52 protein-coding genes and 3 tRNA genes (1 of these 55 running past the window's edge) are annotated in these 57,671 nt (G+C 56.6%); 18 read left to right on the plus strand and 37 right to left on the minus strand.

Annotated features, from left to right (window positions below; genetic code table 11):
- The 24 genes from DWQ09_17270 to DWQ09_17385 all read right to left on the minus strand — a co-directional run.
- The coding region (locus DWQ09_17270; protein ID KAA3626218.1) for a transposase at positions 1–338 on the minus strand (338 nt) is incomplete at its 3' end.
- A 152-nt stretch (positions 339–490) separates the two neighbouring features.
- Positions 491–658, minus strand: a complete 168-nt coding sequence (locus DWQ09_17275) for a methyltransferase domain-containing protein (GenBank protein KAA3625994.1) — start codon at positions 656–658, stop codon at positions 491–493.
- 395 nt (positions 659–1,053) lie between these two features.
- A complete protein-coding gene (locus tag DWQ09_17280; GenBank protein KAA3625995.1) occupies positions 1,054–1,647 on the minus strand; it encodes a hypothetical protein in 594 nt (197 codons plus the stop codon).
- A gap of 19 nt (positions 1,648–1,666) precedes the next feature.
- Complete coding sequence (gene nadE, locus DWQ09_17285; GenBank protein KAA3625996.1) at positions 1,667–2,680, minus strand: NAD(+) synthase; 1,014 nt, start codon at positions 2,678–2,680, stop codon at positions 1,667–1,669.
- A 41-nt stretch (positions 2,681–2,721) separates the two neighbouring features.
- A complete protein-coding gene (locus DWQ09_17290; GenBank protein KAA3625997.1) occupies positions 2,722–3,138 on the minus strand; it encodes a hypothetical protein in 417 nt (138 codons plus the stop codon).
- Between the two features lies 1 nt (position 3,139).
- Positions 3,140–4,675 (minus strand): AMP-dependent synthetase, encoded by a 1,536-nt coding sequence (locus DWQ09_17295; GenBank protein KAA3625998.1) that lies wholly within the window; start codon positions 4,673–4,675, stop codon positions 3,140–3,142.
- An 8-nt stretch (positions 4,676–4,683) separates the two neighbouring features.
- Positions 4,684–4,932, minus strand: coding sequence for an acyl carrier protein (locus tag DWQ09_17300; protein ID KAA3626219.1), 249 nt, complete (start codon positions 4,930–4,932; stop codon positions 4,684–4,686).
- 178 nt (positions 4,933–5,110) lie between these two features.
- The gene (locus DWQ09_17305; protein KAA3626220.1) at positions 5,111–6,673 is read right to left on the minus strand and encodes a long chain acyl-CoA synthetase; all 1,563 of its coding nucleotides are present in this window, start codon (positions 6,671–6,673) and stop codon (positions 5,111–5,113) included.
- A gap of 147 nt (positions 6,674–6,820) precedes the next feature.
- Positions 6,821–8,803 carry an asparagine synthase (glutamine-hydrolyzing) gene (gene asnB, locus DWQ09_17310; GenBank protein ID KAA3625999.1) on the minus strand — a complete coding sequence of 661 codons (1,983 nt, stop codon included), beginning with the start codon at positions 8,801–8,803 and terminating at the stop codon, positions 6,821–6,823.
- A 17-nt stretch (positions 8,804–8,820) separates the two neighbouring features.
- Positions 8,821–9,726: a DUF3473 domain-containing protein gene (locus DWQ09_17315; protein ID KAA3626000.1), complete on the minus strand. Its 906-nt coding sequence runs from the start codon at positions 9,724–9,726 to the stop codon at positions 8,821–8,823.
- Between the two features lie 108 nt (positions 9,727–9,834).
- Entirely contained in the window at positions 9,835–11,262 is a 1,428-nt protein-coding gene (locus tag DWQ09_17320; GenBank protein KAA3626001.1) for a TIGR03016 family PEP-CTERM system-associated outer membrane protein, read from the minus strand.
- 16 nt (positions 11,263–11,278) lie between these two features.
- Positions 11,279–12,130 (minus strand): protein tyrosine kinase, encoded by an 852-nt coding sequence (locus tag DWQ09_17325; GenBank protein ID KAA3626002.1) that lies wholly within the window; start codon positions 12,128–12,130, stop codon positions 11,279–11,281.
- A gap of 3 nt (positions 12,131–12,133) precedes the next feature.
- Positions 12,134–13,723, minus strand: a complete 1,590-nt coding sequence (locus DWQ09_17330; protein KAA3626003.1) for a lipopolysaccharide biosynthesis protein — start codon at positions 13,721–13,723, stop codon at positions 12,134–12,136.
- 25 nt (positions 13,724–13,748) lie between these two features.
- Positions 13,749–14,375: a sugar ABC transporter substrate-binding protein gene (locus DWQ09_17335; GenBank protein ID KAA3626004.1), complete on the minus strand. Its 627-nt coding sequence runs from the start codon at positions 14,373–14,375 to the stop codon at positions 13,749–13,751.
- 66 nt (positions 14,376–14,441) lie between these two features.
- Positions 14,442–16,013 (minus strand): EpsI family protein, encoded by a 1,572-nt coding sequence (gene epsI / locus DWQ09_17340; GenBank protein ID KAA3626005.1) that lies wholly within the window; start codon positions 16,011–16,013, stop codon positions 14,442–14,444.
- Positions 16,010–17,353: a PEP-CTERM-box response regulator transcription factor gene (gene prsR, locus DWQ09_17345; GenBank protein KAA3626006.1), complete on the minus strand. Its 1,344-nt coding sequence runs from the start codon at positions 17,351–17,353 to the stop codon at positions 16,010–16,012. Before prsR ends, epsI begins: the two co-directional genes overlap by 4 nt.
- Before the next feature lie 401 nt (positions 17,354–17,754).
- Entirely contained in the window at positions 17,755–18,507 is a 753-nt protein-coding gene (locus DWQ09_17350) for a hypothetical protein (GenBank protein ID KAA3626007.1), read from the minus strand.
- Positions 18,508–18,816: 309 nt separating this feature from the next.
- Positions 18,817–20,919: a PEP-CTERM system histidine kinase PrsK gene (gene prsK, locus DWQ09_17355; GenBank protein KAA3626008.1), complete on the minus strand. Its 2,103-nt coding sequence runs from the start codon at positions 20,917–20,919 to the stop codon at positions 18,817–18,819.
- A gap of 187 nt (positions 20,920–21,106) precedes the next feature.
- A complete protein-coding gene (locus DWQ09_17360; protein KAA3626009.1) occupies positions 21,107–22,501 on the minus strand; it encodes a TIGR03013 family PEP-CTERM/XrtA system glycosyltransferase in 1,395 nt (464 codons plus the stop codon).
- A gap of 574 nt (positions 22,502–23,075) precedes the next feature.
- Positions 23,076–23,876: a PEP-CTERM sorting domain-containing protein gene (locus tag DWQ09_17365; protein KAA3626010.1), complete on the minus strand. Its 801-nt coding sequence runs from the start codon at positions 23,874–23,876 to the stop codon at positions 23,076–23,078.
- 483 nt (positions 23,877–24,359) lie between these two features.
- Positions 24,360–24,435 (minus strand) — tRNA-Glu (locus tag DWQ09_17370).
- Positions 24,436–24,473: 38 nt separating this feature from the next.
- Positions 24,474–24,549, minus strand: a tRNA-Ala gene (locus DWQ09_17375).
- 105 nt (positions 24,550–24,654) lie between these two features.
- Positions 24,655–26,352 carry a glutamine--tRNA ligase/YqeY domain fusion protein gene (locus DWQ09_17380; protein ID KAA3626011.1) on the minus strand — a complete coding sequence of 566 codons (1,698 nt, stop codon included), beginning with the start codon at positions 26,350–26,352 and terminating at the stop codon, positions 24,655–24,657.
- Positions 26,353–26,454: 102 nt separating this feature from the next.
- Positions 26,455–27,873, minus strand: coding sequence for a glutamate--tRNA ligase (locus DWQ09_17385; protein KAA3626012.1), 1,419 nt, complete (start codon positions 27,871–27,873; stop codon positions 26,455–26,457).
- Positions 27,874–27,989: 116 nt separating this feature from the next.
- Here DWQ09_17385 and DWQ09_17390 point away from each other — a divergent pair.
- The 9 genes from DWQ09_17390 (at position 27,990) to DWQ09_17430 (ending at position 37,587) form a co-directional block, all read left to right on the plus strand.
- Positions 27,990–28,064: transfer RNA gene (locus DWQ09_17390), tRNA-Val, on the plus strand.
- Positions 28,065–28,197: 133 nt separating this feature from the next.
- Positions 28,198–30,936: a cation-transporting P-type ATPase gene (locus tag DWQ09_17395; protein ID KAA3626013.1), complete on the plus strand. Its 2,739-nt coding sequence runs from the start codon at positions 28,198–28,200 to the stop codon at positions 30,934–30,936.
- Positions 30,937–32,331, plus strand: coding sequence for an MBL fold metallo-hydrolase (locus DWQ09_17400; protein ID KAA3626014.1), 1,395 nt, complete (start codon positions 30,937–30,939; stop codon positions 32,329–32,331). It begins immediately after the preceding gene.
- Positions 32,331–33,074, plus strand: coding sequence for a Fe3+-siderophores ABC transporter protein (locus tag DWQ09_17405; GenBank protein KAA3626015.1), 744 nt, complete (start codon positions 32,331–32,333; stop codon positions 33,072–33,074). Before DWQ09_17400 ends, DWQ09_17405 begins: the two co-directional genes overlap by 1 nt.
- A 517-nt stretch (positions 33,075–33,591) precedes the next feature.
- Positions 33,592–34,134: a glycine zipper 2TM domain-containing protein gene (locus DWQ09_17410; protein KAA3626016.1), complete on the plus strand. Its 543-nt coding sequence runs from the start codon at positions 33,592–33,594 to the stop codon at positions 34,132–34,134.
- Between the two features lie 98 nt (positions 34,135–34,232).
- Positions 34,233–34,502, plus strand: coding sequence for a hypothetical protein (locus tag DWQ09_17415; GenBank protein ID KAA3626017.1), 270 nt, complete (start codon positions 34,233–34,235; stop codon positions 34,500–34,502).
- 20 nt (positions 34,503–34,522) lie between these two features.
- Positions 34,523–35,200, plus strand: a complete 678-nt coding sequence (locus tag DWQ09_17420; GenBank protein ID KAA3626018.1) for a DNA-binding response regulator — start codon at positions 34,523–34,525, stop codon at positions 35,198–35,200.
- A 213-nt stretch (positions 35,201–35,413) separates the two neighbouring features.
- Complete coding sequence (locus tag DWQ09_17425) at positions 35,414–36,799, plus strand: histidine kinase (protein KAA3626019.1); 1,386 nt, start codon at positions 35,414–35,416, stop codon at positions 36,797–36,799.
- Between the two features lie 230 nt (positions 36,800–37,029).
- Positions 37,030–37,587, plus strand: coding sequence for a butanol dehydrogenase (locus DWQ09_17430; protein ID KAA3626020.1), 558 nt, complete (start codon positions 37,030–37,032; stop codon positions 37,585–37,587).
- 126 nt (positions 37,588–37,713) lie between these two features.
- Here DWQ09_17430 and DWQ09_17435 read toward each other — a convergent pair whose 3' ends face one another.
- The 5 genes from DWQ09_17435 to DWQ09_17455 all read right to left on the minus strand — a co-directional run bounded on the left by DWQ09_17435 (position 37,714) and on the right by DWQ09_17455 (position 42,369).
- Positions 37,714–38,418 carry an ABC transporter ATP-binding protein gene (locus DWQ09_17435; GenBank protein ID KAA3626021.1) on the minus strand — a complete coding sequence of 235 codons (705 nt, stop codon included), beginning with the start codon at positions 38,416–38,418 and terminating at the stop codon, positions 37,714–37,716.
- The gene (locus DWQ09_17440) at positions 38,412–39,155 is read right to left on the minus strand and encodes an ABC transporter ATP-binding protein (protein ID KAA3626022.1); all 744 of its coding nucleotides are present in this window, start codon (positions 39,153–39,155) and stop codon (positions 38,412–38,414) included. The genes DWQ09_17435 and DWQ09_17440 overlap by 7 nt, the downstream gene beginning before the upstream one ends.
- Positions 39,152–40,153: a branched-chain amino acid ABC transporter permease gene (locus DWQ09_17445; GenBank protein KAA3626023.1), complete on the minus strand. Its 1,002-nt coding sequence runs from the start codon at positions 40,151–40,153 to the stop codon at positions 39,152–39,154. The genes DWQ09_17440 and DWQ09_17445 overlap by 4 nt, the downstream gene beginning before the upstream one ends.
- Positions 40,150–41,031 (minus strand): branched-chain amino acid ABC transporter permease, encoded by an 882-nt coding sequence (locus tag DWQ09_17450; GenBank protein KAA3626024.1) that lies wholly within the window; start codon positions 41,029–41,031, stop codon positions 40,150–40,152. Before DWQ09_17450 ends, DWQ09_17445 begins: the two co-directional genes overlap by 4 nt.
- An 87-nt stretch (positions 41,032–41,118) precedes the next feature.
- Positions 41,119–42,369: a branched-chain amino acid ABC transporter gene (locus DWQ09_17455; protein KAA3626025.1), complete on the minus strand. Its 1,251-nt coding sequence runs from the start codon at positions 42,367–42,369 to the stop codon at positions 41,119–41,121.
- Between the two features lie 591 nt (positions 42,370–42,960).
- Between DWQ09_17455 and DWQ09_17460 the strand changes: the two genes are divergently transcribed.
- Positions 42,961–43,368, plus strand: coding sequence for a MerR family transcriptional regulator (locus tag DWQ09_17460; GenBank protein KAA3626026.1), 408 nt, complete (start codon positions 42,961–42,963; stop codon positions 43,366–43,368).
- Between the two features lie 148 nt (positions 43,369–43,516).
- Here DWQ09_17460 and DWQ09_17465 read toward each other — a convergent pair whose 3' ends face one another.
- From DWQ09_17465 to napF, 6 genes are all read right to left on the minus strand, one after another.
- Complete coding sequence (locus DWQ09_17465) at positions 43,517–43,948, minus strand: nitrate reductase cytochrome c-type subunit (GenBank protein ID KAA3626027.1); 432 nt, start codon at positions 43,946–43,948, stop codon at positions 43,517–43,519.
- A 43-nt stretch (positions 43,949–43,991) separates the two neighbouring features.
- Entirely contained in the window at positions 43,992–44,912 is a 921-nt protein-coding gene (locus tag DWQ09_17470) for a quinol dehydrogenase ferredoxin subunit NapH (GenBank protein ID KAA3626028.1), read from the minus strand.
- Positions 44,912–45,781 carry a ferredoxin-type protein NapG gene (locus DWQ09_17475; GenBank protein KAA3626029.1) on the minus strand — a complete coding sequence of 290 codons (870 nt, stop codon included), beginning with the start codon at positions 45,779–45,781 and terminating at the stop codon, positions 44,912–44,914. The genes DWQ09_17470 and DWQ09_17475 overlap by 1 nt, the downstream gene beginning before the upstream one ends.
- Positions 45,782–45,906: 125 nt before the next feature.
- Positions 45,907–48,459, minus strand: a complete 2,553-nt coding sequence (locus DWQ09_17480; GenBank protein KAA3626030.1) for a nitrate reductase catalytic subunit NapA — start codon at positions 48,457–48,459, stop codon at positions 45,907–45,909.
- Positions 48,456–48,797, minus strand: a complete 342-nt coding sequence (locus tag DWQ09_17485; GenBank protein KAA3626031.1) for a hypothetical protein — start codon at positions 48,795–48,797, stop codon at positions 48,456–48,458. The genes DWQ09_17480 and DWQ09_17485 overlap by 4 nt, the downstream gene beginning before the upstream one ends.
- A complete protein-coding gene (napF, locus tag DWQ09_17490; GenBank protein KAA3626032.1) occupies positions 48,722–49,258 on the minus strand; it encodes a ferredoxin-type protein NapF in 537 nt (178 codons plus the stop codon). Before napF ends, DWQ09_17485 begins: the two co-directional genes overlap by 76 nt.
- A gap of 666 nt (positions 49,259–49,924) precedes the next feature.
- Here napF and DWQ09_17495 point away from each other — a divergent pair.
- From DWQ09_17495 to DWQ09_17530, 8 genes are all read left to right on the plus strand, one after another.
- The gene (locus DWQ09_17495) at positions 49,925–50,758 is read left to right on the plus strand and encodes a hypothetical protein (protein ID KAA3626033.1); all 834 of its coding nucleotides are present in this window, start codon (positions 49,925–49,927) and stop codon (positions 50,756–50,758) included.
- Between the two features lie 162 nt (positions 50,759–50,920).
- Positions 50,921–51,907, plus strand: coding sequence for a C4-dicarboxylate ABC transporter (locus DWQ09_17500; protein ID KAA3626034.1), 987 nt, complete (start codon positions 50,921–50,923; stop codon positions 51,905–51,907).
- A gap of 85 nt (positions 51,908–51,992) precedes the next feature.
- Positions 51,993–52,418 carry a TRAP transporter small permease gene (locus DWQ09_17505; GenBank protein ID KAA3626221.1) on the plus strand — a complete coding sequence of 142 codons (426 nt, stop codon included), beginning with the start codon at positions 51,993–51,995 and terminating at the stop codon, positions 52,416–52,418.
- Positions 52,415–53,689 carry a TRAP transporter large permease gene (locus tag DWQ09_17510; protein KAA3626035.1) on the plus strand — a complete coding sequence of 425 codons (1,275 nt, stop codon included), beginning with the start codon at positions 52,415–52,417 and terminating at the stop codon, positions 53,687–53,689. The genes DWQ09_17505 and DWQ09_17510 overlap by 4 nt, the downstream gene beginning before the upstream one ends.
- A gap of 210 nt (positions 53,690–53,899) precedes the next feature.
- The gene (locus tag DWQ09_17515) at positions 53,900–54,301 is read left to right on the plus strand and encodes a hypothetical protein (GenBank protein KAA3626036.1); all 402 of its coding nucleotides are present in this window, start codon (positions 53,900–53,902) and stop codon (positions 54,299–54,301) included.
- Positions 54,282–55,238: a peptidase C39 family protein gene (locus tag DWQ09_17520; protein ID KAA3626037.1), complete on the plus strand. Its 957-nt coding sequence runs from the start codon at positions 54,282–54,284 to the stop codon at positions 55,236–55,238. Before DWQ09_17515 ends, DWQ09_17520 begins: the two co-directional genes overlap by 20 nt.
- Before the next feature lie 75 nt (positions 55,239–55,313).
- The gene (locus tag DWQ09_17525; protein ID KAA3626038.1) at positions 55,314–55,508 is read left to right on the plus strand and encodes a 4-oxalocrotonate tautomerase; all 195 of its coding nucleotides are present in this window, start codon (positions 55,314–55,316) and stop codon (positions 55,506–55,508) included.
- A 63-nt stretch (positions 55,509–55,571) separates the two neighbouring features.
- Positions 55,572–56,057: a DUF3237 domain-containing protein gene (locus tag DWQ09_17530; protein KAA3626039.1), complete on the plus strand. Its 486-nt coding sequence runs from the start codon at positions 55,572–55,574 to the stop codon at positions 56,055–56,057.
- A gap of 60 nt (positions 56,058–56,117) precedes the next feature.
- On the opposite strand, the gene DWQ09_17535 is transcribed toward DWQ09_17530, so the two are convergent.
- Positions 56,118–56,648, minus strand: coding sequence for a hypothetical protein (locus tag DWQ09_17535; protein ID KAA3626040.1), 531 nt, complete (start codon positions 56,646–56,648; stop codon positions 56,118–56,120).
- Positions 56,649–56,721: 73 nt separating this feature from the next.
- Positions 56,722–57,671 carry the 3' portion of a 4Fe-4S binding protein gene (locus DWQ09_17540; GenBank protein ID KAA3626041.1) on the minus strand. It continues 496 nt past the right edge of the window, so the window shows 950 of its 1,446 coding nt (coding positions 497–1,446); its start codon lies off the right edge, out of view — the gene reads right to left on this strand; it ends in the stop codon at positions 56,722–56,724.

The raw sequence follows: 57,671 nt of genomic DNA on the forward strand, positions 1-57,671 counted from the left end.
TCCAGCAGATGACGAAAATTGAGAATCGTCGTCTCGTCGGGAACCGGCTCACGCCCAAGGTCAATGCCGGCGAAAAGACACATGGAGCGAGATTCATACAACGCTTCCTCGGCGCCTGGATCCGACAAGTTGAACCAGTGTTGGAGGAAGTAGATGCGCAACATCCGTTCCAGTTCAATGGGGGGGCGCCCGTTTCCCGCTTTGGGGTAGTGGGGTTCGATGAGCTCACAAAGCTGATCCCATGGAACCACAGCATCCATCTCCGAGAGAAACTTCTCTCGCCGGGTTGGTTTTCGAAATTGCTCAAATTCCCCCGCGGCAAATGTTTGCTGTTTCATCGTTTTCTACCGGTTCCAAATAATGCGTGTATTGTCGCAAACTTTGGGACTTAATCAGAGATGCCCTAAATATTAGTCAGTCGTGTCATTAAAAGACCTGATTCTGTCTTCTTCCAGTATTCAAGACCAATCACGTCTCTTACGATCTCCGCTCAACGCCTGTGCAGCACCCTCTTCAGCCCTCGGAGGAAAAGAGATTGTATCGAGTATATATTGACTTCACTAAGCACTAGGTATCCATTCGGTTTCACTACTCTCGTAAGCTCATCAAGCGCATACTCAAAATCAGGAATGTGCATTATGGCTCCCCAACAGAGCACATAGGGAAACTTACCATCTGGGAAGCTTAGAGATAGTCAATTTTCCCTCAAGAAACGCATTTTCCCCGAAAGACCCTTAATTGTCTGCCGCGATATATGCCTTCTCCAGTACGTAGTCGGAAAAGTCAGTGGCCGTAACGTCTAGCCCTCTTTCAGCGAGGATCAGGCTCTTGGTATCACCCCCGCAACAGGCATCCAGTATTCGCTCATATTTCGATGCACATATCAGTGCAATAATCCTATCGATTGCCGAGCGAAGGAACCGCTCTTTAGCAGATGTCCGAAATCAGCTTGCCCAGCTATCGTTTACCGGACCTTCTTTCAGCGTAGTTCTGGTCGCGCCTCGGACGAATGAGCCGTGCTACCTTCACAAGAATTCTTGTCTTCAGAGGTCGTCATTCTTCCCTTTCTATAGATGCGTGTGCACGCGTCTCATATGTTTGCACAATGTGCTCCGCCAAAACTGTGCTCGCGACAATAAGTCGGTCAACGTTCTCATGGAGCTCCAATTCTGACCTCCCGTAGGGATCTACGATTTCAGGTGAGCCGGACGGGAGAAATGCACCTAGCCAGATTACACGGGATGTGCAATTCGGAGCTGCGCGCGCAACCGAGTGCCAGTTATGGCGATCCATGATGATTATTGAATCCGCCCACTCGAGATCCTCACGACTTACCGTATGCGATCGGTGTCCTTGTAGATCCCACCCAGTCCGGTTTCGAACGTATTCCACATAATCTCCAGGCGAGACGCGCCCCGATTGCCCAAAAAATCCCGCCGAGCGAATCTCCATGCCTATGCGGTTGCCAATTGCGTTGCGAAGCAACATGGCCACTAGTGGGCTACGATAGATATTTCCATAGCAAAGCACGAGAACCCGACGAAATACCAGCTGTCGCGCCCGCTCTTTGGATTGGATGCGAGCTCCGTAGAGCGCGATCCACGCCCGCGAGCGTTGATGGGCCCTGCGCAAAAGGCCGACCTTCATTGAATTCTTCACCTGCGCGTTAATCGGAGCGAACAGGGGCTAACTGTAACTCAGGGAGATCTTCCACAAGCAACGGTCGGACATGCAAATAACGGCTAGTGCGCCGTTTGGCCTCGATGTCGTGGTATACCCACTCGGCCTGTTGCTCGGTGATTTCTAGTGCCTCTGCTAGTATCGCTGCTGATAAGCCGTGATTCTTCGCCCAAAGCGCCAGATCCATTTGGTGATACGGAAGCGCAAAATAAAACTCATCCTGCCCCTGTGGCATGCTGTAGGTATCCGTTGTCGGCGTAGCATTACAAATCTCTTCCGGTAATTGCAGATACCGAGCCATCGCATAGACCTGAGTCTTATAGAGATGTGCGATAGGTTTGATGTCCGCCGAACCATCTCCGTTCTTTACGAAGAACCCTTGGTCGTATTCGAGACGATTGGGCGTTCCAATTACAGCATAGTTAAGCCGATCGGCATGAAAATATTCCATGGTTTTACGTATGCGCTGTTTGAAATTGGTTGCGGCGACGATCTGCAAGTACTCCTTCAGTCCCAGACGCTTTTCCTGCAACTCTCCATTCAAGTTTTGTACCACCAGTTTGAAGTGGTTGATCTGTCCTTCCAGGCCACCGGCGATGACGATTTTGTTTTTCCAGCCGGGACTGTAATCGGGGAAAGTACGCTGTATGGCCTCATCGCGCCAGCGGTAGCAGCCGATGGCCTCCAGAGCAGGTGCGATATTTTCCACCCGGTATTCGATGCTCAGGTGCTTGGCCAGTACCTCGCCGCGTTCGCCGGAGAATGACGAGGAATCCTGTTCCGGCAGCAGCAGACCGAAAACCTTGTCCCGGCCAACAGCGGACACGGCCAGTGCGGCACACACCGAACTGTCGATACCGCCGGACATAGCGATGACAAAGCCGCGCCGACGCAGGTCCTTGCGCAGGATTTCTCGCATGAGTTCGGCGATGCGCTGGTGCTCTGCTTCCAAGTCGAGGTTGAGGACGTCGCGTGACAGGGCTTGAGTTACGCTACTCATCAATGATGCTCCTGGGTGCCAAATGGGGCTTGGGAATCGACTCAGTCCCGCAACCCGCGGCGTTTGTCGGTATCGATTACTTCCACGTTTAGACCCATGCCGGCGTAGACGAAAGCGATCAAGGCATCGTCAAAGGCTTCGCCTGGCTGAGGCGCAGCCAGGACACGGGCGCCTTTTGCAGCCAAGGCCTGAACTTCGGCGACAGTATCTCCGCCTTTAAAGCACAGATGGTGCAAGCCCTCTCCTCGCTTCAGGAAGTCTACTAGGGGGGAGTCGCGATGCGAAGGTTCTATCAGCTTGATATCCAGGGAATCCTCTTTAACCAGGAACTGTATGTTTACTTCCTGACGTGAATTAGTCACTTTGTCGGTCTTGACACGATAGCCGAACAACTCGCATAAGCGCTTAGTCGCATGGTCGAGGTTACGTACGGCGATACATACGTGATCCAATTGCATCTCAACTCTGCCTCTCAACCAGCATGAACCGACGCAGCTTGCCAGAGCCAGTACGAGGTAGCTTATCGGTAAAACATACTTCCCGCGGCACTTTGTAGGTCGCTAAATGCCGTTTGCAGTAAGCTTGCACCTGTCTTACCGTCAGCTTCTTCCCAGGTTTGGTCACAATGACAACACGAATAACCTGTCCGAGCAGATCATCGTGTATACCAACCGCTGCCGATTCCGCGACTTCTTCCAGTTCGCCGACAATCTCTTCTATCTCGTTGGGGCTGATGCGATTGGCACCGGTCTTGATCATGTCGGTAGCTCTACCAACAATAGTTAGGTACCCCTCGTCGTCAAAATAACCCAGGTCGCCCGTATGCAACCAGCCACCGCGGATTACCTTATCGGTAATCTCTGGGTCTTCCCAATAACCCTGCATTATGTGTTCGCCCCTGGCACAAACCTCGCCTACGGTTCCCTGCGCCACAGGACGATCCTTCTCATCGACTATTCGAAGTTCGATACCGGGTATCGCAATACCGACGCTACCCAGCTTTTGGTCTAAACGCTCTGAGGGTAGGTATGTGAGTCGTGCAGTCGCCTCGGTTTGGCCATACATGACAATGAATTTCGCGGTAGGAACAGCGGATCGCACCTGACCAATAGCGTTGGGTACCATAGCTCCACCGGCCTGAGTCAGATATCGGACGCTGCTCCAATCAAAATCGGCCATACTGGTTCGCGCTAGCAGCAGATAGTAGGTTGAAGGTACCCCCGAAAAACCCGTTACGCGTTCTTCCCCAATTTTCGCCAAGACGCTCTGCGGGTACATCAGGCTGTTCTCAAGCACCAACCGCGCGCCTACCCAAATATGGGTGTGAAGTATTGAGTTCCCATATGAGTAGTAGAAAGGTAGTACATTTAGGATGCTATCGTCTGATGTCAGCTCCAGGTAGCTTAAGACAGATTTCACAAGAGCCACCAAATTGCCATGGCTCAACATCACGCCTTTGGGTCGGCCAGTCGTGCCCGATGTGTAAATAATTGCCGCTAGATCTTCCGGCCGACATCCGACAGGAAGATGATCATGCGCAGGTCGCGATGCGATAATATCATTCCACGATGCAACTGAATTGATGCCCTCCCGGGGGGGGCCTTCCCCTACTGAAATCCCGTGCGATAGCTCTTTCCCTTCACCCGTCAGCACCTGAAATTCCGGGTGGTTTCTTTGGGCGACAACCCAGCTAGCACCACAGTGATTTATCCAATTTGTGAGATCACGCGCCTTTGCGAGCATGTTCAACGCCACCACCACGCCACCCGCCGCAAGAGTACCGTAGTAAGCTGCTATGTATTCAGGAGAATTTTCGAGCAATAGCGCTACGCGGTCGCCTTGTTTCAGGCCTCGGTCTTTCAGGTAGATGGAGAAGCATTGCGCCTGCCGCCACAGATCGTCATACGTTGTTTTGTTCCCTCGCAATACCACAGCTATTCGCTCATGATATGCACGGGAATTATTTTGTAGTGCATGAACTACGGATTGCGACATGACACAGACTAGGCTGCTTTCTTGCGGCCGACAAATGCCACGAGATTGTCTACGGAATCCAAGTTTTCCGGTACCATTTCCGTATCGGCCACCTGAATCCCCAGTTCGTCCTCCAGAAAGAAAATGACTTCCATAATTCCAGTGGAATCTATAATTCCTTTCTGTAGAAACGAATCACTATCTACGAGAGCCGATGGGTCATCTGTAAACAGGAAGTTCTCAAGAATATAAGACCGCAATTGTTCTCTGACCGCCATTTCCATCCTCACATCTGTGTTCATTTATTCAAAGTTATTCGGCTTCTCTCGGAATGCTGCTCGTGCATCTGATAAGTGTCGATGGCATCTGGGCGCACGCTTGGCCGTCCGGAGCCAATTACTTCAGCGCACTATCAGCAACCTGACGAAAGACGCCAAGCCGGGGAACCCCATATATTTATACAAGCTCCTTTTTACTGATCTTGTAATTCTGGTTAATCGGCAACCTTTCGGTGATTATTATATCCCGAGGTATCATAAAACTTTCCAGTTTCTTGGCTAATTCGCACTTCAGAGTACGTGTTTCCAGTTTGACGCTGCCTTCCTCCACAACGTAGGCGAGGATGGCCTGACCAAGTGTTTCATCCTCTACGCCTATTACTGCCGCTTCCGCCACTCCGGGGATGTTGCAGAGGGTAAATTCTATTTCCAAAGGGCTGACCTTTTCTCCGCGACATTTGATAATGTCGTCACTGCGGCCTTCGAAATACAGATAGCCTTCTTCGTCCATGTGGAACCAATCCCCGGTTCGGAGCACCTTTTCCCCCGGTATCGTTCCATCGACGAGCATCTCTAAAGTTTCTTCGGGTCTATCCCAATAGCCGCGCATAATATGTGGTCCCCGGACATGGAGGATTCCCCGTTCGCCCGGGCGCACTAGAACGCCCGTGGAATCCAGAACATAAGCTTCGGTACCCGGGATAGCCTTGCCGACAGAACCTGGTTTCTTTTCGATCATTTCCGGTTCGAGATAACTGACGCGCTTGCATTCCGTCAGACCGTACATGCTGTATATCAGCGCATTTGGAAAAAACCCCCTCAGGCGCGGGATATGTTCGACCGGTAACGCCGCCGCGGTATTGGTTATACGAGTTACGTTGGGAAAACAGAGCGGGTTTCTTGCGTGTGCAGCGATAATCATTGAGTATATCGTTGGCACCCCGGGGAAGGTCGTCACTTCGTAATTCTGGACTCGCTGAAGCACATCCAGGTAATAGGTAAAGGAACGCTCAAGCACCAGCGTCGCACCCAGCTGTATACACATGAGCAACTGATAGAGTCCGTAATCAAATGCCAGCGGTAACACGTTGACGACGACATCGTTCGAATCCATGCGCAAGTACTCGATAATGCTTTTGGCTGTGAAAAGCATGGATTGATGAGTTTGCATGACTCCTTTTGGATGACCGGTACTGCCCGATGTATAGATCAAGGCGGCCAAGTCGAGCGGGATAATAGTGGCCATCGTTGACTTGTTCTCTTTGCTCTCCAGAAGCTCTTCAATATGTTCGTATTCTGGCGCTCCGTCCGCACCTGGTGTCGCGGTTTTATTGCCTCCCGACACAATGAGATGAGTCAGTGTTGTGCAATGAGACAGTGCCTGCTTGTACACAGGTGCGAGTTGATATTCAGCCAGCAGGTGCCGCACCGAGCAATCGTTCAGAATGAACGCCAGCTTTTCTCCCTTTGTCTGCGGGTTGATCACCACAAAGACACCCCCCGCTTTAAGAACTCCATAGATGGCAACGACACAGTGCCAACTGTTCTCCATGAAGATCGCTACGCGATCGCCACGCCGTAAACCTCTCTGTAGTAGCCCCGCAGCAAGGCTGGTGGAGCATTCATCGAGGTCCCTGTAGGTATACGGCTCACCGGCAACGATTATCGCTGTTTTGTCCGCCTCGGCGCGGGCCCAATGCTGCAGCGCCTCGTGAAGCAGGTTCTGTTGCTTTCCCGTTATGAAAGAATCGAGTTGGTGCATATTTGTCCTACGCAGTCCTTTTGGTTCATCCTTTTGCATTTGTAAGCGCGCGGAGCTTCACTCTGTTCTTCACAGTGGAAACTGTCTGCCCATTTACTGCAAACAGTGTGAGGCACAACAATCGCTTCACGCTCCCAATACCGTCATTGGTCTCATTGTTTCGGCTGAATTTTTACTCTTGAAATTCCTGTGAAACGATTCGACGAAATGGTAGTGCCACAACTGAGTCGAAAGAATACCAACCAGCGCCATGTTGTCTTTATGACCGATGGCACGACCTTTTTGAACTTTTCGATGCAGTCGTCCGACTTTTGCTGCATCGAAATAGCCGTACCGCGATACGGTTTCCGGGCTCAGCAGTTCAGCAACGTAATCGGTATTTCCCCCACTGAAAAACGCAGGAATATCGGGAGCACGGTAAGGCTGCTTCGGTCGTTCCGTGATTCCTCGCGGGAGGAAACGACGTGTACTCAGTTTGAGTAAAAACTTTTCGTTCAGAACCCGCATTTTGTGCTTTGGATGAAGTGTATTGGCGAACTCTATCACGCGGTGATCGAGATACGGGAAACGACCTTCCACCGAGTTGGCCATCAACATGCGATCGCCCTGAGCGCAGAGCAGATAACCCGCCATCAGCGTCTTTGACTCTATGTACTGGGCGCGGTTGAAGGGGTGCCACTTCTCAATTCCCGCGGGTAGCTGTTGTTTGAGGCACTCAATCGCATCCTCTTTCAATCGGTCGTTCAATTGGTCAGAGAAAAACGTTTTGCACTGGGCCGTGGTTTGCCACCGGGTAAAGTGACTGAAAAATGGCGAATCCGGCTGATCCAATGCCACTCCAAAAAAATTCTTTAAGTAGGTCAGCCCCTGTGCTTGCGTAATATTCAGATACGGATAGAGCCGCTTCAACAACGTCGGGCGCCAGCTCGACTCCGGTTGTTTCGCCCAAAAACCTCGTATCTTGCCTTCCTTGAATATGTCGTAGCCTCCAAGCACCTCATCCGAGCCTTCTCCGGTCAACACCACCTTATAGTTCTGCTCATGAACCAAACCGGAAAGCATGCCCATGGGTACCGGTGCCGTTCTCAGCACGGGCATCTCGGTATGCAAAATAGTATGAAAAAATGCTTCCCCTACGGATTTTGCGTCGCAGTGCACCCTGCTGTGGTTGGCATTGACATGCTCGATCATTTGCTGCTGGTAACCGCTCTCGTCCAACCCTTTGTCATCAAATCCAATAGAAAAGGTGCGCAATGATGCATTCCCGAAATGATGAATCAACGCAACCAGGGCCGATGAATCGAGCCCACCTGAAAGGTATGCTCCTACCGGGACATCCGCGCGCAACCGAATACGCGTAGCATCCACCAACAACGCTAGCAACTCCTCCGCAAGTTCGGTGTCCGCCCCCTCACGGTAACGACCGTCCTCCGGAAAGGTCCATTCCCAGTAACATTTGCGGCTAATACGTCCACGCTCGGCTATCACCATTTCACCAGGCGCCACTTCTTCCACACCTTCGAACACTGTATTTGGGCTGATCGGAGACCAAAAGGTCATCAACTGGTCCAACGACTTTGCATTTAGTTCTGGAGCTGTGTCGAATACTGCTAAAATCGCTTTGATCTCGGAACCAAAAACCAATCGTCCCGCTTTCTTCGAGAAAAAAAGCGGTAATATTCCAGCACGATCCCGGGCAAGAACCAAACGACGTTTTTCCACGTCCCACAGTGCAATGGCAAATTGCCCATTGAGATGATGGACAAAATCATCCCCATACTCTTCGTAGAGGTGAACCAATACCTCTGTATCGGACTGGGTATAGAAATGATGACCGCGGGCAGTGAGCTCGGCACGTAACTCTACGTAGTTGAATATCTCCCCATTGAAAATCACCCAGACAGATTCATCCTCGTTATGGATGGGCTGTTTCCCTCCCTCGAGATCGATAATGCTGAGACGGGCGTGCCCGAGTCCTATCGCTCCGTCACGATAATACCCGGTTCCATCGGGGCCTCGATGGTGCAATAAATGCACCATGGCCTGCAGTTCCCGATGCTCTACGGGAGGCAGCTCCTGTAAATTGAGAATGCCCGCAATGCCGCACACTGGTCTCTCTCCTGAGGCTAAGCTACCGCCTTTGTATTTGCAGGCGTCTTCTCGGGAAACAGCTCAAGCTGTTCCAGAACATTCTTCATTGGAGCAAAACGAAAGTCTTTCAGTAATCTTCTCAATCTTGATTCGCAGAGCTGAAGATTGTGATAGTGACGAAACCGCGAAAGCGTACCTGCTCTAATGCGGGGTTGCCCAGGGTCGAGTTCCCAGGGATGGAGGTAAAAAACAAATGGCATGGCATTACGTTTGTTGATGCTGCCAAGTCCCCATCTGGAAAACGCGTAGGGATAGATTCTGAAGTAACCGCCTCCAGCGATTGGTATCGTCATGCCGGACCATCTGATCGTGGAAAGGGGGAACTCGACAATCTCCTTGCCGGCAGGGGTTTTCATGTGGTGCGGCCATCGGGCAGCGCCAGGTATACCGTACCGATCATGGCGCACCGGAAAGATGCTGGAGTCATACAGGAACCCACACTCCACCAGGGTATCCAAGGCCCACTGTGAACTCTGGGTAATCGAATAACTGGCCGCACGGTAACCAAATACTGCTTTTTGTGCAGTCTGTTCAAGTATGGACTTGGCACGCTGAGTCTCTTCTCTGAATACATCTATGTTCTGCAAGAAAATCAGCTGATGGCTATAGCCATGACAGGCCAGTTCGTGACCCCGGTCGACAATCTCTCGCACCAGCGAGGGATGTCGCTCTGCGACCCAACCCAGTACAAAGAAGGTGGCTTTGATCCCATCCTCATCAAAAAGATCAAGCAGACGATGAGTATTTGATTCGACGCGCGATTCCATTTCCTGCCACTCGGCAGGATTGATCACATCGCTGAAGGCTGCAACATGATAGTAATCCTCAACATCGACTGTGAGTGCGTTGAGTTGTGATTGGTTAGTGGCGTTGGTGGACATTACTACTGGCGCATTGGGTTTCGGATGCCTATGCAATGCAAAAGGCGACTCCGCATTCTGCAATATTCAAAGCAGTTCAATGACATTAGACGAACCTTCGGGCGCGCATCAGAATGTAAGAGTTGCACTCAAAGTCGCCGAGTTTTCGACATACTCCCGCGTTGAAACGTCAGATGATTGATCTGCTCGTCGCAAATAGAAATTACCTTGCACCCGTCGTCCGAATCGGCGTTCGACGCCCAGATTCACCCGTTTGAGTTCGTCGGTGGCATTGGTACCCGCAAGCTGATTCTCCTGACGTCCACCGCTTAGACTGAAGGTCGTCAGTGATCCCGCCCGCCAGATGACACTCAACTCCATACCTTTGAGGCTTTCGCGATTGTTGCTTGTTTGATAACTACGATCTTCATCGTAAACGCTGACTCGGAATGTGGTCTTCGGACGCTCAAGTGTTGCGCCAATTTGCGCGCGCTCGCGCAGATAGACCTCCGGCGCCACACCGCCCAGGCCCGGCCCGGGCAGAATCGATTCAGGATCTCGCGGGTCGATCTCCAATCGGGTTTCTGCATACGTTATGTAGTCTTCGGTATAGAGGGCTTCTGTTCTCCAGCGTCTACCCTGCTGTAACCAGCGTAGCGAGGCGGTATTGCCGAAAACGCGCTCGCCCGCGAGCACTTCCAATTGATACCGCTCCGCATGCTGGGAGCGCAGTCCCACCATCCAGTAGCTATCGTCCGGCGCATCGCTACCATCGGAGAGTCGAAAGGTGTTTTTCTCGTCGCCGACAAGCACGATGAACCGTGAGCGGGCAAACACGGGAATGCCGACTTCCAGCGTTCCTTGTTCGAAACGAATCTCCTCCTGACTATCGAAATCGATCCGTGACTGGCGGTACTTAGCGGCCCAATAGAGGTGTCCTGGTTGGGAGGTGCTTTCAACGACGGCTGCTATCGCCTCCTGAGTACTGTCAGTCAACGAAGCATCATCATAGTCGATCCTGCTGGTGGCATAGCGCAGGTCTGCCTGCGCCCGTTCCGAGACGCGGAACGTCCACCGCGGGCTTAGATAGGCGGTATTCTCATCGGTAAGGTTACCACTTCCTGCTATGTTGCTCGTGGGAATGGGTGCTGTGGTATCGATCACCTGTTGGCGCACGGACAGCAGCGCGTCGAGCGAAAAAGTGTCGGGCACCAACCAGGCCGTCGCACGACCGGCCAACTGATGATAGGTTTCGTCCAAACTCGAATCATCACGGTAGTCGAGAGCTTGAAGGCGGTAGGTAATGTCGGTTTCAAAGCGTGGTCCGTCGTATGAGGCGTCTATACCAGGCGTGACCTCCAGCACTCGATCCGACACCTCATTGCCGGGAGTGGCAAGATTTATGTTATCGGAATGGCCAAGTCCCAAAGTGACGCTGGGTGTTATTCGCCAGTCCGCCGACTGCGCAGCCAACGGCGCCAATCCAGTCAGCAGCGCGAACGCCAGCAGCCCTGAGTGCGTAAAGGGAAAAGATTGGACACGTGGTGTCGCGTTCATATTCTCTTCTCCACCATCATTCGTTGAGTTCATTGGCCGGACCATAGTAACCTCCGTAGGTAGAACTACCCCTCGCGCCTTTACAACGGTTTAGCACCATCCCCACCAATTTATCATCATCGATGAGCGCAATTGCTTCCCGAAGTGTAGTCTGGGTGGTAAACCCCTCATTCACGATCATCAGGACCTGGCCTACCAACTGAGCCATGACGACTGCCTGGCTGGTAGCGAGTAATGGCGTGGAGTCGAAAAGAATTATCCGGTCCTCATACCTGTTCACCAGCTCGATTACCACACGATCCATCTGCTCGCTTGACAGGAGCTCCGTTGTGTTGTGCTTAGTCGTTCCGGCCGGTATGAAACGCAGTTTTTCCACATTGGTCTTGCCAATCACCTCGCTTAGATCCATCTCCGGATCGGCCAACAGGTCTGTCAATCCTTTCGCTTCAGTGGCATTGAACAAGTGACTCATCGATCGACGACTCAAATCCGAGTCTACCAAGAGCACCGTGCTGTCCTGTTCCTGGGCAATGCTGATCGCCAGATTCAATGATGTGAATGTCTTACCTTCGCCTTCCAACGCGCTGGTAACAACAACCGCGTTCCCACGTTCGACCAGCGGTGCTCCCTTGCCCAGGGCACTCATAAGCAGCAAGCGCTTGACTATTCGGTACTCCTCCGCAGTGCGACTCTGCATGCTTCCAGGAGTCAAAAATCCCCTTTTCTTGAGCTCACTAAAATTCAGTACAAACTCGCTTTGCGTGGCTGGTTTCTCGTTGCTTGATCTCATGCGCCTCGCAGGCACTAATCTGTCTTGCATCGAAGCGTTTTCAAGCTTTTGTATCGCACGTTCGAAGAGATCCGCCATTTCTTAGCCTCCCAGCCGCTGAACTATAGCAAGCAAGTCCAGGCCGGTTATCTGCATGTACGCAGCCAGTCCAAACGCTGGAACGATCAGCAGTGCACAGAACACCAGCGCCGTGTTGGCCAAGCCTCTTTTTATTGACGCACCTCTGGAAACCACTAGTGATACACCGCCGAAAACCGGTCGGCCCGATACTTCACGCAACATTCGGCGCCCATAGATTACCGGCCATAATTGCGAAAGCGCGAATGCTACACCGATACCCCCACCAACGCCCGCCACGAGAATTCCTGCCGTCAATGGCAATCGGGGCGGTGAAATGGCTTTTACCGGGGTACGCGGCGGATTGATAATCTGAAACTTGACGTCCTCACCACTCTGTTCGACATCCTCTGAGATCCGGGCCGATTCGCGCCGGGTTACCAAAGAATTGTATTGATCGCGATAGATCTGGTAATTGCGGTTCAGGGTTTGCAGCTCTGCTTCCACTTTGGTCAGCGTCTCGATCTGGCGTTGAAGGTTTTCCACTCTGGATGCAAACTCCTGGCGTCTTACCTGCAATCCGGCTATTTCTGCCTCTACTCCGCCCAGTGATGCGCGCAACTGCTGGTAGAGTGGATTCGGTATCGATCCACTGCCGGCGGTACCTTGTGCTATGGACTGCTCTTCGTGGATCCGCTGCGTCTCCAACTGCTCTATGCTGCGCTGTGCCTCGATGACATCCGGATGTTCCGTGGTATAACGCAACAACAACTCATCCAGGCGGCGCTGCAACGCCAACAAACGCTCCTCGGTAGGTGTCTGTGCAAGAGTGCCCTCGGCGGTCACTGCGCGTTGTCCCGATGGTGTGCCCTGCAACTGTTGCTGTAGAGCCTGCCTGCGAAAGCTGGCTTCGCGTAATGCCAGCTCCACGCCCTCAAGATTGGTTCGTGCTGCTTGCAGCCGTTGATAGAAACTAGCTTCCTGCTCCGGCAACAAATTGATGTTCTGCCGTTTGAACTCTTGCAAACGTTTTTCGGCATCTGTCAGCCGTGACTCATACTCTTTGATCTGTTGATCGAGGAACTGCTGCGCCGTCTCAGAACGTGTGCGCTGATCACCGGCTGCGTCCTTTACAAACGCATCGAGCAAAGCCTGCACTATCCGTCGTGCCGTTTCCGCATTGTTGTGGCGAGCCGAGATGGTATACAGATCCGGGCTGCTGGGACGCGATGGCCGTACTGCATGAGATTGCTGCAACGAAATATTGCGTTGCAGTTCGCCAAGTACCGCTTCGAATTCATTCTGCGTCTTGACATCATGATCGAGATCCGTTGTGCGCATCACCTGTTCGAGATTTGGGCGGCTAAGCAGGTGTTGCGACATCAGCCCAAGTTTCTGAGACACATCCACATCGACCGTCAACCCCCGCAGCAGAGGGCGTAACAATGACGCCGTATCGACATAGACCACGGCTTCCGATTCATAAACATTGGGCACCTTGGCGAGCCCGTACCAACCGAGCACACAAATCAGCCACGCTGTCACCAACGCAACCCAGCGGAAGCGCCACATTCCGCGTATATAGACCAGTAACTGTTCGATAAGCTGCTGCATCGCGGGTATCCGTTCGCTATCTACCTCAGAACCAGGACTCTGGGACTATCAAAATATCACCGGGCTGCATCACGACATTGGCGGAGATATCACCCTTCTCCAATAGATCTTCCAGGCGAACCCGAAACGATTTCTGCTGTCCCTGGGGACCGCGCACAATGGTCGCGCGATTGCCCGCCGCAAACTCTGTCAATCCTCCGACTGCGATGATTACATCCAGAACCGTCATGTTGACGCGAAAGGGGATAGAGCGAGGTTGGGCAGCCTGGCCAATGACGCGAATCTGCTCACTGGAACTACCGACGAAACTGTTGACAGTAACAGTGACGATGGGATTTTTCACGTAGCGCGAGAGACGACTCTCAACATCCCGCGCCAGTTCCGTTGGGGTTTTACCAGCCGCCTGCACGTCTTCCACCAACGGGGTTGTTATCCTGCCATCCGGACGTACCGGCACAGTAACCGAGAGATCTGTGTTCCCCCAGACAAATACATTCAATTGATCACCTGGGCCAATCGTGTAGCTTGACTCGCTGGGCGTCGGCGACGCCGAGATCGCAGGCAACTCCGGCGCCCCTGCGCAGGCGGCCAGAAGCACCACCATACCTACAATCAAACCTCTTTCCGCGATTTGTACGACACTCATGATCATCCTCCTAACAAATCCGACCAGGCACACCCTGTTTCGGTCATAGCCGCAAGCCCACTGAATGCATCACTAACACCAGGATTGGGCAGCCGCATTACCAATCGCATGTTCCAACTGTCGCATGAGAGTTGGCTCAGCACCAGCGAGAAACGCCTGCAATGTTTTGCGACTGTCCGCCGCCTCTGCAGGGCCGACAGTGGTGACCACAATCGATGCCGCGTCGGTTCGCCCACAGATCAAACCGCGCAATCCAAGCAACTTTGCATTCGTGGCCACAGCGGCGTTGTTACCCGCCACACGATACCAGGTCCAGATAACCCGACGTTGACCGGATGGCGAGGCGACCAGGATCTCCCTTATTGGGATCACTGTATCTCCTGCTTCGATTTGCCGATACTCGTCGGATAGGAACCGCCAACTCTCCGAGTCGAAGGGGGAATTGACCCACGCAACGGCTTCGTGGCCGGGCCGCTGAGAGTAATATAGAGCAATCTGCACAAGTACAGGCCGATCACCGCTATTGATATAGGTACCGGTAATCTCATCGTCTGCACCGGTAAATCTGCCACCACTCCTATGTACCTCCCGGGTTTCAAATGATACCCACTCACCCAATCGGGAAGGCGGGGCCAACACACGGTCTGCCGCAACCACAGGGGCTGCCATCAAGACGGATACGCCAACCGGGACTAACAGGGCAGCTGCCATCGCCATACCTACCACCAGACCCATTGAGGCGCGGGCAGGCGGAGCCTTGTTTTTCTTTGCAGTGCCCTCACCAGTCACTAACCATCGCCGCGGCATGAGGTGGCTGGCAGCCAGGAAGAAAACCAGCATTCCGACTCCGAACAACATCCATCCCAGGGAAACGTGGTCTTCCTTGACAAAATAGTGCTGCATATCTGTCATTGCACCGGCGACTACCACGATGAGGATACGTATCACATTCAAAAGAAAGGACATGCCGACGGCGCTGGCGAACAACAGGATACCCGGCCCGACGCGCAGCCCCGTCCATCCAGCGAAAAGCAACGCCAGGGGCATAGCCACCACCAGTTGACGCATACCCGTGCAATTGTCCGCGATATAGAATTTCCCCACTGACAGCGTAATGGTGCTTCCCTCCAGAAGGGCTGTGATCCCACCGAAACCCAAGAGCCAGGTAACAACGTGAGCGGTGCCGAGACGCAATGGCTCGTTAAATACCGACCACACGGGTATTCCGAACACCAGCAGCACCAGAGGCAGCCAGAGCCGACGTACGCTGTGCCAGCCAGATACCGCAAGAACCAGGGAGGGGAATAAAAGCCAAAACGCCAAACGGGCACCCACTTCAATCAGAAGCAGCGAAGAAACTCCCCAGATGAGAGCGGTCGTCACCAGTGCGGCAGCCCCCGGCAGATTGGGGCGAATACCGAATGCATCAGGCTCACGCCAAACCGTGCGACCCGCGAGCAACAGTGACAGGACGAGCAACAGACTGCCGTGAGAGTAGTCGACGGTATCGCTCGAGAGCCACAACTCAATCAGACCAGCCAACGTATCCCGATACGCAACGGCGGTGAGCAGCACCAAAGCGGCCAGCACCGCGATCGGCGCAGATCGTGATTGCAGCACCAAATTGGCCGTTGTGGCATTCACCGCTCGACTCCGAGGCGACGCATCAACTCATAAAGCGTCGGCCGTGTCACTCCAAGCAACTCAGCCGCTCGAGAAATGTTGCCCTGACTGTAATCCAGCGCTTTACGCAGTGCCCTTCCTTCCGCAGCCTGCCTGACAGAGCGCAGATCCAGGGATTCCTGGGTCGCACTGGCTGCCCGAAGCTCAAGGTCTTCGGGTGTAATATCCGGGCCTTGGGTCATAATCACCGCGCGTTTGACACGATTATCCAATTCGCGGACATTGCCTGGCCAGGCGTACCCCTCCATCGCTCGCAGTGCCTCGGCGGTGAATCCCGCCAGTGAGCGATGCATGTCCGCCGCGTGTTGGGCGAGAAAACTCCTCGCCAGCATAACCACGTCGCCTTGTCGCTCTCGCAGTGGAGGGATGGGTATTGAGACCTCGGACAACCGATAGTAGAGATCTTCCCGGAATTCCCCTTCGGCAATCATCTCTTTGAGATCACGATGAGTGGCGCAAAGCACCCGGGTTTCGACGGGGATCTCCTGTCGCCCGCCCACGCGCTCGATCACGCGCTCCTGAAGAAATCGCAACAACTTGGCTTGAAGCGCAGCCGGCAGATCCCCAATTTCGTCAAGAAACAGGGTTCCCTCATGGGCCAGTTCTATTTTTCCCGGGGTTCGCTTGATGGCACCGGTAAAGGCGCCTTTTTCGTGACCGAACAACTCGCTCTCCAGCAGCTGCTCCGGGATCGCGGCACAGTTGATGGCGATAAAACGACCTGACGCAAAAGGGCTGAGATCATGCATGGCGCGGGCAAAGAGTTCCTTTCCGGTGCCGCTTTCGCCGATTAGCAGAACAGTCGCGTTGGCAGGGGCGACCCGCTCCACAAGCTCGCAGACCCTCGTCATCTCAGGACTTCCGGCCACTATTCCCTTTAGTGGTGATGCCGGTTTGTTCTCCGCGAGTCGGCGATTCTCCGCTTCGATCTCATAGAGATAGAGTGCGCGCTCCACGACAGTTCTCAACAGATCGGGATCAACCGGCTTCTGGTGATAATCGTAGGCACCCATCGAGATGGCCGACAGCGCGTGATCGCGAGAGTCGCTGCCGGTGACGACGATTACTTTGGTGTTGGGCGCGAGTTCACGAATCTGTTGAAGTGCTGCAAGACCTTCGCTTGCGTTTCCCGGATCCGGCGGTAATCCCAGATCCAATAAAACCACATGGGGGTCGTACACCTCGATTGCCGAGATTCCACTGCTGCGATCAGATGCCGTTTGAACCTGGATTCCGTCAAAACTCCATTTGAGTTGCTTGCATAGCCCCTCATCGTCATCGATGACCAGAAGACGATGCATGGCTACACCCGCCCCTCAGTTTCATGGTTGACCCAAAGGATAAGGTGTTGTTGATCAGAGTGATTTTGCGCACGTAGCGATACTGCAGGCTTGCCCGCTGCCCGTCCTCCACTCCTCGCTAGGAGTGCTTCCCCCCAATTTTCCACGGGGCGCCTTTGATTCAATACACCCTCACTCATCCTTGCTGCCCCAAGATCGTTCCTGCACCGCGATGACCGGAATGAATTTCACTCCGATTCATCCGGTAAAATGTCCATATTATTTACACTTACCGTGTAAATCCCGAGATTTAGTGACGGCTTACTTTACACTTTGTTCATTCAGCGGTTCAATAACAATTTTTCTGTGGGTTACAAACTTTTTTGCTTATGTGTTTACAGGGAGTAAAAGTACATCGCCAACTACCTTGCGATGAGCTCCGGAAGATGTCTTTCAGCATACCCGGTAAGCGTCCGATAACCGGCTTCAGTGATGTGACTTCCATCCTCCGCAGTATAGTCACGCTTACGCAAGCCATCTTCATCCGCAAAGAGCCGCTCAATATCCAATAGTGGAATGGCATGTTCACTCGCGTAGCTACGCATCCAGTCATTCACCACCGTCACCTCATTGCTGACAAAGCGCGCGTAACTCTGCTTTCCGCGCAGCCGTCCAATGAATCCGCGTAAGCTATTCATTATTCCGGCGGGTTCAGCAGTTGTTACCTCGGTGGCCAGAATCGGTTTGATGCCGCTATTCCGGGCTAATTCGACCATCGCCTTCAGGTCGTTTTTAGTGCCCGCAACCCGTACCGCCAAATCGGCCCGTTCAGCCCGAAATATGTCGTTAATGAAACCCCAGATAATGACATAACGCGGCTTGAGAGCCACGACATCGCGCTCGAAGCGAGCCAGCATCTGGTTGCTTTCCTGCCCCCCCACACCCTTGTTGACAAAGGTCAGCCCCGCCAAATTTTCCACTTTCCAACCAGCTGCATAGGATGCCCCTATGACTACCACATCGTATTCACACGGCTTGCTTCCCATTGTCCCCTCTCTTTCTGAAGCGGTTGTCACCCATGGTATAGCGAAACCCACAAACGTCAGCATGACGAGCGCAGCTCTCAGGAGCGAGGCGCCATTGCTACGACAAATCATGGAACTCTCCTTGTGCATCGATGTAATGTAATCGTGTTTTTCAGCATCCGCATACAACCACTCATCTGACACTGGTACCCGGGAATCGCGTTACAACAACCCATCGCGCTCACTGGGTGTTTCCGCCCCCAGATTTATGATGAAATTTCAACTGTATTCCGGCCGAAGAACCATCAATCATTGACGCTGCATCCATCGGGCACGACGCTTACTGATGGAGCTGGCTGGTACTGTCAGGCTGATACTTGTGCTCAATCCATGTCGATTGCACCCGCATCGCAATTGCCAGCGTGCCAAATCCCTTCCTCTGACAATAAACCAGGGTGATCATGATGACACTTCGTCGCTGACCGCAGGTTGCTCCACGGCAACTTCGCTTAATGAAACACTGCACAGCAGCTGCGTGCCTCGATCAGGTTCGCTCGCCACGACGATATCGCCGCCCAAAGCACGGAACATTTCACGGGCCTCGAAAGCGCCGATCCCCATCCCGGTAAGCCCTTTGGTGGTATCGAAAGGACGAAACAGGCGTTCCCTGATGAATTCCTCGCTCATGCCGCAACCATTGTCCTCAATCGCCAAATAGCCTCGCGTATTCTCTCGCCATACCCGCACGTTTACGGATCCATTAGCGGCGGTTGCTTCCTGAGCGTTCTGTATCAGGTGCTTCACAATCGCTAACAGTCGATCACGATCTGCTTCCAACATCACTTTCCCATCGCCCGACACCAGTCGGGGACGTGGTTCTGTTACAGAACGCATTTCCACCGCCTGAGACGTTACCTGCACGAGATCCACCCGCTCCAATTGCCGGGGCACGGCTCCTGTCCTCAACTGCTCTAGCAACCTGGTCATTCGTGCAACGGAGTTTTCGACTGTACCAATGACATCCTGCAGAAACTCGGGATTGGCCCGATGCCGTTGAGCGTTGCTTATCACCAGCGAAAGTTGGGCGATGAGATTCTTCAAATCATGAATCATGTATGCGGACAGACGGTTGAAGCCTTCGAATTGCCGCGCTTCGGTCAACGCCCGCAGCGTTTCACTTTGAGCCAGGTAACCGGCCACTTCCCGTGCTGCGACCTTGAGGATGTCGCGGTCCTCCCAATTTATTGATTGGGTGGCACGTGACGGAATAAGGAGAATAAAACCGATCAGATCTCTGTCGTGCAACAACGGCACGATAAGCCAGAATTTCCCGGCGGCAAGGAGTTCTGCAGACAATACCAGATCACGGTAGCGATCCCGATGCTCGCGATACTCCTTCAATTCAATCACCCATTCCGTGTCGAGCAGAAACCGCATCAGGGACTCGGAGTCCGCTTGGGACATCTCAAGAGACTCCGATGAATTCCACCGTTCCACGGGCAGCAATCGACCGTTTGACTGTTTTAGCCACAACTGCCCGCCCGGGCTCTCAAGTATGTCTGCAATTGCGCGAATTGCCCTGATGGGTAACCGCTCTTCTGTGGAACCGCTAACCAGAGTGCGCGTCATGCGTAGCCACTCTTCCCTGTAATCATAGCGGTAGTTGAAAAAGTGCTTGCTGATGAACACCTTCAGCTTGGCGCGAACCTGCGTGGAGAGCGCGACAATCATCAGAAACAGCACTGCTGCAAAAACAAGGACCACCTGCGAAACGTGGCCCCAGTCCCCACCGTATCGACGCAGATAAAAACCCGCAGCGGCCATAACGATCAGGTAGCTGCCAGAGGCCACGATAACGGTGCTGTGGAACACCAGGCGCCGCGACACATAGACATCCAAGTGCCACTGTGGATTGCGAGCCGCCGACACTGCGATCAAAGGCACAACCAGAGCATGGATGTATCCGCGGGCCTCCCAACGAGCAATATCGATATCCTGAAACAGCAGTGCCTCAACGTATTTGTAAAAATCAAAAACATAAACGCCAACGATCGCAAGGCAGAGATACTTGATAGCCCATCGTCTCTGCGCAGCCGTGTAACGAAACAGATGCTCGACCAGTATCAATACCGCCAGAATAAGACCGATTTTGCTGAGAAGTAGAATGGTGGAGAGAGTGGCTTCATCGATCAGTTGCTCCGGGAAGGTTATGAGCACAAGCGAACCCAGGACCAAACCAACAGAAATGAGCGCCACCGCGTCGATCGCGCGCGGGATGGCTTTTGAACTGGCCCCACCTTTGCGAAGAATTCCCCAAAGGAAAGCCACCCACGCTGAATCCCTGAGGAATTCCGTTATTAGAACGAGTTGATCAGATTGGGTGGTAAATGTTCCTTGCCAGGCGAGAACTGCCGCCCACAACAAGCTGGTCAGTGCCACCGTGATCAGGAGGGCGCCGTGCAACTTGCGATCGCGCCAGCCGATAAGCAATACAATCGCCAGAGCGACGTAAGCCGCGACGGAGAACAGATAACCGATAGTGCCAATGTCTAACGCCAGCACTTGTCACATACCTTAGTGGCGACTAAACCACATCACACGCAGTTTCTGCGAGTCAATCACCTGATACCGGTCGCGCGAAAAACAAAACCCCCGCATCTTAGCGAGGGCTGCGTCCAATCGGTCGATTACGTACAGAATCATCGCTCCTTTGCGCAAGTACGTAGAAAGTTTCAAGCACCAGATTAGCTTAACGCGCCCCTCGCCCCAAGAGCACCACCTCAAACGTGCGCAACATGATCAGAAAATCGAGAAAGATACTATGATTCTTTAGGTAATACAGGTCGTATCTCAGCTTCTCGGCCGCATCCTCTTCGGAAGCACCGTACGAATAACACACCTGCGCCCAACCTGTTATGCCGGGTCGAATACGATGGCGTTCACCGTAATAAGGGATTCGCTGGGACAGGGTTTCGACAAACTCCGGACGTTCAGGCCGCGGTCCTACGAAACTCATCTCACCTTTGAATACATTCCAAAGCTGGGGCAATTCATCAATCCTGGTTTTGCGAATGAATCGCCCAATCGTCGTAACGCGATTATCATTGGCCGTAGCCCAACGCGCAACGCCATCCGCCTCGGCATCCATCCGCATACTACGAAACTTTATAACTTCGAAGACTTTACTTCCCAAACCGAGCCGTTTCTGTCGAAAGAAAACATCTCCCTCCCCTCTGGTTTCCAACCAAATGGCCAGAGAAGTGAACAGCATGACCGGCCAGATGAACGAAAGCAGTGCCAAACTGGCCAGGAGATCAAAGGCACGCTTCAGCGATGACTGCAATGCGCTATGTCGAAAGCCATCAGAATAGATGAACCAACTGGGATACAGATGCTCCAAAATTACCTTGCCCGTCTCCTGTTCATAAAAGAATGGAAACTCCATTACGCGTGTGCCGCTCAATTTGCAGTCCATCAACTCGTGCATAGGCAGCTTCTCGCGCCTATCAGAAATTGCTACGACTACCTCATCGATCTCCCGCATCCTCACATAATCCAGTAGCGGACCGTCCAATCGCACTTGAAGGCTCTCGGGAACTACCCGAACTTCCCGCGGCAGTCCGACACAGCCCACTACCTGAAACCCGGCACCTGGCTGCGCTGCAAGCCCAAGTAGCTCCTGCGCGGGCTGCCCCGTTCCAATCACCAGCACACGGCGGCGCAATGTCTGCTCATCCATAAGTCTGAAGAAAAGATAACGCGCGGCCAGTATTCCCCAGAACGCAAGGACAAATGCAACCAAAAACGAGCGCCGCCAGGTTAAAACATCAGGAAACAGGAACCCTATAAGTCCGATCTCCATCAACGCCAATAGAAAGCTGACTGCAACGCGCAGCAACACTCCAGCACGGCCCTCTTCCAGATTGCGCTGATAGAGGCCCACTATGGTCATGTTGAAACTCATTAATACCGAAAAAACAAGGACACCGGACCACGCCTTGGCGTCTATCTGCCAGGGATGATCCTGAATGCTTGAGGCGCGGACTACCTCACCCAGGTACATACTGGCAATAAATATCGCGAACTCTGCCAAACCCAGCAGCAAGAACCAGACAGGTACGTAGTGTCGAAATAGGCGAATCATATGTGCAGAGTCTGAATTGTTAGACTTGTGGGTGTGCCAACCTCAGCCGTATTGGGCGAAGAGTTATCTCTGCAATCCTACAGGGGGTGGTACATGGTGCCGCTGAAACTCCCCGGAGGATTTATACATTAAATAGTTGGTTATTAATCATCGATTAGCTTTATTCAATATAGACGAAATCAGAGCTAATACCAATACTATTATCAGTATTTGCTCTCCTAAATATCAGTAAAATCGTGTAAGAAATATCTTACACGTGTAATCCCAGGGGTGCCACCCTGCTAACACCTTGATTTTTAACTGCTTGAACTGGATTACAGCGTAGGACGCCCGGTGCCGGATTCTGCTTACACCGAAGCCTTGGGTGGGTCAGGCGCGTGGATTGGATTGTTTCCGAGTCCAACCCAACGGTTAGCACTATCGCCAACGAGGCTGATCGGCTCTGAAAACTCGCAGGCTATGATTTTGCGGTGAGATGCGTTGAGCAGGGTACGCTCAGGGTGATAGCAATGCGCTCCCCGAGCATACCAATTCAGTAGAGGCAACGGCCTTAAACAAGATATCTGTCGATAGATCAGACGCTACTGCTGCGGCGCTTTCCTGCAGCAACCAACGCCAAAAGCCCGACTCCCAACAGCGCCAGACTCCCCGGTTCGGGAACACCTCTGACCTGACCTTCGATGACGTCATTGGCACAGGTCATGGTCCAATGCAGGGCCAAATCTGTTCCCCCTAAAGCGGCGGCCAGGCTGAGATCAGCCACCAGGCGCAGATAGCCTTCACCAACCGACCAGCTTCCAACGCTGGAGGTTTCTCCCCTGCTCAACAAGCTGACGTTTCCAGAGCCAATATCTACCGCCACCTCTTGACCGCCCCTCCAGATTGCATTGCCGGTCATGAAATCATCACTCATTCGCGCATTTGCGGCGTTGGTTGCACCGTTCAACTCATACAGGGATAGGGAGCCGCCCGAATTGCTGAATCGGTTATCCAGCACCAAGCCATATTCCCAGAATGTCCCGAATGCCGCGTTGTCCTCTGTGTAGTAGGGTTCGCTACCGTTCGGATCCCAAACACTTGCCAGGAAAAGATCGCCGTACCCGATTCCCGTACGTCCCTGGGTATAGTTTCGAAAGAGGTTACCGGAGTTCCCGGCGAAGGCGGTGTAGATGTCGAACGTTACGAGGTTGCCGTTGCGTGTAACCTCCACCCTCTCAGTGTCGAAGTTGCTCAGGCTCCCGATGACATCTCGATCGGCATAACTGCTGGAAGTAGGCGCTGCGCCCCAGTAGGTATCGTAAATGACATTGGCACTGACCGGCGCAGTCCACGCAACCACCAGAGCGCTAACGAGAAGAAGGTTTCGTAATTTCATTGGTTATCCCTATAAACCCAGACAGCCTGGTCCATGCCTAAAAACACTGCAATTACCGCGCCTAAATAATATTTTTCTTTTTAATAGAGGTAGTTACTGATTAAACGACACCCATGCTTGTGCAGGTAATGCATGCTATTTTTTACACTTATTTGGCTATCTGTTGCCACTGATTAGATTATTCAACTATTCAGAGAATACTTAACTAATTGTTATTTCACGTTATTTTTTGTTATCCACGCGTAAAAGCTCAAAACGCAGCGGTGTAAATAAATTCGACACCCCTTAACGAAATACTGATACGTCTGCAGATCGGCTCGGAACCTCCCGCCTCGCAACGCAAAGATCGACCGTTGTGGAACGCAGCATGCCGCTATTTCAGGGTCAACGGGCAAAAGCGCGCCAAACCTCAATGATCCTTTGCCGATCAGAGAGGTTTGGCGTATCCGACACGATGGGAACCGCGTATGACGCACAAAATAGTGGCGTCCCCTAGGGGAGTCGAACCCCTGTCGCCGCCGTGAAAGGGCGGTGTCCTAGGCCTCTAGACGAAGGGGACAAAAGTTAGGGTTGGTGATGGCACCAACCCTTGGCTTTTGGTGGAGCTAGGCGGGATCGAACCGCCGACCTCTTGAATGCCATTCAAGCGCTCTCCCAGCTGAGCTATAGCCCCAAAAGAGACGCGGAACTTTACGCTACCGATTTATGGGTGTCAAGATTGATCCCATACCCCGATCCACCCTGCTCTGTACCAACTATTTCTTTATTTCCTATTGAGTTAGGACTCAGCCCGATTTTCGATTTTGACCCAGGAATCCCGCAGCGTGACGACGCGGTTAAACACCGGTTTTCCGCCATCGGCGTTGCTCGCGTCGCGGCAGAAGTAGCCCTCGCGTTCGAACTGGAAGACGCTGCCGCAGGGTGCTTCGGCGAGTTCTGGCTCGACCACCGCCTGATCCAGGACCTGCAGCGAATCGGGGTTGAGTGATCCCATAAAATCCTGACCTTCCGGCATATCCTCAGGATCGGGGTTCGCGAACAAGCGCTCATAGAGGCGCACCTCCGCCTGTACTCCAGACCGTGCTGACACCCAGTGGATGACCCCCCGCACCTTGCGACCATCCGGGTTGGTGATCAGGGTAGCGGGGTCGTAGCTGCAGCGCAGTTCGTGGATCTCGCCGCCCGAGTCTTTAACCACTTCGTCGCAGCGGATCACATAGGCGTTGCGCAGCCGCACTTCGCCGCCCGTCACCAAACGTTTGTACTTATTGGGAGCCTCCTCCCGGAAATCCTCGCGATCGATATAGATCTCACGCGTGAACCGCAGCGTACGCTGCCCCATGGCCTCGTCCTTGGGATGGTTGGCGGCGATGATTTCCTCTTCGCGATCGGCAGGATAGTTCTCGATTACCACCCTGATCGGCCGCAGGACCGCCATGCGCCTTGGCGCCGAGATGTCGAGCTCTTCCCGTATGCAACTCTCAAGCAGTCCCATTTCTATGCGGTGGAACGACTTGGTAACACCGATGCGGTTGCAGAAGTTACGGATGGCCGCTGGCGGGTATCCCCGGCGACGCATCCCGGCAAGGGTTGGCATACGTGGATCGTCCCAACCGGTGACATGCCCTTCGGAGACCAGGCGCGTCAGTTTTCGTTTGCTGAGCACGGTATGCTCCAACTCCAGGCGCGAAAACTCGAGCTGCCGCGATCGCGCCTCGATACCGCAGTGCTCCTGGAACCAGTCGTAGAGCGATCGGTGATCCTCGAACTCCAGCGTACAGAGCGAATGGGTAATACCCTCGATGGCATCCGATAGGCTGTGCGCAAAATCGTACATGGGGTAGATGCACCACGCTTGGCCGGTCTGGTGATGCACAGCGCCGTGCTTGATGCGATAGATCACCGGGTCGCGCAGATTGATATTGGGCGCAGCCATGTCGATGCGCGCGCGCAGCGTGCGTGAACCATCGGCGAATTCACCTGCGCGCATGCGCTGGAACAGATCGCGGTTTTCAGCAACCGACCGGTTCCGGTAGGGACTCTCCCTGCCGGGCTCCTTCAATGTGCCGCGGTACTCCCGCATCTCGTCAGGCGTGAGTTCGCACACGTAGGCTTCGCCCTGATCGATGAGGTGCATCGCAAATTCGAAAAGCCGGTCGAAATAGTCGGAGGCGTAGAACAGCTTGTCCTGCCAGTCGAATCCCAGCCAGTGCACGTCTTCGCAGATGGCGTCGACAAACTCAATGTTCTCCTTGTGCGGGTTGGTGTCATCGAAACGCAAATGACAGATAGCGCCCGGATAGTCGCGCGCGATGCCGAAGTTCAGGCAGATCGACTTGGCATGCCCGATGTGCAGATAGCCGTTCGGCTCCGGTGGAAACCGCGTCACGATGCGGTCGTGTTTTCCTGAACTCAGATCGGCATCGATGATGTCGCGGATGAAATTCGAGGAGCCCGGTGTCTCGGTGTTGCCCATATTCAGTTTCAATCCCCGGCAGGAGCGGCTTTGGCCGCGAATCGGCCAACGGAACGCAAACCTATTCGCGGTTGAAACCGCTCCTACGCAAAATCGTGATGGTTATTCCGCTGCCGTGGCGTGTTCTTCAATAAACGCCAAGGCCTTGTCAAGGCGACGCAGCGTCGCCTCTTTGCCTACCAGCCAGAGCGTCACGTCGATCCCCGGCGACGCGGCGCGCCCGACTACGGCCACCCGCAGCGGTTGCGCCACTTTGCCCATGTTGAGGCCAAGCGACTCGGCCACTGCATTCACGCAATCGTGCAGCACCTCCGCTTGCCAGTCCGGCAGCCCTGCCAACGCCTCGCGCATCTTGCTCAACGGCGCCAGCGCCACGGGCCGCAGATGCTTTTTGGCCGCCTGTGGCTCGAATTCATCGAAATCGCGATAGATGAACGCGCTGATCTCGGCCATCTCGACCAGCGTTTTGGCCCGCCCCTGCTGCGCCTTCACCACCTCGACCAGATCCGGTCCCTGTGCCGGATCGATGCCGAGATTCCCCAAGTGCCAGCTCAGCTGGTGTGCAATGTAAGCGGGGTCGGCATTGGTGATGTGATGCTGATTGAGCCACAGCAGTTTGTCGCGATTGAACGCAGCGTTCGCCCGGTTGACATTGCTGATATCGAACAACTGGGTCATCTCGTCGATGGTAAAGATCTCCTGATCGCCGTGTGACCAACCCAGTCGCACGAGGTAATTAAGGAGCGCCTCCGGCAACAACCCATCTGCGCGGAACTGCATGACACTCACAGTGCCGTGACGCTTCGAAAGCTTTTCACCGTCTGGTCCCAGTATCAGCGGCAGGTGCCCGTAAAGCGGCGCCGTTCCACCCAGCGCCTCGATGATGTTGATCTGCCGCGGCGTGTTGTTGATGTGGTCGGCGCCACGAATGACATGGGTGATCGCCATGTCGAGATCGTCAACCACCACCGTCAGATTGTAGGTCGGCGTCCCATCCGAGCGGGCGATGATCAGATCATCCATTTCATCGTTACGAAAGACGATGCGCCCCTGCACCAGATCGTCGACCACTACCTCGCCACCCACGGGATTGCGAAAACGAATCACGTAGGGCTCGTCCTCGGGCTGGTCCCTGCGCGTTTTACACAATCCGTCATAGCGCGGCTTGATCTTCCTGGCCATCTGCTCTTCGCGCAGGGCCTCCAGGCGCTCCCGCGAACAGTAGCAGCGATAGGCCTTGCCCTCGGCCAGCAGTTGCCCGATCACCGCGCCGTAGCGATCGAAACGCTTGGTCTGAAAGAAGGGCCCCTCGTCATACGAGAGCCCCAACCAGGTCATCCCTTCCAGGATGGCATTGACCGACTCGGCCGTGGAGCGCTCCAGATCAGTGTCCTCGACGCGCAGGACAAAGGTGCCACCGTGCCGGCGCGCATAGAGCCAGGAGAAGAGTGCGGTGTGTGCACCTCCTACGTGCAGATAGCCGGTTGGGCTGGGTGCGAATCGGGTACGGATCGTTGTCATCGAGGTAAACCGCAATGTGGGGCCAGGGAAAGGGGCGTATTGTAACAACGCCACCCTCACTCTGCCTTGCAAATTGACGCGTTTTCGACCCCTGTATATACTCACCCGCCTCTTTCGGGCGGTTAGCTCAGCGGGAGAGCACTGCCTTCACACGGCAGGGGTCACTGGTTCAATCCCAGTACCGCCCACCATACCATCCCCCTTTAAAGACCGGTTTGCATCGGTCTTTTTCGTTTTTGATTCAGCTCAATGGTTTTGACACGGTGTTCTCGTTAGCATGCTGATGCAAAGGATGCCCTCCCCGGCTCCGTTTCTGGCTGCAACATGGCGATCGACACCGAAATAGACAATCCTAACAATTGGCACACCTTGAGTGCGCAGAATGCGCTCGCGGGTGTCGACAGCAGTACCGAAGGATTGTGCGATACGCAGGTCGCCGAGCGCCGGCGGCGCTACGGATTCAATCGGCTGCGACCGCCAAAGAAAAGCGGGCCGCTGGCTCGCTTCCTGTTTCAGTTCCACAACGTTTTGATCTATGTCCTGCTCGCCGCGGCAGCAATGACGGCCTTTCTCGCGCATTGGGTCGATACCGGCGTCATCCTCGCCGTGGTTGTCCTCAACGCCCTGATTGGTTTCATTCAGGAAGGCAAGGCGGAAAAGGCCCTGGACGCCATCCGCGGCATGCTCTCGCAACAGGCTTCGGTGCGGCGCAACGGCCACCAGACTCTGGTGGACGCCGCGGAGCTCGTGCCTGGCGATATCGTCTTCGTTCAGTCGGGCGACAAGGTACCGGCGGACCTGCGGCTCATCCATACAAGGGAGCTGCAGATCGAAGAGGCCATGCTGACCGGCGAGTCGGTGCCCGCGGAAAAATCGACCGCGGCCGTCGCGGAGGATGCACCGCTGGGCGATCGCGAAGGGATGGTGTACTCGGGTACCCTGGTGACCTACGGGCAGGGCACCGGGGTTGTGGTCGCCATCGGCGATGCCACCGAAATAGGCCGCATCAGCACCCTGCTGCGCGATGTTCAGACGCTCACCACGCCCCTGCTACGCAAGATGGCGGGATTCGCCCGCTGGTTGACCGGCGCCATCCTGGTTATAGCCGCGCTGACTTTTTTCTTCGGTATCTGGGTCCGTGATTACAGCACCACCGAGATGTTCCTGGCCGGGGTAGGACTGGCCGTGGCAGCGATTCCCGAGGGATTGCCCGCCATCATGACCATTACGCTGGCCATTGGCGTTCAGCGCATGGCCCGGCGCAATGCCATCATTCGTCGCCTGCCCGCAGTCGAGACGCTGGGGGCTGTCACCACCATCTGCTCCGACAAGACCGGCACCCTCACCCGCAACGAAATGACCGCCACCGCGGTTGTCACCGCCACCGGCATGTTCGAGGTGAACGGTAGTGGTTACGACCCCCATGGCTGCTTTGTGCTGGATAACCGGGAGGTCGAGTTATCCGACTACCCCATACTCCGTGAGCTCGCGCGCGCCTCAGCGCTCTGCAACGACGCCCGTCTCAGCCAGCGCGATGGGCAATGGCTGCTGGAGGGTGATCCGACCGAGGGTGCGCTGCTCACATTGGGGATGAAAGCGGGACTGGATCTCGACTTCCAACAGGAGGAGTGGCCGCGCACCGATATCATTCCCTTCGAATCGCAGCACCGCTTCATGGCCACCCTCCACCACGATCACGCCGGTCACGGATTCGCCTATGTCAAGGGAGCACCCGAACGCCTGTTGGAGATGTGTGACCATCAGCGGATGCGCGGTGAGGACCTCCCGCTGGATCTCACGTATTGGCACGTGCAGATGAATCGCATGGCACAGAAAGGACAACGCCTGCTCGCCATCGCCTGGAAAGCGACCATGGATGATCGTCGTGCTCTCGCCTTTGGCGATGTCGAGACCGGCCTGACGCTGATTGGCCTCGTCGGCATCATGGACCCGCCGCGCGAAGAGGCCATCCAGGCGGTGCGGCTGTGCCAGTCCGCCGGTATCCAGGTCAAGATGATCACGGGTGACCATGCCGTCACCGCGACGGCCATCGGCTTGCAGATGGGCATTGGCGACGGTACCCGCGTCGTTACCGGACCCGAACTGGATGCCATGGACGACAGCACCTTGCGCGATGCCGTGCTCGGGACCGATGTCTTCGCCCGTACCAGCCCGGAGCACAAATTGCGCCTGGTCCAGGCGCTGCAGGCTGCCGATCAGGTGGTGGCCATGACCGGCGACGGGGTCAACGACGCGCCTGCGCTGAAACGCGCCGATGTCGGCATCGCCATGGGCCGCAAAGGCACCGAGGTGGCCAAGGAGGCGGCCGAAATGGTGCTGGCCGACGATAACTTTGCCTCCATCGCCCACGCCGTCGAAGAGGGGCGCACCGTCTTCGACAACCTGAAAAAGGCCATCATCTTCATCCTCCCCACCAACGGCGGGGAGGCACTGGCGGTGATCGCTGCCATCCTGTTCGGCATGCAGTTGCCTATCACCCCGGTGCAGATCCTGTGGGTCAACATGATCACCGCGGTCACCCTGGCGCTGGCACTGGCGTTCGAACCCGCGGAGGCCCGGGTCATGGCCCGCCCGCCACGCGATCCTGGAGAACCGCTGCTGTCGCGGCTGCTGGTCTGGCGCATCGTGTTCGTGTCGCTGATCCTGGTAACCGGCACCTTCGGACTCTTCGTGTGGGACATCACGCGCGGCGGCGAGCTCGCCCACGCCCGAACCGTCGCCGTCAACACCTTGGTGATGTATGAGATCTTCTACCTCTTCAACTCCCGTTATCTCACGGCGTCGGTGCTCAACCGTAATGGACTGGTCGGCAACCGCTGGGCGCTGGTCGCGATCGGAGTGTTGCTCGTTTTTCAGCTCGCTTTCACCTATTTCGGCCCGCTGCAGAAGCTGTTCGACACCCGCGCCCTGGAAGCTCAGCAATGGGGGATCATCATTCTTGTGGCCTCATCGGTCTTATTCCTGGTCGAAATTGAAAAGGCGCTGATCCGGAAGCGAAACGCCCCATCCACCCCTCATCGGCCCACCCCAGGACATCTTTGAATGGCAACTCTGAGTTTTCACGGCGCGGCACAACAGGTCACCGGCTCCTGCTATCTCATCGACACCGGCAACCACCGTGTGCTGTTGGAATGCGGCATGGTGCAAGGCGAACCGGAGGACAACGCGGCACCGACTTTCCCATTCGATCCGCGCGAAATCGATGCGGTCGTGCTCTCCCATGCGCACCTCGACCACTCGGGGCGCATCCCGGCGCTGGTGCGCAACGGCTTCTCCGGCCCCATCTATTTGACCCGCGCCAGTTATGCCTTGATCGAATTGCTGCACAAGGATGCCGCCCACCTGGAGCTGAAAGACACCGAATGGGAGAATCGCCGTCGCCAACGCTCGGGCAAGCCCCCCATCGAACCGCTGTTCACACTCGACGATGTGGAGACGGCGTTGGAGTTGCGCTCCCCGCAACGCTACGGCGAACGCTTCGAGGTGGTGCCCGGAATCGAGTGCTGTTTTCGCGATGCCGGCCACATCCTCGGTTCGGCGATCGTCGAGTTGTGGATCGCGATCGAAAATGAGACCCGCAAGCTGGTGTTTTCGGGGGATCTTGGCAACCAATGCTCACCGCTGATGCACGATCCCGAGGTGGTCGAAGATGCCGATCTATTGCTGATCGAATCCACCTACGGAGACCGCGATCACCGCCCGCACGATGAAACCCTCGAAGAGTTTCAGGCCGCCCTGGCCGCCGCGGCGCAGAGCGGTGGCAACGTCCTGATCCCCTCTTTCGCGGTTGGCCGCACGCAGGATCTCATCTACTACCTGGGCGACCTTCACCGTGAAGGTCGGCTCGCCCAGCAGGCGGTTTTCCTCGACAGCCCGATGGCCATCGAGGCCAGTACCATTTACACCCGCTTCACCAAGCTCTTCAACAGCGATGACCCCGAGTTTCGTGAAGCCATGCACCACGACTGGAGCCAGTGGCTGCCCATCCTCCAATACAGCCGTACCGCCGAGCAATCCATGGCGTTGAACCAGATCAAGGGTGGCGCCATCATCATCGCCGGTAGCGGCATGTGCACGGGTGGCCGCATTCGCCATCATCTGAAACACAACCTGTGGCGGCGCGACGCCCATGTGGTGATCGTCGGTTATCAGGCCCGCGGCACTCCCGGTCGGGCCCTTATCGACGGTGCCGAAAAATTGAAACTGCTGGGCGAGGAGATCGCAGTGCGCGCCACCATCCATACCCTGGGCGGCTTCTCCGCCCACGCCGGGCAGTCGCAGCTGCTGGAGTGGGCCGGCCACTTCAAAGAGTCGAGACCCCGACTCTTTCTGGTGCACGGCGAAAACGAGAAGATGCTGATCCTGCAGCGTGCCTTCCTCGACCGTCACGGCTGGAATGCGGCGATTCCCACTCGGGGCGAGACCATCACCCTTTGATGCGTGTCATCTCGCTGGTCCCCTCCTGGACCGAGACGCTCATCGCCTGCGGTATCGAGGTGGTCGGGCGTACCCGTTACTGCATTCATCCCGCCGCAGCCGTATCCGGCATCCCGGTGCTCGGCGGCACCAAGCAGCTCGACTGGTCGCGGTGGCGGCACCTGCGGGCAGACCTGGTGGTGATGGATCGCGAAGAGAATACCCAGACGATAGCCGATGAATGCCCATTTCCCGTCTTCCCCACCCATATCCGGGCCGTGGACGACGTTTCGGCGACCTGTGCTGCGCTGGCTGAGCGGCTTGAGAACGTCGAGCTGCGGACGATCGGTGAGCGCTGGCGGCGCATCGTCGGCAGAGCCCCAGTTCCCAGAGCACTGAGTCAACTGCCCGGTGTTGTCGACTGGTGGCGTCGCCCCAAGGTCGAGCCCCGGCAGTGCATCTACCTCATCTGGCGCAAGCCCTGGATGAGCATCGGTCACGATACCTTCATCGCCTCCATGCTCACGCACCTCGGTTGCGGATGGGCGCTGCCACGCTACAGCGAACCCTACCCGGTTATCGAATTACCGCAACCCGGCGATCCACAGCCGCTGCTGCTCTTCTCCACCGAGCCCTATCCCTTCGAACGGTACAGGGCAGAACTACTCAAGCTGCCCTTTCCCATGGCACTCGTGGACGGTGAAGCTTTCAGCTGGTTCGGCATCCGGTCGCTGGCGTTTCTGGAACGTCAACGCGAGGTCTGATGCCAGGCGTTGCGGGCCACCGACCCGTTTCGCGGCTGAAGCCGCTCCTACAATACCGGCTCGGGGCACCGTCGTTTCGCGGCTGAAGCCGCTCCTGCAACACCGGCTTGGGGCACCGTCGTTTCGCGGCTGAGGCCGCTCCTGCAACACCGGCTCGGGGCACCGTCGTTTCGCGGCTGAAGCCGCTCCTGCAACACCGGCTCGGGGCACCGTCGTTTCGCGGCTGAAGCCGCTCCTGCAACACCGGCTCGGGGCACCGTCGTTTCGCGGCTGAAGCCGCTCCTACAATACCGGCTTGGGTCACCGTCGTTTCGCGGCTGAAGCCGCTCCTACAATACTGGCTTGGGGCACCGTAGGAGCGAATTCATTCGCGATCACCCCTTAAGGTCTCACCGCCCGACCCGGTCTCCGGATTCGCCAGACCATTTCGCACAATCACTTCAGCCGCCGTTCAGCTTCGCTCCCCTACTCTGTACCCAACCCAAGGCAACCCGCCCTATTCAGAGGGAGCACCACCATGAAGACCCAGAACAAATTACTGATTGCCACCTTGACCGCCACTGTCTTTGCCGGCAGCGCCTACGCCGGTGGCCACAACGCGGGTCGCCACACCTATCGCGACTCCGCCAAAGTCATCGATGTGACGCCCATTTACCGCCAGATCGAGGTTTCCACACCGCGCGAGGAGTGCTGGCAGGAACAGGTGACCTACGAGGCGCCTGCCGGTCGCAGTTCGGCGACTCCGGTTATCCTCGGCAGCATCATTGGTGGCGTGATCGGCAATCAGATCGGCGATGGTCGGGGCCGCAAGATCGCCACTGTCGCGGGCACCCTGCTAGGGGCTTCGATCGGTGCCGACAACGCACACGCCAACACCCGTTACGCGCCAACGACCGCTACCGAGCAGCGCTGCCGCGTGGTGCAGGAGAGCTACACGGAACAACGCACGATTGGCTATCGGGTCAAGTACCGCTATCGCGGTGAAATCTTCGAGACCCGCATGGATCGCGATCCGGGCGACCGTATCCCGGTGGCGGTCACGGTCACTCCGGTCTTCTGAGTATGCCGGGTTTCCGCCTTGCGCATGGGTGGCGGTATCATGCCCCAAAGCGTGCGGCGGGCATGACCGCCGCCCGCGAGCGACAGTGGGGGATCCGTATGTCGAAATCAGTACCTAGCCTGTTGTTGGCAGCGTTGATCGCCCTCACCGGCGTCACCGCCGATGAGGCCACTGCAGCCAAAAAGCGTCGTTCCGCGGAGATGAGTGCGTCGGAGGCGGCCGCCGAAGTACAACGCCGCACCGGCGGGCAGGCCCTGGGTGTCGAGGAAGAGAACCAGGACGGTCGCAAGGTGTTTCGCGTCCGTGTTTTGACTCCCGACGGTCGGGTACGCGAAATCGCGGTCGATCCCCGATCCCGCGACAACTGATACCCGGCCTATCCATTGCCATGCGTGTTCTGATCATCGAAGACGAAGCTTCGCTTCGCGAACAACTTCTGGCCCAACTCCGCGATCACAGCTATATCGCGGAGGCCGCCGCCGACGGCGAAGAGGGGCTGTACATGGCAATGGAATACCCCTACGACTGTGCCGTCATCGATCTTGGTCTCCCCAAACTGTCGGGCATCGAAGTGATTCGTTCCGCGCGCGCCGCCGACAAAAGGTTCCCGATCCTGATTCTGACCGCGCGGGGCCGCTGGCAGGACAAGGTGGAGGGGCTGGAGGCGGGGGCCGACGACTATCTGGTGAAACCGTTTCACGTCGAAGAGCTCCTGGCCCGGCTCAATGCCCTGGTACGGCGCGCGGCCGGCTGGACGCAACCCCAGCGGGAGTTCGGCCCGCTGGTGCTGGACACGCGCGCGCAAGCGGTGTTTTTGGATGGACAAACCATCGATCTCACCGCCTACGAATACCGGATCATCGAGTACCTGATGCTGCATACCGGCAAGGTGGTTTCCAAGGTCGAGTTGACCGAGCACGTCTACGATCAGGATTTCGATCGCGACAGCAATGTCATCGAGGTCTTCGTCGGACGTCTGCGTAAAAAGCTCGATCCCACCGGCAGCCTGAAACCGATCGAGACTCTGCGCGGCCAGGGCTACCGCTTTAACCCGCCTCTCACATGAAGTCGGACGATCACGGAGTCGGATAGTGCGTCTACTCAAAGGCTCGGCACCTCAGTGGAACTACCCAGCCGGAACAGGGCTTGTCCTATTCGGGCTCAGACCCCATCTGGCTGCGCATCTTGAGCGATCGCCCTTGAGCCATAGCCCCGGCTATGACGCGGCGGGCGATCGCTCAACCTGCTTTGCCAGCTTGACCCTGAGTCCGAATCCATCATGCGGGCAGCGGGTAAACCCGCCGGCGGAATCCGGCTGATGCGTTCGCTGCACGGACGCCTGTTGCTGGCGGCCAGCATCGTCCTCACAGCCTTCATCAGCATCACCGGGTTTTCGCTGGATCGCGCTTTTCGTCAAAGCGCCGAAACCGCATTGCGCGATCGGTTGCAGGGGCACATCTACGCCTTGTTGGCCGCCTCCGAGGTTTCGCCCGACGGGCGCGTGCGCATCGCGCGTTCGCTGGCCGATCCGCGTTTCTCGACTCCGGGAAGCGGACTTTATGCCCAGGTGACTTCGGCAACCGAGGGGGAATTGTGGCAATCCGGCTCGCACCTGGGTCAGCAGCTCGCCTATGCGGACGATCTGGCTGCGGGCGAACGCCGGTATACAAGCATTACGACAGACGACGGGAGCGCCCTGCTGGAGCTCAGTTTTGCGATCGTCTGGGAAGGTACCACAGGCACCAGCCACGCCCTCACCTACCACGTGGCGGAACACCTGAAGCCTTTGCGCGAACAGATCAGCAGTTTTCGCCGCACACTCTGGGGCTGGTTGACCGCACTGGCCGCGCTGCTGCTTGGCGTCCAAGGCCTGGTGGTGCGCTGGGGACTGCGCCCACTGCGTCGTGTCGCCGATGATCTGTCAGCCATCGAGGCCGGAAAGCACCAGCGGCTCGAAGGCGAGTACCCCAGGGAACTGGCGTCTCTGACCGGCAATATCAACGCCCTCTTGCGTCACGAACGCGCCCAATTGGAACGTTACCGCAATACCCTCGGCGATCTGGCGCACAGCCTCAAGACACCCCTGGCCGTGCTCGGCGGCCTGAGCGACGTTCCTGACATTTCGGTCGAAGAGCGCGGCACGCTGCGCGATCAAGTCGCCCGGATGCGTGAAATCGTCGACTACCAGCTTCAGAAAGCAGCCATGGCCGGCCGGTCTCCGCTGGCCGCACCGTTGGCGGTGGATGAGGTGGTGGAGAAGATTGTCGCATCGCTGCGCAAAGTCTATGCCGACAAACAGCTGCAGATAAGCAGCACCATTGATCCGCAGACACGCTTTCGCGGAGAACTCGGCGATCTCATGGAACTGGCAGGCAACCTCCTGGATAACGCCTGTAAATGGGGTCGGCACGAAGTGAGCATCGTCGCGTATCCCCTCTCTGCCAAAGGGGGTCTCTGCATGAGCGTGGAAGACGACGGGCCCGGCATAGCTGAGCTCCGGGCCAACGAAATCCTGCAACGCGGTGTCAGGGCCGATACGCATGTGCCCGGGCACGGTATCGGCCTGGCAATGGTTCGCGATATTGTCGAGGCATATGGCGGTCACATTACAATCGGCACCGCTGCACTCGGCGGCGCGCGCATGGTGATCGAATTGCCCGCCTGAGGCGATGTCACCGGTAACGACCCTCCAGGCTGGTCTACCCCTCACCGCCCGGTACTCATTCCGATCCACGCAGCGCACGAATCCGGTGCGTATATCCCAAACGGGCACCCTTGATGTGTGTCAAGGATGGTCAATTCAGAAGGCGGATAATCCCCATCCAACGGTTCGTCAATCCGTCTGACAGCGTTGCGACATATTGGGTTTGAGCGGCAAAAAGGAGCGCGGACAAGATGACTGGAAGAGGCATGAGTGCTGTGACCATACTTCTCGTGGGAGCGGTGATCGGCGTTGTCGCCTGGGGTGGTTTCAACTGGGCGATGGAACTTACCAATACCGAGGAGTTCTGCATCTCCTGCCATGAGATGGAAGAGAACGTCTACTCGGAATTACAGGAAACCATCCACTTCAGCAACCGCACCGGCGTGCGCGCCACGTGTCCCGATTGTCATGTACCGAGAGAGTGGGTGCACAAGGTCGTTCGGAAAATCAAGGCGAGCAACGAGCTCTATCACAAGATTCTGGGGTCCGTGGATACCCCGGAAAAATTCGAGGCCAAACGTCTGCAACTGGCCATGAACGTCTGGCGCGAGATGAAGGACACCGACTCACGCGAATGCCGCAACTGTCACCATTTCGACTCCATGGATCTTACACGTCAGGAATCACGCAGCGCTGATCGTCATGAAGAGGCCATGGATGAAAACCGCACCTGCATCGATTGCCACAAAGGCGTCGCCCACTCACTGCCGGAAGGTTACGAAGAGGCGGTGGAAAAAGCAGGTCTCTGATTCTCTACTGTTGTACCTCTCTCTTCCTCAAGCACTTGCCGGCTCCCCCTGAGTCGGCTTTTTTTGTCCGACGAAACCGGCCATGGTCCAGTTCCGGCGGCGGATCCATCCGCGGGCAGTCGCCGATCACAGTCCCATGTAAGCCTCCCTGACCTTGGGATTGCGCAGTAACTCAGTACCGGTTCCCTGGGTCACTATTCTCCCGTTCTCCAGTACGTACGCATGCTGCGCCATACGCAGCGACAAAGCCACGTTCTGCTCGACCAGCAATACGGTCATGCCGTTGTCGTGGAGGTCCCGTATCACTTGAAATACTTCCTGCACCACCCGTGGTGCCAATCCCAGCGAGGGCTCATCAAACATAATCAGGCTCGGTTGTCCCATCAGACAACGCCCGATGGCCAGCATCTGCTGTTCGCCACCCGACAGCGTACCCGCTGCTTGTTTGCGCCGCTCGCGAAGCCGTGGGAAAAGCTCCAGAACCCGGTCCAATGTCTGTTGTTGCGCTGCCCGGGCACGTGGGATAACCGCCCCCATCTCCAGATTTTCGAGCACGCTCAAAGTGGGGAATATCTGCCTGCCCTCGGCAACCTGTCCAATGCCGAGGTCGCAAGTGCGGTGGCTGGACCAACCGGTGATCTCCTGATTGTCAAAAGTGATGCGCCCACTCTGCGGTGCGTGAATACCCGCAATGGCGTGAATCAGTGAGGTCTTGCCGGCACCATTTGCACCAACAATGGCTACAATCTCCCCTTGCGGGACTTCGAGCGTTACGCCATCCAGCGCCTGAGCGTCACCATAGTAGAGCTCTATACCATCGACCCTCAGCACTGCGGCGCTTCCTCTCCCAAATAGCATTCCAGCACCTGAGGATCCTTCACCACTTCCTGCGGTGTCCCAATACAGATTGTCTTCCCATGGTTCAGCACCACAACCCGTTCGGACAACGCCATCACCGCACGCATCACATGCTCAATCAGCAGTATCGTGAGTCCGGTGCTGCGATTGAGTTCGCGTAGAATCTCTACCATGCGATCGGTCTCGGTGGGGCGCAACCCCGCCATGACCTCATCGAGCAACAGTATTTTTGGTTCCGTGGCCAGCGCCCGTGCCACTTCAAGTCGTTTGCGGCCCGGCAAAGTCAGACTGTGCGCCGGCTTGTCGCTCTCTTCACCGAGTTCCAACAACTCGAGAATACGACGTGTTCGACGCCGTGCTTCTTTTACCGACGATGTTGTACTCAGCGCACCGATCGCCACATTGTCTGCAACACTCAGATCACCAAACGGTTTGGCAATCTGAAAGGTTCTTCCCACCCCCGCTCTGCAAATCTGATCGGGGCGCAGGCTCATCACGGATTGACCATCCAGCTCGACATGACCACTGTCAGGGCGGCATACGCCGGATATCAAATTGAAAACAGTCGTCTTCCCGGCACCATTGGGTCCAATCAGCGCAGTGACGCTATTTCGTACCACTTCAAACGAGACATCCGCGACGGCACGCAATCCGCTGAAACTTTTGGATACATAGTGCGCAGCCAGCAGCGGTGTCGTTGCATCGCTCATGGATTGTGTCTCCGTTCACGGGCCAACAACTGCCGCAACCAGGGCCACACGCCGCTGGGCCGGAAGAATACGATCAGTAACAGACAAATACCGTAGACGAACGCCTTTATCCCATCCGCCGCAAAGCCTTCGGTAAGGTGGGTCAGCGTTTCGCCGACCGTGGTCAGGATAAAGGCACCGAGAATGGGGCCGAACAGCGTACCGACCCCCCCGATGATGGGACCAAGGATTATCTCGATCGATTTGTGCATGGAGAATATATTCTCCGGATAGAGGTTGTTGTAATAGAACGCGTGGAATACACCACCGATCGATGTCATACCTGCCGAAAGGGCGACGGCGAGCATCTTATACCTGAAAACCGGCACCCCCACCGCCTCTGCCGCATCCTGGTCCTCACGTATGGCCAACCAGTAGTAGCCTATCCGTGATCGCAGCAGAAGGTGATTGATGAACAACGCGGCAAACGTCAATAGAAGAATGACGTAGAAAAACATCGCCGGCGATCCGCGCAGGTTGAGGAGATCGTTTTCACTACGATTTTCCACCGGTAGGAAGAGTCCGCTCGATCCTCCAACCCAGCCGAAATGATCGAAAAGAATGCGCGTAAACTCCGCTACCGCAATGGTGAGCAGCGCAAAGTAGACCCCCTTCACCCCAAAACGAAATCCGAGATAACCAATGCCGCAGCCCACGGCGGTCGACACACCGATCGCCAGTATCACACCCAGCCAGGGCGCCACAGCAAAGTGCACAAACAATGCGGCCGCGGTATAGGCGCCGAGCCCGACATAAAGGGAGTGCCCAAGCGATAACTGCCCGGCAAATCCCATCATGATGTTCCAGGCCTGCCCGACATATGCGAAATAGAGAATCAGTATGAGTATCGACAGCAGATAGTCACCGGCAAACAGCGGCGCACAGAACAGAGCGATCGCCAATGCGCAGAGCCAGCGCAGAAGTACGGGCGGTATGTTCTCAAAAAGCGCGAATCTCATGCCTTTTTACCCAACAAGCCTTGGGGGCGGACGAGCAGGATCAAAATCAACAAGGCGAAACTGAACATGCTCTTCATGGATGGCGGAATGGAGACGAAAGTAAGAAGGGCGGGCAATGTCTCTGCCACACCGACGAGAATACCGCCAATCAGCGCGCCGCTGAGACTGCCCAGGCCACCGACGATAACAATGACGAATGCCAGCAGGGTGAAATCAACCGCGAGGTGCGGGTGAACATCGACCAACATCACTATCAGGGTACCCGCGGCACCGACACAGGCCGCCCCGATACCAAACGTCACCGCGTAAAGGAGTTTAATGTTCAAACCGATCACTTGGGCGCCAAGGAAATTGTCGGCACAGGCGCGAATGGCCTTGCCCATGCGCGTGTATCTGAAAAATCCGAACAGGAGCGCGGCGATGATCGCTGCCGTTCCAGCGGCGTAGATGCGCACTTTATCGATCACCAAAACACCCAGCTCAATACTGTCAAAAGCGTAACTGACCTGGATAGCGCGCGCATCAGGCCCAAACAGCAGGATCATGGCGTTGGTGAGGATTATTCCCACGGCCAGCAACAGCAGGAATTGCTGGTGTTCCGGAACGTTAATGAATCGATTGATAATCGTCGTTTGCAGCCCAAAACCAAACGCAAAGAGCGCCAACGCTACAAAAGGCAATGCGACCAATGGATCTACACCCAACCACACATTCAGCATGAACGCCGCGTACATCCCCATGACCATCATCTCGCCGTGGGCAAAATTTACGATGCGCATTACACCGAATATTACGGACAACCCCAGCGCCATCAGTCCATAGACGGTACCGTTGAGCACACCAGCCACCAGAATATTGATATAAAAGTCGAATGGCACCCCACCGCTCCCCACAAAGTGAACGGATCAAAAGCTATGGATGGAAGAGAACGCCCCGACCACGCTGCGATGGCCGGGGCATTTCGACTACCCGCGGTCGCGCCATCCCGGCACGGGGAAAACAGGCGCCATCTCTGCGCTCGACTCGGGCAGCACCACACGTGGCAGCCCATCCCGATTCTGCAAGGTTGCGGAACGGATATTGACGTTCTGACCCTTGTCATTGAACTGAATAGGGCCACCCACCATGACATGCTTGTCAAGATTCGTTGTGCGCAGCGCTGCCGCCAATTCATCGGGGTTGGTGGAACCGGCACGCTTGAAGGCGTCGGCCGCAATCAATACCGCCTCGAAGGTAAACCCGGTATTCAGATTGAACAGCAGATCCGGATACTGTTTGGTGAAGGCGCGGCCAAGCTCCACTGCCATCTCCTGGCGCGGATCAAACCAGGGTACATTTGTGATCGCGTAATCGGAATATTTGCCCAGCGCCTTCAAAAACTGCCCTTCGTACATCCCGGGACTTCCGGGGCTGATGATACCCATGGGTTCATAGCGCTGCTTGACCATCTCACGCACCATGAGTATCGCGTCGTTGAGACGTGTCACCGCCATATGAATATCCGCCCCGACCGATTTGGCTTTGGCCACCTCCACGGAAAGATCCTTCGCCTTCGGGTCGTAAGCGATGTACTCCTTGATCTCGGTGACCAGGCCGACCTTCGATGCCAATGCCTTGATGCCGTTGAGCATGGAGGTACCGAAAGTATCGTTGACATGCATGAGCACCGCCGTCTTCGGACTGGATCCAGTCGCCTTGAAGAGCGTGTTCATAAGCACCAGGCCATCTTTCACCAGCATGGGGCCGGTGGGGAAGTTACGGAAGGTGTACTTGTATCCTTGCTCCGTGATCTGAGGTGCCGCAGCGATATTGATGACGAAGGGAATACCCTTCTGTTCGGCAACCTGTGCGACCGCCGCCGTCGTTCCCGAGTCGAAAGTGCCAACCAGGACATGAGCGCCCTCACGGATCAACTTCTCCGCCTGGGTTCGGCCTACGTCGGGATTGGATTCGGTATCGGCACTGATGAGCTCGATCCCTTTGTAACCAAGATCGCTGAGCAGCGGCGGCGCAAGATCGGCACCACGCTGGCAATCCTGCCCGATCAGGGCCAGATGTCCCGAGCGCGGCAACAAAACACCGATTTTCAATGTGCCGGCAGCACGAGTGCCGATCGGCAGGCCCGCCAGCATCAATGCCGCAGCGGCAGAAGAACCCGCTAGAAATCGTCGGCGGGAAACAGCGCCGGGCCCGGAGTGCTCTTTCTTGCTTACCATTGTTCTCCTCCTCGTCCTAGGAACATGTGCCGGCTTGTTTTGTGATTACCGGCTTTGCCATCAACGCGCCGCGTATTGCCAATGCCTGGTGCCGCAAAATGACTCCCAGCATTGCAACTCGAGATAAAAGCCTCTCGATGACGACGCACGGTGCAGCGGTTAATACTATAGGGAACCTCGGAGTAAGTCGTGTTCAGTGATTCTGTTGCCCGGAAGCGCCGGTTTCGGTGTTGGAAAGCCTGGCAATAGCGGGCTATCACCTGCACTTCCCGCCTTGAACTCGCCCCTTCTGAACAAAACTCTCATCTAAACGGACTTAAACCGGCGGTTTCCTGACATCAAGGTTGCCGCAAAAAAGTTATTACGTTAATAATTGGACGTCAACATGTTTCTACGTAAGTCCAATGATGCATTGCGGCAAAAGATCTCAAACAGGGGCGGAAACATGGATTCCGCCCCTTTTGCACCGCGGCCTTGATACGAGCCACCACCCGTAGCTGAAAGCATAGCAACCGGGTGGTCGCGCCATGAGATCAGGCGGTGTGCGTTGGCACCGAGAGCGGCAGACATGGGGGTACGGGAAAGCGGACCATGATCGATAAAACACGCCTCTACTCGATATCGGAGCTGGCGACGGAGTTCGCCATAACCGCGCGTGCCATACGATTCTATGAAGATAAAGGTCTGCTGTCGCCGCGTCGGGTAGGAAGCAACCGCGCCTACGATTACCGTGATCGCGCTCGCCTGTCACTGGTACTGCGGTTCAAGGGGCTCGGTTTTCCCCTGGACAAAACCAAGGAGTTCCTCGACCTCTACGATGCGGATGAAACGCATCTGGTGCAGCTCAAGGTCGGATATCGTGGAATCTGTGGACGTATCAATGAACTGCAACAACAGATTGCCACGCTACAGCAGGACCTGAGCGAATTGATGGAGTTAAAAGACGAAGCCATTTCCAAACTGCGTGAGCGGGGAGTAGATCCCGACAATGAACTGTGACCTTCGGCTCGAGATGTGCCAGCGCCTGCCCCGGTCCCGCTTGTTGTCTTGCCTGCCCCCCGTTTCCTGGCAACGGTCTCATCGGAAACACGAGGGCGCCCGAAGGCGCCCTTGAATCATCACCGCCGGCCTCACAACCACAGCACACTTATTTGGCAGTGAAGGTATTCTCGACGAGAGGATCCGATCCCACCTGCGGCACATGGCACTGCGTGCAGAAGTAACGGCGCATGGAGATGTTGTCGAGTTTCTTGCCATCGACGTCCATGTAGTGGCTCTCGCCGACTACCGGTGCCTTTTCTTTCTCGAAAGTCTCCTTGCTATGGCACTTCATGCAGCCGTTTACCTTGAGATTGATTTCGGATTTATCCATGTTGTGGGGAATCAGCGGGGGCTGCTGCTCGAAGGCCCGCTCAAACCCCCCCTGCTGGGTCATCAACTTGCCTGTGCGGGGTGCGTCATTGCTGGGCCCTGTAAGCTCGGCGTCACCGCGTAGTGAATAAACGCCTGCCGCAATACCCTGCGAAACAAAGAACATTGTTGCCACCGCCGCCACGGTCGTTAGAATCGTTTTCTTCATGACACCCTCCATCAACGCGTTGAAGTCAATTAGTCAACCGAAATTAGCTGGTTTTAAAATGGGTTCCGGCATGTTTCACCTGAGCCCTGTTTTCCTCGGTATGCACCCGGTTGTTGAAACGGGTACCAAATCCAAAGACATCCTCTGCACACACATCGATACACCGCCCACAGTTGGTGCAGGCGCCCGACAAAATCACCGGCCCCAATCCCTGCACGCCACCCTTGAGTGCCGGCGTAATCACCTGCGGCTCGGGGCAGACCAGATAGCACTCTTTACAGTCATCGCAGGCGATACGGTTGTCCGCACGAACTCTTACCGGGCTGAAATAACCCAAGAACCCATAGAGCGCCCCTTGCGGACAGACGTGACTGCACCAGCCGCGCTTGGCGACAAAAAGATCGAAAACAAATACGGCTGCAATTACCGTCCAACCAAATCCCATCCCAAAGATCAGGCCTCGGTGCAACACGGAGACCGGGTTGAGCAACTCCCACGCCAGAGAACCCGTTGCCAGCGCCAGCACCAGTACCGCAGCCAACAACCAGTAGCGGAAGCCGCGTGAGATATTCATGGTCTGACGGATATCCAGGCGATTGCGGGCCCAGGCCGCCGCGTCGGTCACCGGATTCATCGGGCACACCCATGAGCAGAAGACCCTCCCCCCCACCAATAGATAGAATCCAACCACGATCAACGCACCGGTCACCGCCGTCGACACCGTATCCACATGACCCGCCAGCAAAGACTGCGTGAACACGAATGGATCGGTCATCGGGATGGTATCCAGAAACAGGCTGGCGCTCAGATTGCCCTTGATCCACCAGATATCCGCCAAGGGCCCCAGCAGGAACAGCCCGATAATGGCCACCTGGCTGCTACGCCGCAGCACGAGCCATTTATGGGCGGACCACCAGCCCTTTTTCTCTACCGCTTCCCGGCCGATGTCGTTCACCAGCGCCATTACTGCTGCTCCAATCCCCGGTTGAGCGTATCGAGCGGATTACTGCTGAACGGCGTCTCCCCGGCCTTCTCCTGCATGATCAGGCCGCGCCCTTCGTAGTCGTAGCGCATCCCTTCCGGCAGGTTGTAGCGATGTTCCTGATCGGGCGTCACCAAACTGCCCCCCGCTTTGCGTTTCTCCTCCCATCCCAAACGATAGTGGCGACCCAATTGCCCCTTCGCCAGATGGAAGGGAAATATCTTGATCGCCGCCTCTTCGAGAATGCAGGCCTGTTCGCATTTGCCGCACCCGGTACAACCGTCCGAATGCACCACCGGGATGAATAGCGCGTGTCTGCCGCTGCGCTCATTGCTCAGATAGTCAAGCGTAATCGCCTTGCCGCGTACCGGACAGGCGTTAAAGCAGATCTCGCAACGCAACCCCTGAAATGCAATGCACGATTCCTGATCCACCAGCACCGCCAAACCCATGCGCGAATCGTCGATATGCTCCAACGATGGATCCAATGCACCGGTGGGGCACGCCTTGACGCAGGGGATGTCTTCGCACATTTCGCACGGCACCTCGCGGGCTACGAAATAGGGCGAACCGGTCGGCACATCCTCTTCGATCTGCCCCAACCGCAACGTGTCATACGGGCAATCGCGCACACACAGACCACAGCGCACACACGCGGCCACGAAATCGCTCTCCTCCAGCGCACCCGGGGGACGGATCGCCATCGCGGGCAACGAATTGGCGCGCCGGGCATAGAGACCGATGCCCATGCTCAGCAGCCCCACACCGCAGACCATCCTGACCGTATTACCGACGAAACGTCGCCGGGCAAGGTCGGTGGTTGTCGTATCTTTGTCGGTCTGATTGGTCATGGTCTTTCGTAGATCTCGGACGTTTCGTCTGCGGATTCAATCCGGCGGCCAGCCCACCCGGTGGCTGAAAGCGCTCGCTGCCTGGCCGAATGAACCGGCCGCCGGAACTTCCGCCGAACCACCCTTTACGCCTTCACCACCTTGACCGCGCATTTCTTGAAGTCGGTCTCTTTCGACAACGGATCGGTGGCATCCAGCGTGAGTTTGTTGACCAGGCGACCGGCATCGAACCAGGGGATGAAGATCAACCCTTCGGGGGTACGATTACGGCCGCGTGTCTCGATACGCGCCACCAGTTCACCGCGCCGGGTGATGAGCTTGGCTTTGCTGCCACGACGCAGACCGCGCTTTTTCGCATCATTGGGATGCATGAAAACTTCCGCATCCGGGACTGCGCGATAGAGTTCGGGCACACGCCGTGTCATCGAGCCCGAGTGCCAATGCTCGAGCACGCGGCCGGTGCAGAGCCAGAGGTCGTACTCTTTGTCCGGACTCTCTGCGGCAGGCTCGTAAGGCGCGAAAATAATGTTGGCGCGGCCATCGGGTTTACCGTAGAAATTCACGCCTTCGCCCGCGGCAACGTGCGGATCGTAACCTTCGCGGAATCGCCACAGGGTCTCCTTGCCGTTGACATACGGCCAACGCAGTCCCCGCGCCTTGTGATACTCCGCGAACTCGGCCATCTCGTGACCTTTCTTCGGGATACCTTCGGCGCTGTTGAACAGCCGATACTCTTCGAACAGCCCCTGTTGCACGTAGAAGCCAAAGTCCTCGGATTCGCTGTTCTTGTAGACGTTACCGTCCTGATCCTTGATCAGGCCATCCTGATAAGCGAACTTATTGACAACACCGTTGGCAAACAGCACGTCGAACAGGGTCTTGCCCTTCAATTCCGGCTTCTTGGCGATCAGATCTTCCGGCCACACCTCTTCCACCTTGAAGCGTTTGGAGAACTCCATGACCTGCCAGACATCGGATTTCGACTCGCCCGGCGCATTCACCTGCTGGCGCCAGAACTGCGTGCGCCGCTCGGCGTTGCCGTAGGCCCCTTCCTTCTCCATCCACATCGCGGTGGGCAGAATCAGATCGGCTGCCATCGCCGTTACGGTTGGGTAGGGCTCGGAAACGACGATGAAGTTGGCGGGATTGCGGTAGCCCGGGTAGCCCTCTTCATTCATGTTGGGCGCAGCCTGCATGTTGTTGTTGCACTGGACCCAATAGGCGTTGAGCTTGCCGTCTTTCAGCATGCGGTTCTGCAGCACCGCGTGGTAACCCACCTTACCCGGCAGCGTGCCCTCCGGAAGCTGCCAGACTTTTTCGGAGAATTCGCGGTGCTTGGCATTGGCAACCACCAGATCGGCGGGCAGGCGATGGGCGAAGGTACCTACCTCGCGCGCCGTGCCGCACGCGGAAGGCTGACCGGTCAGCGAGAACGGGCTGTTGCCCGGCTCGGAGATCTTACCCATCAGCAGATGCACATTATAGAGCAGACCGTTGACCCACACACCACGGGTGTGCTGATTGAAGCCCATGGTCCAGTAGGAACTCACCTTCTTGCTCGGATCGGCATAGACTTTCGCCAGCGCCAGGAGGTTCTCCTTCGGCACCTTGGAGAGCTTGCTGGCATAGTCCAGCGTGTACATCTTCACCGACTCGGCGTACTCCTCGAAGGTGATCTTCGATAGCGCGCCCTTATCGGGATTCTTCGCCTTCTGCTGCAGCGGATGCTCGGGGCGCAGGCCGTACCCGATGTCGGTGGGCGTCTTGGTGAAGTTCACGTGCTTGTCGATGAACTCCTTGTTGTACGCCTTGTTTTCGATGATGTAGTTGGCGATGTAATTGAGGATCGCCAGGTCGGTCTGCGGCTCGAAAATCATGCCGTTGTCGGCCAGCTCGAAGCAGCGATGCTCGAAGGTGGACAACACATGCACTTCGCAACCGGGCTTGGTAAGACGGGTGTTGGTAAGGCGCGACCACAGAATCGGATGCATCTCCGCCATATTGGCGCCCCACAGCACGAAGACATCGGCGTGCTCGAGATCGTCGTAGCAGCCCATCGGCTCATCGATACCGAACGCACGGATGAAAGCGCCGACCGCCGAGGCCATGCAGTGACGCGCATTGGGATCGAGGTTGTTGGAGCGGAAGCCTGCCTTGTAGAGCTTGGCGGCCGCGTATCCTTCCCAGATGGTCCACTGACCGGAGCCGAACATGCCGACGCGCGAGGTCAGCTGGTCGGCCGGTTTACCCTGGTTCTCCTCCAGGCTCTGCTTGATGGCCGCCTTGAACTTGTCGGCCATGACATCGAACGCTTCATCCCAGGAGACCGGTTCGAAATCGCCATTCTTGTCGTATTGGCCGTTTTTCTTGCGCAGTAACGGCTGCGTCAGACGGTCTTTGCCGTACATGATCTTCGACAGGAAATAGCCCTTGATGCAGTTCAGACCCTTGTTTACCGGAGCATCCGGATCGCCCTGCGTCGCGACCACACGCCCGTTTTTGGTGCCGACCAGCACACTACACCCGGTACCGCAGAAACGGCATACGCCTTTATCCCAGCGAATGCCATCACCCTCTGCCGCAAAGGCCGTCTGCGCACCCGGTAGGGTGACACCCGCGGCCGCGGCCGCAGCCGCCGCGGCGTTCGATTTAATAAAGTCCCGCCGTGTGATTTTCATTGTGACGCCTCCTCATTCAGGTCGTTGTCGCAGTAGTGATAGGCCAGAGACAGGGAGAGCACGCCCTCCATCGTCTGTATTTTCATCATGGTGTCGGACAGCAGGCTCCCGGCGCACTCTTCCACGGTCACGACCATGCGGCCGTCATCGGTGGCGGCATGCACCTCGACACCGGGAAGCTCGAGCATCGCCTGTTGCAGCACCGGCGCCTTGCCGGGGTGCGCGTGAACAACAAGACTCGATAGATTCATGCAGATAACCCTCAGACCAATGCCGCGCTGGTGCCGGCAAACTCGTCGTTGCGCGGAACGCGCACCGCCACAGCCCCGACCGGGCATGACGACACGCAGGCTCCGCAACCGTTGCACACTTCCAGATCAATGGCTGGAGTTGCCACAGCGCCGGCTGAAAGATGAAATCTTACGGCTCGCACCGCGCAGTGTTCGCCGCATACACGGCACTCGATGCGGTTGACCGCCAGGCAGCCGGGCTGAATGCCCGCTTTATTCGACCATGCCGTCGCGGGATCGGCATCCGGGTACGGCATGTGTAAGGCCTGCGCTTTGCACACGTCGACGCAGGCGGCGCAAAACGTGCATTCAGCACGGCTGAAATCAATGGCTGGAAATCCACCGCGACCGCGGGTAATGATGTGTTCGGGACAGACCTTTAGGCAGTCATCGCAGCGTGTGCAGCGCTCGACAAATTCACGCTCGTCAATCGCCCAGGGTGGACGGATTGGCATCCGCTCACCTTGAAAGTTTCCTCGTAAAAACTCAACACGCGAAATACGGCTCATCGCTCGCTGCTCGCTTATTCCATAGCGTGCTACTTTGCGGCGATGCGGTATGTAACACCTTGATACAAATCAACCCTAAAATATGCGTGAAATACTCTGATTTATTGCCTTGATCACGCACCCTGGCAGTTGCTGCCGAGGCCTCCGATTCATGACGGATGGTTCGTGTTCCCGACAGGAATAGCTAACAATTTCAACCACTCAAGCCCGACGTTCAGCCGCATGAGTGTGTCCATCAAACGACGGGTGAAGCGCAATTTTCATGCAGTGCGCCAGTCATCGAGCTCTGGGCTATCCCCTCTTACACACTGCCGTTATCCCCATTGGGGTAGCCTGTCAGCTGCACGCGGGCGGTGCACCACGAGCGGTAAAAAACCGTCAGCCTTCACCCCTCAAGCGCAGCTTGGGTAACTTTTGATACAAGCACTTTGGTAAACGGATGACACACTTCTCGAATACGGGCCGCCCTGTCCGCCGCCCCTCACTGGCTCAAACGGCGTTGGCAGGTTCGTCGATTGCGTAAATCGCTCCTGACACTCCCCGTGGTGCGGCGGACAAGGCGTTACTGCGAGCAATATCCTCAACTGATAGAATCAGGCACCAATACCGGAAACAACACCCCCATCGCAGGCTTCTGGAACACCAGGGAATGGTCGGCACCAGTCAATGAAAGCACTGACAGGACTCATCATTTTTCTTGCCCTCAGTGGCTGCAGCAGTGTCGCCACCCGCATGGCGAGCGACCTGTCGTCAGCCGTGCTGAACCAGAACGATCCGGAGACGGTGCGCGCCGGCGCTCCTTCCTACCTCATTCTCATCGACAGCCTGATCGCAGGTGATCCGCAAGACAGCGAGCTGCTACTCACCGGCGCCCGCCTCTACGCCGCCTATGCCGGACTCTTCGTCGAAGAATCCGCACGCAAACAGCGACTTGCGGCAAAGTCCCTCGATTACGCCCAGCGTGCCACCTGTCTGCGGCTGGAGACGCTGTGCGCGAGATTGGACGCACCGATTGACCGCTTCACGCTCGCCGTGGCCGACACCGGCAAGAAAGACGTGCCATTGCTTTATGGACTCGCAAGCGCCTGGTTGATCCGCCTGCAGGCCAACAGCGCCGACTGGAATGCCCTGGCCGACCTTCCCCGCGTTACGGCATTGTTACAGCAGGTGGTAACCCTGGATGAGACTCACGATCTAGGCGGCGCACATACCTATCTCGGTATCCTGAACTCTCAACTGCCACCTGCGATGGGCGGTAAACCCGAGGTGGGACGCCGTCATTTCGAGCGTGCCCTCGAACTCGCAAACGGTCACAACCTGATGGTCAAGGTGCAATTCGCCCGCTACTACGCGCGGCTCACCTTCGACCAGGCGTTGCATGACCGGTTGCTGAATGAAGTCCTGGGGGCCGATCCCGTGAAACCCGGCATGACGCTGGTCAACAGCTTTGCACAACGACAAGCGCTGGAACTTCTGAAAAGCGGCAAAGATTTCTTTTGAACCCAGAAGGCCAAAACGTTCGAAAAAACGTAACCCACAAGACAATACGGTGCGGCGCCTCTGGCAGGTGCACACCGGGCGCGATACCGAACGGACGGACACTCCCTACCAAGAGCGAGAACCAGTACGGTGTTAACAGGAAATAGATTCATCTTCATCGGTTTGTTGACGCTTGTCCTGCACGCAGGCGCAGCGGTCTCCGCCACAACTTTCAAAATCGCCACCGTGGTCCCGGACGGCTCCTATTGGATGCAGCAGTTCCGAGAAACCGCCAAACTCATCCAGGACAAAACCCAGGGGCGCGTTACCTTCAAGTTCTATCCCGGTGGCGTGATGGGCAACGACAGCAGCGTCCTGCGCAAGATGCGGGCCGGCCAACTGCAGGGAGGCACTTTCACCAGCGGCAGCCTCTCCGATATCTACCCCGACCTGCAGGTCTACAGTGTTCCCTTGGCCTTTCGCTCGTTCGAGGAGGTCGACTACGTACGTCAACGCATGGACGATCAACTGCGACAGGGCATGGAGGCACGCGGGTACATCCTGGCGGGAATCAGCGAGGGCGGTTTTGCCTACATGATGTCCAACAAACCCATTCATGGCATCAGCGACCTGACGGGCCAGAAGGTGTGGATACCCGAAGGGGATCGCATCAACCAGGCGACCTTCTCGGCGGCCGGTATCACTCCGATACCGCTCCCCGTGGCCGACACCTACACCGGCCTGCAGACCGGCCTCATCGACACGGTAGCGACATCACCGGTGGGTGCCATCGCGTTGCAGTGGCATACCAAAATCCAGTACGTCACCGATTCGCCCCTGGTCTATATCACCGGGATCCTGATGCTGAGTAAAAATGTCTTCGATCGGCTCTCGGTGAACGATCAGCAAGCGGTGCGCACAGCACTGGATGAGACCTTCGAACGCATCGAACACCAGAATCGGATAGATCACAAAACAGCGGTCGAGGCCCTGAAGAATCAGGGCATTCGCTTCATCAAACCCAACAGTCAGGATCAGATAACGTGGCACCGTATCGCCGAACAGGTGGTCGATCGACTATTGAACGAGGGGCTCTTCAGCCGCGAAACCTTTACCCTGCTACAGATGCACCTTGCGGCGTTTCGCACGCAAACCAACGCGGCGCGGTAATCGGGTCTATCGTCCTGTGGTTCAGCGCCTGTTGCATTTGATCCGGCAGCTGGAGACGCTGCTGCTCGCGTCACTGCTGCTCGGAATGATACTGCTCGCCGGGACGCAGATAATATTACGCAATCTCTTTGACAGCGGCCTGTTCTGGGCCGAGCCCCTGTTACGCATAACCGTCCTCTGGCTCACTCTGCTCGGCGCGCTGGCCGCCACCCGCGGCAACAACCACATCAGAATTGACGCCATCAGCCGTTATCTGCCACAGACCGGTCGCCGTATCGCCTCGCTGACCGGCTCCCTCTTCAGCGCAGGAATTTGCGCACTTGTCGCCTGGCACAGTGCGCGGTTTGTGTTGGCGGAGTATCACGCGGGGGTCACGCTCTTCAACCAACTGCCCGCCTGGATGTTCCAGATCGTCCTGCCGGTGGGATTCGGTTTGATGGCGTTGCGATTCCTGCTCTTCAGCTGTCTGGACGATACCCCCTCCGGCACCGGGCGCGGGGAACCGACGTGATCCTCGCCACGGCACTGCTGCTCGTACTCGCGCTGCTGGGCACCCCACTGTTCGTGATCATTGCCGCTGGAGCGCTACTCGGTTTCCATCAGTCAGGTGTGGATCTCTCCGTCGTCGCCATCGAATTCTATCGATTGGCCGAGATGCCGGTGATGATAGCGATCCCGCTCTTCACCTTCGCCGGGTATCTCCTCAGTGAAAGCCGGGCACCGACCCGTTTGGTAAGGCTCAGCAACGCGCTACTGGGTTGGATGCCCGGCGGTCTGGCGCTGGTTTCACTCGTCGCCTGCGCGCTGTTTACAGCCTTTACCGGCGCCAGTGGCGTCACCATCGTCGCGCTGGGCGCGCTGCTCTACCCGGCGCTGAAAGAGGCCGGTTACCGGCAAACGTTCAGCTTGGGACTGATCACCACCTCGGGCAGTCTTGGTCTGTTGTTCGCCCCCTCCCTGCCCCTGATTCTCTACGGCGTTGTGGTACAGCAGATGACCCTCGAGCGGCCGGTCAGTATCGACGAACTCTTTCTCGCCGGTATCCTGCCCGGTGTGCTGATGGTGGCGATGCTCGGCCTCTACAGCATGATGCAACCGTTACGACCGGAGACCAGCGCGGCGAGGCAGCACCCGCGTATACGCGATGCGCTCCGTGAGTCCATCTGGGAGATTCCGTTACCAATCATAGTGCTGGGCGGCATCTACAGCGGCTACTTCGCCGTCTCCGAAGCGGCTGCGGTGACAGCACTCTATGTTCTTGTCGTAGTCGTGGGCATCAATCGTGAAGTGTCAATGCGGAAACTCCCACTGATCATGCGTGAATCGATGATCACCGTTGGCGGCATCCTCATCGTCCTGGGCGCTTCGCTCGCCTCCACCAACTACCTGATCGATGCCGGAATTCCGGATGCCATACTCACGGCCATTCGCACCCACATCGACAGCAAGTGGACCTTCCTGATACTGCTCAATGGTTTTCTGTTGCTGCTGGGAATGATGCTGGACATCTTCTCGGCACTGGTGCTGATCGTGCCCATCCTGCTGCCCATTGCGTTGGGTTACGACATCCATCCCGTTCATCTGGGTATCGTTTTCCTTGCCAATATGCAGCTCGGATACTTCACCCCCCCGATAGGGATGAATCTCTTTATCGCCAGTTATCGTTTCAAGAAACCGGTCATGGAACTGTACCGTGCCAGCCTGCCCTTTTTCTTCATCCTCCTTGTCGCAGTACTCATCATTACCTACTGGCCGGCGCTGAGCCTGGTATTGATCGAATGAACGTGCACTACCGGTACCTTGGTCTCAGCATCCTTCGCGTGTATCCGGTATAACTCGTAGGGCCGGGCGCTCGAACCACGAGTGACCGGCACAGCTCGCGGGGGATCTTGAGATAGGTTCTAATCGCTTCGCAAACACAGATGGCGGTATCATGCCCGGGGTAAGAAGTTTGACGGGTTAATCAGTGGACCACTCACCAAGGAGAAGTGCATGACCTCCCTTCGCAAATATCTACGCTCCATCAGTATGCTGGTTCTCGCGGCATTTACAGTCGTCCTGCTGCCTGCCCCTGCGGCGCACGCCGGCATGGTGGGTACAGCCGATATGTTGGCTGTCGAGCAGCGCACTCAACTCGAAGGCAAGATCGTTGACTATTTGAAGCGCGATGAAGTGCGTGACCAACTGGTGCGCCAAGGCGTCGACCCCGCGCAGGTCGAGGCGCGCGTGGCCGCCATGAGCGATCAGGAGATCCAGTCCCTCGGCGGGCGAATCGACGAACTACCGGCAGGTGGTGATTTCCTGGGTGCAGCGGTCATCATCTTCCTGGTGCTGCTTTTTACCGACATCCTCGGCTATACAGACATATTCCCATTTGTTAAGAAACCACGCTGAACAACACGCGGCGCACGGTTGGCTGGCGCTTGGGCTACTCTGCCTGAGCGCAAGTGGTTGCGCGCTCCCGCTGCAATCGGAACGGTTGGACGAATGGGCAATAGCGCGCCAACCGATAGAACTGGTCGAGACGCCGTTCTTTGCGCAGGAGCGCTATCAGTGCGGCCCAGCGGCGCTGGCAACCGTCCTGGTCCACAGCGGTGTCGCCATTACGCCCGACAAACTGCGCGATCAGGTCTATATTCCGCAGCGTGAGGGTAGTCTGCAGGTGGAGATTCTGGCGGCTGCTCGCCGTCACGGGCGCATCGCCTATGTGTTGCGCCCCCACCTTGAGGACGTGTTGCACGAATTACGCGGCGGTCACCCGGTCCTGGTCCTCCAGAATCTTGCCCTGAATTGGGCGCCCCGCTGGCACTATGCGGTCGTCATCGGATTCGATGCCCAGCAGAACATGATGATCCTGCGTTCCGGCACTCGCGAACGCCACGTTATGCCCATTGCGCTCTTCGAGCGCACCTGGCGCCGCGGCGCCTATTGGGCGGTGCGCATCTTAAGGCCGGGCGAACTGCCGGCCAATGCCGACCCGCAACGCTATCTGGAAGCGGTAGTACCTCTTGAGCAACTGCAGGCCTGGGGGCCGGTACAGGAAGCCTACCGCTCGGCACTCACATTGTGGCCGGACAACCTTGTGGCGCTGATGGGCTCGGGAAACAGTCACTATGCCGCCGGTGATCTCCCCGCGGCTATCGCTGCATTCCGTCGAGCCGTGGCAACACATCCTCACGCGGCGGCCGCCCACAACAACCTGGCCTATACCCTGGCTGAGGCGGGTCGACTTGAAGAAGCCCGGCACTTTGCGCAGCGGGCCATCGATTTGGACGGGGGAGCCAATCCTGAATACCGGGCAACCCTGGAAAAAATTCATGCGGCGCGGTGAATCGGACAATCGGGTCGCGGCTTTCGCTACAATCGGCAACTGATCTCACCTCACTGCAGACCCGAGGGCTCCTCCATGCCAATCATTCATATAGAAATGTTCAAAGGAAGATCGTCAGACCAGAAGCGAGAACTGGTGGAGGTTCTGTCGCGGGAGACGGCGCGAATCACCCATTGTGCGCTGGATTCCGTGCATGTGGTAATCAGCGACTTGAGCAAGGAGAACTGCAGCGTCGGCGGTATACTCTGCTCGGAGAAGTTTCCCGATTGATTTCGTGCCGGCCGCGCCTGAATCTCGGGCGCGAAACATCGCTGACAAACGGAAATAAGCCATATGACCAACCCGCCTGCTCCCCCCGTTTCCGTCACTCCCGGACTCCGTCTGCTCTACTCGTCGCGCGTCGGGATCGCGACGCCGCACCAGCTGGGCCGTTCCCCCTACGGGGAGCGACGCATCATCAACATCAGCGGCGGAGAGTTCGCCGGGCCACGCCTTAGCGGTCGCATTCTTCCAGGCGGCGCCGACTGGCAAGTGGTGCGCGACGATGGCGTGGCCGAGGTGGATGCCCGCTACACACTGGAAACGGGTGAAGGCGACCTCATCTACGTGTCCGACTGGGGATTGCGGTATGGCCCCGCGGATGTCATCCAACGGTTGAGCCGCGGCGAAGACGTTGATCCTGGGAGCTACTATTTTCGTACCACGCCCCGCTTCGAGACGGGCTCACAACGCTACGATTGGCTGAACAGGATGGTCGCGGTCGCGGTGGGCGAACGACGCCGCAACGAAGTTGTCATCACCGTCTACGAAGTAACCTAGAACCTGTCTCGGAATCCCAACGAGCGACCGGCACAGCTCGCTGGGATTTTTCAATAGGTTCTAATAACCGCCCTTCTTACCGGTGCCAACGTAAGTGAAATCCCATTCCAGTTTGAACGGCACCCACCACTGACCGACCCCGGTCTCCTTATCGAAATGGCGGTAGAACCCCTGATAAGCAGGCGGAGTAATGTGGTAGGTGAGATGGTATTTGCCCGGGCCGTCCATTTTGATATTGGCGCCGTAGTGCGGCCCATCGGAGGCGACCATCGGGTGAAAGTGGCCGACGCTCTTCCAGTCTGTCCCCACCTTCGCGACCATGTAGGTGACACCCAGGTAGGGGATCCACTCCCCCTCACCAAAACCGTTGGTGTTGCCTTTCATGGCATGAATATCGGCCTCCAGATGGATATCCTGCGGCTCCATCATGCCCGGCATCATCGGCTCCATCTTCACGGCCTGGAGGTAGATCGCGGCGATCTCCATCCCGTTGATCTCCATGGGTTCACCAATCGGCACCTCCCCTGCCGACGCGACACCGCTCATGCTCAAGGTCGCCGCCACCAGGATGGTTTTCATTGACTGTTTCATACTCGATTGCTCCTCTTTCTTGACGCGAATACGGCTTATTCTCGTTAATGAAGCCAAAAAAACACTGGTCAATTCACAACCCGAACAACGCCGGCCACCAGGCCAATCCCACCACCAGACTACCCGCAACGCCCGGCACCATGGCCAGTGCACGCCCTCGACTCACGCCCTGGTTGCGCAGAATGCGCAGCCCCAGATGCAGGCTCCACACCAAGCTCACCGCAAATAGCGCCTGCTTGATGAGCTGGAGCGCTAAACTCGACAGTCCCAACCACGCCATCCCATTGAACAACTCCCCGCCCAGCCCGATGATCAGCGACATCATGGCCACCGGTGTGTATTGGTAGCCGAGTTCGATGAAACGTTCGCGAAACTGCCGTTGCCCGCCCGCCCTGCCGGCCAACCAGCTGGCAACTGCGGTGGTGAAGGTGAGCAATATTCCCAGCAGCAACGTGCAGAACACCATGAATCCAACGATGGTGCCGAAATCCAGCCAGGTGAATACCTCACGCCGCTCGGGGTGCACCGACATCAGCCACCACGGACCTGGTTCGAGCAAGCCGAACCAGCCCTGCTCGACAAACCATTCTCCGATGCGTTGGCGCAACACCTGGAACTGCGGCAGCACCAGCCACAGAAATCCGCCCACAGCCATTCCAGTCCCGAGGAAAAGGAACCACACTTCATAGGGATTGGCGTTGTGCTCGCGAATCTGCTCAATCTCTTCACCCGGAGCACGCAAACGCAGATAGAGCCCGCCCTTTTTCGCGCCGGGATGAACGCAACGGAAACACTCGATGCAGTGACGCGATTCGGTCTTGTGGGCCACGTCGATCATGGTCGGACAGGGGCCGGTTTGGATATAACGCTCACCGCCCGGTTTCTGCCTGCGCGGCGCCAACTGTACCGCACCCAGTCGCGAGAAAACGCCCAGCAGCAGCCCGATGGGACACGCATGACGACACCACGCGCGCTTGTTGCGCCCGTACAGAAACCCGATCAGTATCGCGGCCAGCAACGTAC

The organism is Pseudomonadota bacterium (genome assembly GCA_008501635.1).
Taxonomy (GTDB): domain Bacteria; phylum Pseudomonadota; class Gammaproteobacteria; order QQUJ01; family QQUJ01; genus QQUJ01.

Bases quoted from the DNA above. Each gene is read 5' to 3' on its own strand.
- prsR (KAA3626006.1), bottom strand. From the start codon at position 17,353: ATGCATCGTCTTCTGGTCATCGATGACGATGAGGGGCTATGCAAGCAA.
- DWQ09_17480 (KAA3626030.1), bottom strand. From the start codon at position 48,459: ATGAAAATCACACGGCGGGACTTTATTAAATCGAACGCCGCGGCGGCT.
- DWQ09_17505 (KAA3626221.1), top strand. From the start codon at position 51,993: ATGATACTGCTCGCCGGGACGCAGATAATATTACGCAATCTCTTTGAC.
- DWQ09_17535 (KAA3626040.1), bottom strand. From the start codon at position 56,648: ATGAAACAGTCAATGAAAACCATCCTGGTGGCGGCGACCTTGAGCATG.
- DWQ09_17455 (KAA3626025.1), bottom strand. From the start codon at position 42,369: ATGGTAAGCAAGAAAGAGCACTCCGGGCCCGGCGCTGTTTCCCGCCGA.
- DWQ09_17485 (KAA3626031.1), bottom strand. From the start codon at position 48,797: ATGCCCGGTCGGGGCTGTGGCGGTGCGCGTTCCGCGCAACGACGAGTT.
- DWQ09_17385 (KAA3626012.1), bottom strand. From the start codon at position 27,873: ATGACAACGATCCGTACCCGATTCGCACCCAGCCCAACCGGCTATCTG.
- DWQ09_17530 (KAA3626039.1), top strand. From the start codon at position 55,572: ATGACCAACCCGCCTGCTCCCCCCGTTTCCGTCACTCCCGGACTCCGT.
- DWQ09_17420 (KAA3626018.1), top strand. From the start codon at position 34,523: ATGCGTGTTCTGATCATCGAAGACGAAGCTTCGCTTCGCGAACAACTT.
- DWQ09_17380 (KAA3626011.1), bottom strand. From the start codon at position 26,352: ATGGGCAACACCGAGACACCGGGCTCCTCGAATTTCATCCGCGACATC.
- DWQ09_17280 (KAA3625995.1), bottom strand. From the start codon at position 1,647: ATGAAGGTCGGCCTTTTGCGCAGGGCCCATCAACGCTCGCGGGCGTGG.
- nadE (KAA3625996.1), bottom strand. From the start codon at position 2,680: ATGAGTAGCGTAACTCAAGCCCTGTCACGCGACGTCCTCAACCTCGAC.
- DWQ09_17335 (KAA3626004.1), bottom strand. From the start codon at position 14,375: ATGATCATGAGTGTCGTACAAATCGCGGAAAGAGGTTTGATTGTAGGT.
- DWQ09_17400 (KAA3626014.1), top strand. From the start codon at position 30,937: ATGGCAACTCTGAGTTTTCACGGCGCGGCACAACAGGTCACCGGCTCC.
- DWQ09_17425 (KAA3626019.1), top strand. From the start codon at position 35,414: ATGCGGGCAGCGGGTAAACCCGCCGGCGGAATCCGGCTGATGCGTTCG.
- DWQ09_17290 (KAA3625997.1), bottom strand. From the start codon at position 3,138: ATGCAATTGGATCACGTATGTATCGCCGTACGTAACCTCGACCATGCG.
- DWQ09_17525 (KAA3626038.1), top strand. From the start codon at position 55,314: ATGCCAATCATTCATATAGAAATGTTCAAAGGAAGATCGTCAGACCAG.
- DWQ09_17445 (KAA3626023.1), bottom strand. From the start codon at position 40,153: ATGAGATTCGCGCTTTTTGAGAACATACCGCCCGTACTTCTGCGCTGG.
- DWQ09_17460 (KAA3626026.1), top strand. From the start codon at position 42,961: ATGATCGATAAAACACGCCTCTACTCGATATCGGAGCTGGCGACGGAG.
- DWQ09_17325 (KAA3626002.1), bottom strand. From the start codon at position 12,130: ATGGCGGATCTCTTCGAACGTGCGATACAAAAGCTTGAAAACGCTTCG.
- DWQ09_17365 (KAA3626010.1), bottom strand. From the start codon at position 23,876: ATGAAATTACGAAACCTTCTTCTCGTTAGCGCTCTGGTGGTTGCGTGG.
- DWQ09_17465 (KAA3626027.1), bottom strand. From the start codon at position 43,948: ATGAAGAAAACGATTCTAACGACCGTGGCGGCGGTGGCAACAATGTTC.
- DWQ09_17330 (KAA3626003.1), bottom strand. From the start codon at position 13,723: ATGCAGCAGCTTATCGAACAGTTACTGGTCTATATACGCGGAATGTGG.
- DWQ09_17475 (KAA3626029.1), bottom strand. From the start codon at position 45,781: ATGACCAATCAGACCGACAAAGATACGACAACCACCGACCTTGCCCGG.
- napF (KAA3626032.1), bottom strand. From the start codon at position 49,258: ATGAGCCGTATTTCGCGTGTTGAGTTTTTACGAGGAAACTTTCAAGGT.
- DWQ09_17410 (KAA3626016.1), top strand. From the start codon at position 33,592: ATGAAGACCCAGAACAAATTACTGATTGCCACCTTGACCGCCACTGTC.
- DWQ09_17320 (KAA3626001.1), bottom strand. From the start codon at position 11,262: ATGAACGCGACACCACGTGTCCAATCTTTTCCCTTTACGCACTCAGGG.
- DWQ09_17315 (KAA3626000.1), bottom strand. From the start codon at position 9,726: ATGTCCACCAACGCCACTAACCAATCACAACTCAACGCACTCACAGTC.
- DWQ09_17295 (KAA3625998.1), bottom strand. From the start codon at position 4,675: ATGTCGCAATCCGTAGTTCATGCACTACAAAATAATTCCCGTGCATAT.
- DWQ09_17360 (KAA3626009.1), bottom strand. From the start codon at position 22,501: ATGATTCGCCTATTTCGACACTACGTACCTGTCTGGTTCTTGCTGCTG.
- DWQ09_17515 (KAA3626036.1), top strand. From the start codon at position 53,900: ATGACCTCCCTTCGCAAATATCTACGCTCCATCAGTATGCTGGTTCTC.
- DWQ09_17415 (KAA3626017.1), top strand. From the start codon at position 34,233: ATGTCGAAATCAGTACCTAGCCTGTTGTTGGCAGCGTTGATCGCCCTC.
- DWQ09_17470 (KAA3626028.1), bottom strand. From the start codon at position 44,912: ATGGCGCTGGTGAACGACATCGGCCGGGAAGCGGTAGAGAAAAAGGGC.
- DWQ09_17395 (KAA3626013.1), top strand. From the start codon at position 28,198: ATGGCGATCGACACCGAAATAGACAATCCTAACAATTGGCACACCTTG.
- DWQ09_17350 (KAA3626007.1), bottom strand. From the start codon at position 18,507: ATGCACAAGGAGAGTTCCATGATTTGTCGTAGCAATGGCGCCTCGCTC.
- DWQ09_17300 (KAA3626219.1), bottom strand. From the start codon at position 4,932: ATGGCGGTCAGAGAACAATTGCGGTCTTATATTCTTGAGAACTTCCTG.
- DWQ09_17430 (KAA3626020.1), top strand. From the start codon at position 37,030: ATGACTGGAAGAGGCATGAGTGCTGTGACCATACTTCTCGTGGGAGCG.
- DWQ09_17495 (KAA3626033.1), top strand. From the start codon at position 49,925: ATGAAAGCACTGACAGGACTCATCATTTTTCTTGCCCTCAGTGGCTGC.
- DWQ09_17405 (KAA3626015.1), top strand. From the start codon at position 32,331: ATGCGTGTCATCTCGCTGGTCCCCTCCTGGACCGAGACGCTCATCGCC.
- DWQ09_17440 (KAA3626022.1), bottom strand. From the start codon at position 39,155: ATGAGCGATGCAACGACACCGCTGCTGGCTGCGCACTATGTATCCAAA.